The following is a 57,671-nucleotide window of genomic DNA, read 5'->3' as shown; positions in this document are numbered from 1 at the left end:
GGCGGAAGATAAGGGTTCTGGACCATCGGAAGCCCATCTTGACCAATCATGGCACCAGCCTTGGACGCCTTGTTACCGCAAGTGGTATGGTAGGCCGCCTTGGTGGTGTACCAGAAGTCGTCATAACCATAGTAGCTCTGGTTCACACCCGGAACCATGAAATTCTTCTTGGGCTGATTCTTTCTTTTGGCAAGATAGCTCAATTCTCCCTCGGCATAGCCGTCATAGACGCCAGAAAATTCTTCCGAGAAGTTTTCAAAGTCCGGGTGATTCGGCTGGAAGTCACGGATAACAATGTCCAACTGACGGATGTCGCCATCCGCATACAGCAATGCGGCACATCCCAAAATAGTACCGAGGGCAAACTTTGCTTTATAACCAAACATATTCATAAAAAATAACCTCACCTAAACAAAGGGTAAGAACACTCTCTCCTAAATATAAACCTTTTTGCGCTCCATATACATGTAAAAAATTGAAAAATACCCTTTAACCGACCCTTTTTCACTTTTTTATGTGATCTAAAGTACCGATTTTAAGCAAAAGATTTCTAAATAGTACCCCGTATGTCGCTATCTACCCTGTTTACCATCGCCATCGTGCTGATTCTCTTGCGTGTTTTTTGGCTAAAAATCAAGGATGCCAACCTAAAAAGCGAAAGTTTCAAGAAACTTCCTCCCAAAGACCAACTTGCCGTAATCAAGGAATGCCTGTTGAATAATCCCACCGAAGGGAACTTGTCAAACCTGAAGGATTTTTTGGTAAGACAAGGGGCAGACCTCGATGTGGAGTCCTACCGCCCCTTCATGAAAAAACAGCTTGAACTCACTAGGCGCAAGGACGCCCTCGCCGAAGACAACGAACTATTTTGCAACGAAGCTGCCTGGCTCGACAAAATTCGCCCCCTTGAATTTGAAGAAGCGAATGACGCACGGTGCAAAAATCGGCAAGAAGATTACATATCCAACTCCTTGGAAGGTATCGCGAGGCTCTACTCCGACGAAGCAATCCTCCGCGAGCTGGAAGCTCTTGCTCCTGAATACCCCAAGGCAAAAGACCTCGCAGAAGACTATCGAAAACTGATGGAGCTACGCGAAAGCAGCGGTGCCGACGACGACTCACTCGCAAAGCTTCGCAAGGCAAAAAACGCCTGGGAAGATAATTTGTTGCAAATCGACCTTGTTGCCGAAACAAAACAGGGTTAGTATTCGTGATTTTACTCGTCGCCGAAAAACCGTCTGTCGCCAACCAGCATTACCGTCCGATGCTCGAGCGGATCGAAGGTGAAAAGTTCACCCAAGGCGACGGATGCCTTATCGGCAAGAACCACTGCATTACTTGGTGCGTGGGCCACTTGATTACGCTCGCCCCCCTTGACGCCTACCCCGGTTACGAGGGCGGTTGGCGGCTTTCAAACTTGCCGCTGCTGCCTGAAAAATTCCGCCTGATGGAAATCGAAAGCACCAAGAAACAGCTGAACGTGGTTCGCCAAATGATGGAGCAGGCAGACGTTCTGGTGAACGGAGCGGACGCCGGCCGCGAAGGCAACCTGATTTTTGACCTGGTACTCGACTACACACCCTCTTTTAAGCAAAAGACCATTAAGCGCCTGTGGGTGAACAGCTACGTGGCCAAGGATCTAGACAAGGCCTGGAAAAATTTGGAGGACGCTACCCAGCGTCTCAACTTGAGCTATGCGGCCCGCTTAAGACAGCGAGCCGACTGGATGGTAGGGCTAAACGCAACGAGAGCCTACACACTCACCGCCGGCCGCGGCAAGATGATTTCGGTGGGGCGCGTGCAGACACCGACCTTAAACCTGATTGTAGAACGCGACAGCATCGTAGAGCAGTTCAAGGAACTGTTCTACTATAGCATCGTGGGCTCATGGAAAGGATTCCAGGCGCAAAATGTCAAACGTGAAGAAGACGCCAAGGGCGAAGCAAATCTTAAAGTCGCCGTCTTTGAGAAGGAAGCCGAAGCGAACGCCATTGTAGAGCGATGCACATCGCCCACAGAGGCAACAATCGCCAAGGTCGACACGCAGCAAAAGAAGCAATTTCCGCAAAAGCCGTTCGACCTGACTGAATTACAAAAAGAAGGAAACAAGCGATTCAAGTTCAGCGCCCAGCAGGTGCTTGACTGCGCGCAGAACCTATACGAAAAGAAACTGCTTACCTACCCGCGTACCGATTCGCAGTACCTGCCCGACACCATGAAACAAGAGGCTTATGCCCTTGCGCAAAAACTCTCGACACCCGAGCAGCAAAAGGTATTCCGCACCCTCGATGAAAATTTCGTCTTCATCAACTCGAGCAAGGTGACTGACCACTTTGCCATTATCCCTACCGGCGAAACTCCGAGCGATTTGCCCGAAATGGAGCAGAAAATTTACGACCTGGCCAAGGAACGCTTTGTGCAGGCATGGCTCAAGCCATACGTGTGGGATGAAATGGAAATCGTGCTCGAGACGGGAGAAAAGAAAGATTTATTCAGATTGAAGCTCAAGCGTAACGAAGATTTGGGATTCCGCGCTCTCGTAAAAGAGACGAAAGACGACAAGAAAAAGGCGAAGGGCAAGAAAGGCGAAGCCGAATCTAAGGACGCCGAGGGCAAAGGCGACAGCGACGAAATTACGAACCTGGTGGAATTTTTCCCGGAATGGGCTGTCGGCGAGCACGCTCCTTTTGACAGCGTAGAGCTACAAAAGAAGAAGAAGAGCAAGCCCAAGTACTACACCGAGGCAACTCTCCTTGCCGCGATGAAGACCGCGGGTAAGCAAATCGAAAATGAAGAACTGGCCGAAGCCATGAAGGACCGCGGACTCGGAACGCCTGCCACGCAGGCGGGAATCATCGAGACACTCAAGAAGCGCGGATTTATCGAGGCCCAGAAGAATTACCTGGTGAGTACCGCCCGAGGCCGCGAAGTGATTGCCTTGATGGACGAAAAGGTCAAGTCGCCCGAGATGACCGGCGAATGGGAATACAAGCTTTCTCAAGTAGAAAAGGGCACACTTTCTCCAGTAGAATTCCGCGACGGAATCGTCGAATATGTAAAGCAGCTGTTCGCCGACTTGCACGCGCGATACGGCTGCCAGTTCGAGCGCGAGACCGCCACCGAAACAATTCCTTGCCCCAAATGCGGGAGCGCGCTCGAAGTAGCCCCCTGGGGCTACGTGTGCCCCAAAGCCGAATGCGGATTCAAGTTTGGGCACACCGTGGCAGGCCATATGCTTGCCCATGGCGAAATCAAGGCGCTCCTCGCCGGTGAAACCATCGGCCCAGTTTCTGGATTCAAGAGCAAGAAAGGCACCGAATTTTCGGCGAAACTTTCGGTTGATAAAGATTTCAATATCCAGTTTGAATTCGAAAGCGACGGCAAGTTCCACGGGCAAAAAACAGAATACAAGTGCCCACTTTGTGGAGCCCCGCTGGAAGAAAACAAGAACGCCCTATTCTGCACGGCAAATATTAAAAACGGTGATGCCGGAACGGAGTCAGGCATGACAAATGCATGCAAGTTCACATTGTTCAAGACTATCGCAGGGCACACGCTTACGGCAAACGAAATCGAGGAACTATTCACCAACGGACACACTCCGCTCATCCAAGATTTCAAGAGCAAGAAGGGCACCGAATTTGCAGCAAGCCTCAAATGGGGCGAAGGTGAAAACAAGGGCCGCACCACCTTTGAATTTCTGCACAGGAACCTCCCCTGTCCCATTTGCGGAGACCAGCTTCGTTTCCGCAACGGCACATCAAGCGCTTCGGGAGAAGCGACCGTACACGCCGCCTATGTGTGCATGAACCCGCAATGCGGCTATGGGATTCCGCAAGTTTTCTACCAGCGCAAGTTCAGCGACGAAGAAGTCGAAGGACTCCTGAAAAACAAATGGACTCCCGTACTGGAACCCTTCAAGAAAAACGATACGACTTTCCGTGCAGCCCTAGAACTCCGCAACGGTGGCAAGTTGGGATTCAACAAGCTGACAGTCGAAGTCATCAATCAAAAATAGGCCGTGTCGCGCATGACCGAGGCCCAGAACATGCTTTGTTTCGTGACATCGAGTCACGAAACAAAGAAAGGGCTCCCTTGCGGGAACCCTTTCCTAAGAAGGAGAAAATATGAATCGGTATGTGGAACCTTGAACCTACCAGGAGGGGAGCAATGATAGAGTCGTTTCAGGATTTACCCTTCTACCGTTCACGATTCTAAATATATCCTTTTATTTTTGCTCGGGAACTACCAAATTGCTTATTTTCTTAATCCGTATCAATTACATTCACACCACAAGTAAACTAACATTTACTCTTCGCGGAAAATAATCTTGCACTTCGGAACAAAACGGAATCCACCACGACGGTGACGTTCGATTTCGAAATACTTCTTCACACCTTCAGACGGATGTTCCGGATCATCAGAACCATTGATATGAGCAATAACGCGGTTCAATCGGCTTTCGAAGTTCGGACGCAGAGGATCCATACAAATAGATGCATCTCTCTTGAATTCGCGGTTTTCAAATTCTTCACGACCGGATGCGCTGTACTCGCGCAGCAGATTACGAAGAATGCGAGCCGGGACATTACGCATCAGGTGTTTGCTATTGACCGAGATGGAATCGTCGCTCTTGTAGTAAATCACCGTGACCGAATCATTCATCGCTTCAAGCAGCTGTTCCTGAGCCTTCTGAATAGGTTCCCATGAATCGAATTCCTGCTTCACCACGGCACTCATCAGCCTGTTGAACGGTTCCGGGGCAACGACATTTGCCTTATAATCGAAGTAGACCACACCTGCCGGTGCGCCGTAATAGCAGCCCTTATGAATCAAGACTGCGCCCACCTGTTCATCAATCACATCTTCGGTTGCACGGACACAAGCCATCTTCTTTTCGGCTTCAAATTCCCAATCAAGCCCATATTCATCTAGGCAATCACCAAAGGTCATATACTTACCGACCTGGCGACCATTCACATAAACACAGCCGTCATCGCGGACTTCGGCCGTAGCACGGTTTTCGAGCGCTTCAACAAAAGAGGTCTGACAGGCCTTGTATTCAATAAGCTCATAGGGAGGCGTATTCAAGAAAATGGGGCCCAACTGCACTAGGCCGTTAAACCAGCGCATGGGGTTCGTAATCAGCATGCCCGGCGAATCAAATCGGTAAGAGAAATACTCCTTGCGGTTACCATCGACCAATTCGCGGCGAAGGAATTTTGCATTGGAGAGAAGAGGATAACGTTTCGGAATAATGTCAAGGCAGAGCTGACGCACATCTTCGGTTGCGTAGAACTGCGACACATACGGCAGGTAAGAACGCAACACGCTACGAGCGGGAACCGCTTCGAATGTGGCGCAGCGGTCTATAATGTGCTGCACAAACGCATCCGGGTTTTCACCCCGTTCATAAAGCCAGTTCACCACGCTATTCATAATCAGACGGTGAAGGCCTTCGTCCACAAAAGAGTCTTCGAAATAAATGTCATTAAGAACTTTGACCGTAAAACGCGGATCACGCTTAATTAGCGTCAAAAGATCCTTTACCGGATACTTAATGAGCAACTCGATATGAGTCAATTGCAGGAACAGATTTGAAAGCACTTTTTTACCTCACTCTTTTGAATAGATGTATAAGTCCTATTCAATAGGAACCCTAAACACCTTTCATCTGATTGTGTCATTAATTTAGCAAAAAAATATATTTAAAATTGTTTAAAAGGCTATATTTGGGCTATGAAATCGGCTGAAATACACATTTTACCGGATGAAATCATCAATAAAATCGCTGCGGGTGAAGTAATTGAGCGCCCTGCATCGGCCGTAAAAGAACTTATTGAAAACGCAATCGATGCCGGAGCCACCCGTATACAGGTGTCTATCGAACAGGGCGGAAAAAAGAAAATTCAGGTAACAGACAACGGAAAGGGCATGAATTCATACGACCTAGACCTCTGCTACCTACGCCATACGACATCCAAGCTCACGTCTGCCGAAGACCTTTTTCACCTACACACCAATGGTTTTAGGGGTGAAGCAGTCGCTTCCATAGCAGCCGTTTCCAAACTCACCATCACCAGCGCCACTGAAGACGGTGATTCGGGACGGATTGTTTTGGAAGGCGGTCGCGTCGTTGAAAAGCTAGATGTGCAGGCCAGCCGCGGCACCACGTTTCTAGTTGAAGATCTATTCTACAACACTCCTGTACGCCGAAACTTTTTAAGCAGTGAAACCGCCGAGGGAACGCGCATATTCGATGTCATTCTTAAAACGGCAATCGCGCACCCCGAAATCCGCTTCGATTATAAAGTAGGCGACAAAACCGTGTTTACCGGGGTGCCTGGGGAACTGCGCAACAGAATCGCCGAAGCAATAGGCTCTAAAATCGCAAAAGCCTTATTACCTCTCGACTACACCGAAGCGGGCATCCATGTTTGGGGATACATCTCCCCCACCACAGAAACAAACGGAAAGCGCAACAATCAGTTCCTATTCATTCGGAACCGCCCCATCGAAAGCAAGATGGTGAGCAAGGCGGTGCAGCAAGCCTACGAGCCCTATGGCGCCCAATGCAAGCCTGTTTCGGTGCTGTTTTTGGACATGCCCGATATGGAATTTGACGTTAACGTGCACCCCGCAAAGCGAGAAGTGCGGTTTGCAAACCAGAACCTGGTCTTTTTGGTGGTCACCCATGCCATCCGCGACGCATTTACCAAGGACATGGAAGCGAATTCTCCGCTCATCGACTTAAGCGAAGAAATCAAAAAGCAAGGAAACGCCGATAGCTTGCACGAAACAAGCCTCCCCTACGGATTTTCAGAGCCCATCGAAAAGTCCCGCGCTCCATTTACAACAAATGAAGCTAGCGGAGACATTCCCGAAATGTCTAACCGCCCAGCAACCCCATTTACATTTGAAAAGCCTCACAAGTCCTCGACGATCAACGATTATGCACAGGACCTTTTCAGCCAACCCGAAGCGGGCAAAGTGATTTCACTTGAAGGGGAAAACCTGCAGGCTCCGCCCGCAAAAGAACATGTCTGGAATCCACCTACATTCTTCCAAATTTCAAACACATACATTGCAGGTGAAGATTCCAACGGGCTCTTAATTATTGACCAACATGCCGCCCATACTCGAATTCTATATGAACGGGCTATCGACACCCTGAGAAATGGGGCCGCACTCGACAGTCAGGAGCTTCTATTCCCAGAGCTTTTGGATTTATCTAAAATCGAAGTGGAAGCGTTACAAAGCGTTGAAGACCAATTCAAGCATCTCGGCTTTTACATTGAGCACTTCGGCGGGGAGACATACCAGATTCGCGCCATACCAAGCGCACTCCCCCTTTCTCGAGCCATTAAGGCCGTTAAAGACTTCCTTGACAGCATCGGCGAAGAGGGAAAGAGCGAAGGCGACATGGTAAAAGTTCAAGAAACCATTGCCAAGGCCTGGGCAAGCACCAACGCCTACCAAGCAGGTGACAAGCTAAAGCCAGAAGAAATGGACGCTCTCGTGACGCAACTGATGCTCACCGAAGAGCCGCTCAAGTCCCCTTATGGGCATCCAACCCTAATGCGAATTACGCTAGACGAACTTTCGAAGAAATTCCGCCATTAACGATTCTAGGGACTCTCCCACCGAAAGTCTTGATCGCAGAATATCCGCATTCGGTTTCCGCCTAGAGGCAAAAGAATCTGCGATTTCTTTGACTAAACCTGCAACAGCATGACGCTCATGTCCAGGTACAACAATCATTTCTGGATAGACTGACCTATCCAAAATGATATTGGGTAGCGCGAAGTATTTCGTCTTTACAAAAAGGCTCCCTAAGCAATATGTCAAAAAATCCGGTTTGGTGCAGACCGCCATCGAGCACCCCGATAAGGCAAGTTCCAGCGTAGCCGTTCCCGGAGCAGTCACGGCGAACTTGGCTCTACAATAAAGGGCGTTTCTGTCATTAACATTGGGGGGAGCAACAGCCACACGGATTTTTTGTGAAAGAGATTCGTTTCCAAATTGAAGTAGGGCCCTTTCAAAAGCAGGTACCAACTCCTGACGCGCGGCCAACAAGACATAATCAAGATGCGATATCGCCTTGGACATCTGCGACACCTCAACGGCCTTCAAAAATAAAGGCAGGTTTCGCAGCGCCTGCGACTTGCGGCTACCTGGGAGTAGAAGAATTGACGAAGATTCTTCCGCTTCAGGAGATTTTGTCGACAGATACGGATGCTTGACCCGCACCACATCACAACCAGCGCTGCGGTAAGCGGTTTCTTCAAAGTCAAAGAAAACCGCAAGTTTCACGAAAGGATTTTCAGCAAGTTCATGTGCTCGAGCCGATTTCCATGCCCATACCTGAGGCGGTGCCACATAAAGGCAAGGCTTACGCAATGCACCTGCAAGTTTTGCAAGCTTCATGTTAAAGCCAGGATAATCAATCGCCACCAGGCCCAGACAATCCGGTGATTCAAGCGCCGCCCTTAACACCTTAAAACTTTTGCGAAGTTTAAAATACTTGGGCAATACATCGCCAAAACCCGATACCGGCAAATTTTCAAAATCGACAATGGGATGCATGCCAGCGCCCTGCATGCGAGTTCCCCCCGCACCAAGAGCCCTAAAACGCGCCCCGGCCACAACCGTTTTAACTAACGATTCTCCGACGGCATCGCCAGAATCTTCCCCCGCACAAAAAAGGATGTACGATTTACCGTTTGGCACGGTTTGAAACCCAAACTTTTGACGCATTCAATTCGTCGCGCAAAGCTTGCAAGAGGGCAGGTTCATAGACAATTTTTTGGCTTTTGAGCGAAAGCACGTGCATAAAGCCCGATTCCGTTTCAATGTGACAGACCAACTCACAGCTATGTTCACCCTCGAACGGGGCATATTTTTCAAAAAGCCCCTGCAATTTATCCAAAAAGGCTTGATCGACCATGGACGAATCTATTTTCATGTGAATATGGCTCACCATATCCGAACGAACTCGATCCAACTGGATGACTTCTTCGACAACTAGCTGCATGCCATCGCCCATACGCTGGTGTTCAAGGGCACCCTTTACAAGCACCCGGTCGTCAATGGCCACCGTGTCACGGAATTTTTCCCACAGATCCTTCTTGAAGAACAGTTCCAAATCGCCGTGGAAATCCTGAATGGCGCCAGCACCGATCGTATCGCCGCGTTTTGTTTCAATGGAACGGAGTTTCGTGACAACGCCTCCCACAATGACGGTGCCGCCTTCATGACTGGACAGATCTTCTTCGTCCAAGGAACATGTCGTAAAGCCTTGCAATTCCGGACAGAATTCATCGAGCGGATGTGCCGACAGGAACATACCCACCACATCGCGTTCCTTATTGAGCATCTCCATCGACGACCATTCTTCGGCTTCTTCCAATACTTCGGCGGAGCTATCCATCGAAGGCTCACCACCGCCCATATCAAAGAGCGACATCTGTCCTCGGTCTTTATCTTCCTGGTACCTAGAAGCCACCTCCATAGCGCGGTCCACCGTCGCCAAAAGTACCGGACGACTGCCGGGGAACTCGTCAAGCGCTCCGGCCATAATCAGGCTTTCGATCAGTCGCTTATTCATGGGAGCACGCTTTTCTTTTTGCTCTCCCTGGAACTCCGCCACACGCTTGCAGAAATCAAAGATATCCTTAAACTTGCCTCGACGCTCTCGTTCAGCGATAATATCTTCGACCACGGCGAGGCCCACATTGCGGATGCCAGCCAATCCAAACAATATTTGACCTTCTTTATTGGCAACAAACTCGCCCATCGACTCATTGATATTCGGAGCCAAGACAGATATATTCAACCGCTTGCATTCCAAGATAATCGTCACAATGTCTTCGGTCTTACCCATCTTCGAGGTCATCGAAGCTGCCATGTATTCAGGGCCGTAATGCGCCTTCAGGTATGCGGTTTGGTAAGCCACATAAGCGTAAGCCGCCGCATGACTCTTGTTGAATGCGTATCCGCAGAACGGGAGCACCGCATTCCACACCTTTTGAATCATGGCTTTATCATAGCCCTTGTTGATGCACTTCTCGAAGAATTCCGGTTCGAGTTTTGCCATCTTATCGGGCATCTTCTTGGCCATGATACGGCGGATGTTGTCAGCACCACCCAGCGTGTAACCACCCAGAATCTGGGCCAATTTCATCACCTGTTCCTGGTACACAATCACGCCGTAGGTTTCTCCCAGCACCTGTTCTAGGTCGGGGTGGTAGCAGTCAATTTCTTCTTGACCGTTCTTACGGGCAATAAAGTGCGGAATCTGGTCGATCGGCCCCGGACGATACAGGGCGTTCATAGCGATCAAGTCAAAGATTCGAGTAGGCTTCAGTTCGCGCAGGTATTTTTGCATACCCGGAGATTCGAACTGGAACACCGTCGTGGTCATCCCCTTGCCGAGCAGGTCGAATGTTTCCTTGTCATCGAGCGGAATGTGGCCCATGTCAAGTTCAATCGAGCGATTCTTCTTGACCATGTTCACCGTGTCTTGAATGATCGACAAGTTGATCAGGCCAAGGAAGTCCATCTTCAAAAGTCCGATGTCTTCGGCGTAGTGCTTGTCGTACATCACCACCGGCGTATCTTCGGGGGCGGCACGGTACAAAGGCGCAAGGTTATAAATCGGGGTCGGCGTAATCACCACGCCGCAAGCATGCACACCGGTCTGGCGTGGCAAATCTTCGAGCTTTTTAGCGATATCCCACAAGTTCTGGTAACTGGCGCGGCTACCGATCATTGCCTGCAAGGGTTCCGGGCTGTAACCGTCTTCCAGGTTGGTGCCCTTCTTGTCTTTACCCGTCCAGGCTTGCTTAAGGCTAAAGTTCAAGGTGCGCTGCGGGAACAGTTTGGTAATCTGCTTTGCCTCGGCAGGCGGAAGTCCCAGGACGCGCGCCACATCGGTAATCACCGCCTTGGACTTGAGCATGCCGTAGGTAATAATCTGGCCCACGCATTCCTTGCCATACTTGTCGGTCACGTACTGAATCACGCGGCCGCGGTCACGGTCCGCAAAGTCCGTATCGATATCCGGCATGGACACGCGTTCGGGGTTCAGGAATCGTTCAAAAAGGAGATCGAAAGTGAGCGGGTCGATGTCGGTAATACCGATAATGTAGGTAACCAAGGAACCTGCGGCAGAACCACGGCCCGGGCCCACGGGAATTCCGTGTTCACGGGACCAGTTAATGAAATCCCACACAATCAAGAGGTAGCCCGCCACGTTCATGTTGCGGATACAGTTCAGTTCCTTGTACATGCGCTTGCCCACATCGGTTTCGTGGGCAGGGAACTTAAAGTCCTCTTTCGGGAAACGCCACTTAAGGCGCTGATTACAAAGATGCGTGATATAGATGTCGGCATCGCCACCCGGCTTGCACCAGCGGCGAACGCTCTTGTCCCAAGCTTTTTGATCGTCTTCGTCAAAAAATTCCGGCTGCGACAGGCGTTCAATTTCAGCCTTGTCTTCGTTGGTCAGGGCATCTTCGGCAATTCCCTTGTCTGCACAATAGGTCGCCGTCACCTTTTTCTTTTTGTCCTTGATGACGCCCTTGACTTCGCGTTCGCGTACGACCGGATATTCCGCGTCGTATTCCGCCTTCATAATCGCCTTGATGCTCTGGTATTCATCGGAGGCCAAAAAATCTTCAGGGATCTTGAAGCGGGGCCAGTATTCATCGCCGATACCGGTCTTGACCGTGTAATTGCAGCGTTCTGCAATTTTCACCGTATTTTCAATGGCGCCAGGAATATGCCCAAACAACTCCACCATTTCGGCTTCGCTGCGGAAATAGAATTTACCATTGTCAGGAAAATGCTTGTCGTCAAAGCCATTGAGAGTTTCTTTCAAGGCTATACAACGCAAAATCTTGTGCGCTTCGGCATCTTCGGGCTTAATGTAATGGACGTCACCCACAGCGACAATCTCGCGACCCAGTTCACCAGCCAGCTTAACGTTGTAATCGTTCAGCAACTTTTGCCCCTGGACACCATTGTCGCACACCGAAATGTACAGATGGTCGTGGTCAAAAATTTTGTCGAGGGACTCCATGTATTCGCGGGCAACGCTATTGCGCCCGGCAGCCACATTCTGACCGTACTTGCTAAAGAAATCGCCCGCAATGGCGATAATGCCTTCTTTATGTTCTTCGATAACCGAAAGCGGAACCGACGGTATTTCGGCCCAGCGGTCTCCATCTTCGTAACGGTAGCTCACAATGCGAAGCAAATTGTAGTAGCCCGCTTCGTTTTCCACCAATAGGGTCACTCGTTCAAAAGTAGTCGGATCTTTTTGGTTTGCACTTGACGTGTCCACATAAATATGGCAGCCATAAATCGTCTTTACCGGAGGAAGGCCCTTTTCTTTACGGCCCTTGTTCATGTCTTTTCCGCGAGTCTGGATTTCCAAGATACCAAACATGGCAGCGTGGTCTGTAAGAGCCACCGCAGGAGCATTTTCATCGGCTGCAGCCGCTAGAATATCATCGAGACGAGCGGAAGCCTGTAAAACAGAAAATTCAGAATGAACTTGAAGGTGAACAAAAGCCATACCCGCAATTTAGTAAATAGTAGACCAAAGGAAGCTGACAGAAGGCAGAGGTTTGGACTACGGCGCACAGCTCAAAGCCTAGTCGCTTATCGAGTACATATCCAGCAACCGACTCACCTGGGCAGAAACATCGCCGAACTTTTTCTGGTAACGGCGACGGACAGCCAACTCTTGGGGAAGCATCACCAATGCCTGCAGCCATGCCTTCGCTAGGGCAATGCAAATGGCCACTTTTGAGAGTTTCTTGCCATCGCCGGACTGTCCGGGGACGCCCCCCTTCGCCATGTTCATATAGCGTACGAAACTGCGAACCGGAAGCTTCAAAATATCGCCAACCGAAAGCAGACGAACAGCTGTTCGCAAACGGTTGCGTTCCGAATAAAATAATTTGCGTGGCGAGTAACGAACGGTCGTCATGGAACGTTCATGATAGACCTTCGCTTCGGGGCAAAAGACAGTCTTGAATCCGGCAAGATTGTGGCGGAAATACCACTCAGTTTCTTCAAAAAACAAGAAAAAACTGGCATCCATCTTGCCCGCCGCCTTTGCGGCGGCCTTTCGAAAGCTCATTACGGCGCCATAGCAACCAAACACTTCCTTTTCACGCACATCGGCTTCGGCAAAGTTCATACCGCTGGCTTCATTTTTTGCAAAAAGATCTGCGCCAAACAGCACGCCCACCGCATTCACCACGCCACTTTTTTCCATCACAAGACTTGCTACAGAACCTGCTTCCGGATGCCGTTCAAAGCAGCTACGCAATTTCTCGGCCCAGTCCGGTGCAAATTCCAAATCCATGTTGCAAAGCACCTGAATGTCGCTGTCCATATTCTTCAGGAGTCCATTGCAGGCGCCAGCGTAGCCCAAGTTCTGTTCACTCTCGATTATATTGCAATCGACATTCGCTGCTTTAAGCTGCTGTATAGACTGATCCGTCGACGCATTATCAAAGACAAATACCCGAACAGGCTCCGTCTGGGCCTTAAGACTCTTGACGCATTCCGTCAATTCTTCGCCACCGTTATAGTTGATAATACCGACATCGATGATCATAGCTACCTAAATAGAAAAGGGCCCAAAGGACCCTTCAAATATAGTTTAAACGGGAAATAGAGTATTACAGGCCGTAATAGCGGATATAGTCGATCTCGCCGTTAAAGAAGCGATTGTGCTTAGCCTGGTTCACGGCATCGTACGCGATGCCAATGTTATAGCCCAGCTGCGAAACATCACCCTTAGCCTCTGCCCAAGCCGTGCGTTCGCCATTCTGGTAAACCATCACGGAGTCAATCGTACGCTCGACACGGATATCGTTCCATTCACCGAGATCGAGACTCTTTCCCTTGAGGACATTCCACTCTGTGCCGTCCACATCGACATCGCGGAACTGAACCGTGAGAACGCCGTCGTCAACGCGAATAAGCCAGCCATCACCATAGCGTCCGGGAGGCTCTGCCGCGATGATGTTCTGCATTTCGCCAAATTCGTTTGGCTTCACGCGGGCAGTCACAGCAAAAGTATTGCGCAAGAACGTCTTCGAAAGGTTTATCGGCAATCCGGACTTGCCATCGAGAGTAACCGTCGTATCAGCAATGGTCGGGTTTCCAACAACGGACTTCGTGGAATTATTAGCCATGCGGTCGAGACCGATGAACGTCGGTTCATTGAATTCCCATGCAGCAAGCAGCCATTCATTCTTTGTAACAACGGCACCTTCGGTAAAGCCCTTGAATACGCCAAATCGAACGTAATCCATTTCGCCAATGAAGTAGCGGTCGTGGAAAGCCTGCTGCATGCCGTCATAGCCAATGCTCCAATCGTAAGCCATCTGGGTCAAGTCACCCTTATAAGCCGTAGCCACAGTGACTTCACCGTTCTGGAAGAGCTTGACGCTATCGGCATTACGTTCCAAGCGGATTTCGCACCATTCGTCAAGAGCCATTTCCTTACCCGGAAGAACAGTCCAATCGGCATAACTGTTTTCGGCATCGCGCAGGTGAACCGTCAAGACACCTTCGTCAACACGAAGCTGCCAGCCATCCACACCGCGTCCTGGGGGTTCCGCCACAATAATATTCTGCATGGTACCGAACTTTGTCGGCTTCACGCGGGCTTCCACCACAAAATCGTTGATACGGATATTCGGGTCGAGCGAAATCTTTAGACCAGAGGCACCGTCAAAGCTTGCAATACCATCGATCGTGCTAACTGAACCTTCACCGGGCGCAGCATCGTGTCCATTGCCAGTTGCATCAAGGCCCACATTTGCAGAATCGTTGAAATTCCATTCTGCAATCCAGTCCGGCACCACAGAATCGGAGGCGATCACGGAGGAGTCGACCGGGACCATCAGTGTATCGACCACCTGGATCGAATCGACTGGAGCATCTTCGATTTCATCGACATTTTCGACGCCAATCTGTTCCACAGAACCGTTGACGCAATGGCACTGCCCCGGAACCAACACATCGAATCCGACTGTCAGTTTGCCTTTTACCTTGAGTTCCTTGCCAGAATCATCCTGGAATGCAGCAACGATGGCCCCATCGACCCAGAACACGACGATATTTCCGGCGCGTTCCATGCGCACATTGGCGAGAGCATTTTTTTCGACATGTTTGTCGGTCTTGAACTTGTTCCATACGCCGTTACCCTGGTGGCGCCAAGAATAAACAACCGCACCGCCTTCAACCTGAATCATCCAAGCATCGCCATCTCCATCGACACCGGCAGAAGCGATTGTATAGGTGGAATCGTCTTCAACCTGCACATCCGCATCGACCGCAAAGTTATCGCTTTGCAAGGACGAATCCACGTCAACCGAAGAGGAATCCGTAAGACTCCAGGAATCCACGACAGAATGTCTGTAACGAGCCAGGTGAGCCTTTGCATCCGAAACATTCACAGGAACGACTTTGCCTGACTGAATTTCACCGTCACTCACCGAAATCACCGAAGCGCTGTCAGCCGATTCAGATGAGCAACCAAATAGTCCCACTGCCGCCAATGAGGCTACAGCAGGTATAACGGTCCATTTTTTCATTTTTTCTCCTTTACCCGTTTCAGTTAGCTTATGTAAGAAAATAATATATTTCTTACAGGCAAGCAAGTCTTTTCATCGATCATTTCTTGATTTTTGTCAAAAAACCGTACTGGAACGGGATATAGCTCAAATGAGCCAAGATATTGGGCATAAACTTGAGCTGTTTTCTGATACCCACGATGCGTTCCACTTCGAGACCATTTTCCTTGGCAAAGCGGATAAAGCTCTTCTTGGTCCAGAAAGTTTTGTGATTGATGTCCAAAACCCCCAGTGCGCGTTCGCCCTGGTCTACCTTGACATAGCGGAAATCGCGAGTCAAGACAATCTTCAAGATGTTCTCGACGCAGATGAAGTTCGGAAGCGAAAGGAGAATGTGACCTTCCGGTGTCAGATGATCCTTGCAGAAATTGATCAGGTCCACCGGGTCGTTCACATGTTCCAAAACGTCGCACATGACAATCAAGTCAAACTTGCGGTCTTCCTTATAGTCTTCATAAAGCACATGGTGATACTCGTTGAATCCGCCCGGGAAATTTTCTGCCGTCTGGCAGTCGGTACGGTTCTCTGGCTCAATGGCCACCTTGTAGGAATCCTTCGGGTAAATCACGCAGTTCTTGCCAGAGCCTGCACCAATTTCCAGAACACTCTTGGCATCTTTCGGAACAAGCATGGCGATGTCATAACGAATTTTATTCGGGTACATAAAAACCTCTTTTTCGGAAAATATAATTTTTTCTGCAGACAAAATGCTATTTTTAGGGAGAATGGCAATGGATAAAACCGGCATAAGGCTTTTTTTCAAAAGAATTTTCCAACTTCTGGTGAGCGTTGGCGGTTTTGTCTACATTTTCTACAAAGTTCCCTTCGCAAGCGTTGCCGAAAACTGGAATCCTGGCATGACGCCTTGGATTATAGCAATGCTCGTTGCCGCAAATCTCACTATGCTCATCCAGGCAAACCGCTGGAAAGGGCTCTCCGTTCAGGGGCCAGAAATTCCCTTCAAAACCTATTATGCCTATACGGCCATGGGTTACTTCTTCAACAACCTGCTCCCCACCGGTTTTGGTGGAGATGCAGTCAAGTCACTCGCCTTCGGGAAAAAATTCAACCAAACCAGCCAATCGATTTCGGCTGTGCTACTGTCGCGCATCCAGGGACTGTTGGCCATGTTCCTTTGCTTTTTCTTGGCACTTCCCTTTGCGCTAAACAAGGCAGACATTCCGTTTGCCTACACCCTGGTCATGACCTCTGCGCTACTTATATGCACACTGTTGGTTGTCCTTTGCCTTTTTTCAGACAAAGTGCCTATCCCCGCCACAATTACAAACAAACTTACTTTCATTCCGAAAATGCAGAAAAGCCTATCCATCTATAGGCAGCACAAAAGGCAAATTCTGCTATCGTCTCTTGATTCGCTGTGGCTGCAACTGCTGACACTGTTCACCGCCTACGCATACTTCAGGGCCGTCGGCGTTTCCATGGACTTGAGCATTCTGATCGTCTTCACGAGCATCACCATTGTGGTCTCGATGCTACCCATCTCGTTGAACGGCATCGGTGTCCGCGAAGGCGTGCAGGTGGCTCTCTTTACCGGCATTCTTGGAATTCCCGCCCCCGTTGTACTTTCGGCAGGGCTCCTGGGGTACATCCCCCTACTGTTCCAAGCTCTGCAGGGTGCCGTGGTTCTCGGCGCATCCAATAAACAAAAATAATCCGCCGAGCCCAAGCTCCAGCGGATTATCCTCTTAGGAAAAAACGCGTGTGGGTTATTCCCAAACTTCCGTCTTGAGTTCGCGGTCCCACATTTCCTTGATGACGTCGTCCACATTCTTACCTTCGAACAAGAGGGCATGAACAGCGTTTACAATCGGCATTTCGACACCGAGCTTGTCGGCGAGAGCCTTGGTGCTCTTGCATGTCGGAACACCTTCGGCCACCATCTTCATGCCACCGAGAACCTGTTCGATGGTTTCGCCCTTACCGATGTGTTCGCCCACATAACGGTTGCGGCTGTGCTGAGAAAGGCAAGTCACGATCAAGTCGCCCATACCAGCAAGGCCGGCAAATGTTTCGGGCTTTGCACCGAGAGCCTTACCAAGGCGACACATTTCTGCCTGACCACGAGTGAGAATGGCAGCACGCGTGTTGTCGCCAATCTTGTACTTGCCACCCGCTTCAAGTCCGTAAAGCACACCAGATGCAATTGCAATCACGTTCTTGACGGAACCGCAGAGTTCCACACCCACAATGTCAGTAGAGGTGTAGACGCGCAAGTAAGAGCAGCTCATGGTCTTCTGCACGAGCTTTGCAGATTCTTCGTTTACGCAAGCAGAAACAATCGCCGTGAGGATGTGGCGGCTCACTTCTTCGGCATGCGACGGACCGCTAAAGGCCACCATCTTGTCTTCGGTGAGCCAAGGAACATTTTCGAGCAGAACTTCGCTCATGAGCTGGTTCGTGCCTTCGAGAATACCCTTTGTGGCGCAGACCACCACCGGTTCCTTACCCTTAGCCGGAGTCCACTTGCCAAGGTTTTTCGCGACGCCGCCCATAAACTGAGACGGCACCACAATCAAAACCATTTCACAACCATCCAGAGCAGCATTCATGTCGGTCGTGTATTTAAAGTCTTCCGGGAAAATCACGCCCGGCAACTTGTCCTTATACTGGTGTTCCGTAGAGAGCAAGTCTACTTCGGCCTGGGAGTTGGTCCAGAACATCACTTCGTTCTTGTTTTCGTACACGACCTGACCGAGAGAAAGTCCCCAGCCACCTGTACCTAATACTGTTACCTTCATAATATAATTCCTAAAAAGTGGTTAGTGGTTAGTGGCTAGTGGTTAGAGCGACTTCGTCGCGATTGGCAATCTACTGTCTACTAACCACTGTTTACTAATCACTGTTTTATACAATCTACAATATTTATGCTTTCGGCGTCTTGCGTTTACTGCCAAATCCATTTTCCGTGCCGTTCATTAGGCGTTTGATGTTGGACTTGTGCTTCACAATCACAAAAATCGCTACTAGAAGACATGTAATCCAAAGGCCTTCGTTGATCTTTTCCGGCGGGAACGGCAGCTGGAAATAGCCCATCGTTGAAAATGTCGCAAGCGCGACACAGGCGGCAATGCTTCCAACAGAAACATACTTGGACGAAATCGTAAAGACAATCCACACGCCAAAAGCGCTAAGAGCCGTAATCGGGCAAAGTGCAAGAAACACGCCCAGGGCCGCCAAGACGCCCTTGCCGCCACGGAAGCCGGCAAAGCAAGTAAAGCTGTGTCCCAGAATCACAAGTAAGCCTGCAACGAGAGGCACCCAATGGGAGTAGTCGGCTCCACCGGCTGCCACCTGCGCCTCACACATTTTCATGGCAATCCACGGGCCAAAGAAGCCCTTGAGCAAATCCAAGAAAACGACCGGCAAAGCAGGTTTCCAGCCAAGCACGCGGAACGTATTGGTGAGTCCGGCGTTCTTGGAACCGTAATTCCTAATGTCGAACGACTTTCCCTTTGCGATTTTTGCGATCCAGATCGCGCTCGGGATTGACCCCAGCAAGTACGCTATTGGAAGACTCAGTAAACTGTTCAAGATCTTCATCCTTTCTAAGGGTTAATTTCTGGTCGAAGTTCAGGCGGAGGGGTGCACCCTGCAGCTGGAATTCTTCGTAAAACTGTTTGAGCAAGTAACGCTTGTAAGAATCGGCCACCAGTTCCGGTGTGCGAGTTTCGATTGCAATGACCGGAGGCTCCACCATAATCTGGCAAGCGCGGGTGAGTTGCACCACGCGAGCGTTCTGGCTTGGGACAGGATTTTTTTCCAAGAAACTTGCAAAGGCGGTTGCCACACGGTCGCGGCCAAGCACGCGGCGACAGTTGGCATACACCGTCTGAATCGCCTGCACAATGCGGTTCACGCGTTGGCCTTCCTTGGCGCTTGCCGAAATAATCGGCACGTATTCAAGCATCGGCTCGCGTTCAAGCATTTCCTTGACCATGTGGTCGAAGGACTTTTCGGTCTTGTCGGGGTAAATGTCCCACTTATTGAGCACAAGCACTAGGCCCTTGCCCGCCTTGCGAATTTCGGTAATGATGCGGAAGTCCTGGACTTCGAGACCACGAGTGCAGTCGACCATCAAGACCGACACATCGGAGCGGCGAATGCTTTCGAGCGTACGCATGTTGCTGAAAATTTCGACCTCGTCTTCGACCTTCGCCTTCTTGCGAAGTCCTGCCGTATCGGTCACCACGAACTTGACTCCGTCGACCGCAAAGTCGCAGTCAATGGAGTCGCGCGTCGTACCGGGGATGTCGGACACCACGGCACGGTCTTCGTTCAGCAAGCGGTTCAAGAGCGTACTCTTGCCGGCATTCGGGCGACCGAGAATGGCAAAGCGAATCGGACGCTCTTCACGGCGTTCACCGCGAACGGGTGTCGGAAGCACCGTAATGACTTCGTCCATGAGCGAAAGGCAGGCGTAGCCCGTGAGCGCACTGATGGTGCGAGGAAGACCGAAACCAAGCTTCAGGAACTCGTAGCTTTCTTGGCGGTCGGCGCCGTTTTCGCTCTTGTTTGCGACAAGAATCACCTTCTTGTCGAGCTTGCGGACCATGCGGGCAAACTGTTCGTCGAGCTTGGTAATGCCCACGCGGACATCGACCATGAAGAGCACCAAATCGGCCTCTTCGACGGCGTTAAAAATCTGGGTGCGCACGCTATCAGCGAGAACGTCAATGGAATCGTCCGGCAAGAATCCGCCAGTATCGACCACCGTAAATTCATGGCCCTTGTAATTGGCCGTCTGGTAATGCCTATCGCGGGTCACACCGTCGCGGTCAGACACGACTGCGGCACGACGTCCCAAGATTCGGTTAAAGAGCGAGGACTTACCCACATTCGGGCGTCCAACTATACATACGACAGGTAATTTCATTACCTATAAATATAGATAAATAGATGCACCAACAAAAGACTCTCTCTGGGATTTAACATTACATTATCTGTACAGCAAACAAAAATGTATTCTAGACATCAACAGGGTTCTTGGACGCAATACCTTTTTGCTAAATTTGTCGCAAAAATATTCTAGCGGCAAAATGCGCCGGAGGAATTATGCTGTCCATCAAGAACCTTAAAGCAAGTATCGAAGACGGAACCCAGATTTTGAAGGGAATCAACCTGGAAGTCAAACCGGGTGAAGTTCACGCCATCATGGGCCCGAACGGGTCTGGCAAAAGTACACTTTCGAAGGTGATTGCTGGTCACCCCGCTTACACCGTGAACGAAGGTTCCGTGACGCTGGACGGCAAAGACTTGCTCTCGATGGAAATCTGCGACCGCGCCAATTCGGGACTTTTCATCAGCACGCAATACCCCACCGAAATTCCGGGCGTGAACAACGTGGAATTTTTGCAGATGGCGCTCAACTCCAAGCGCGCCTACCTGGGTCTTGAACCGCTCGCCGATGCCGACTTCAAGAAACTTTGCGAAGAAAAAATGGCCATGCTCGAAATGGACGACCGTTACCGCGACCGCGGCGTGAACGACGGCTTTAGCGGCGGCGAAAAGAAGCGCAACGAAATTCTGCAGATGGCGATTCTTGACCCGAAGGTATCGTTCCTCGACGAAACGGACTCGGGCCTCGACATTGACGCTCTCCGCATTGTGGCTCATGGTATCAACCAGATTATGTCGCCCGAAAAGGCGGTTATTCTGGTGACGCACTACCAGAGACTTCTGGACTACATCAAGCCGACTTACGTGCACGTGCTTCGCCACGGCAAGATTATTCTTTCGGGCGGCCCGGAACTTGCGCTGAAGCTCGAAGAACAAGGCTACGACTGGATCGAGGAAAACTAATGGACGCCATTACCCGCATTAAACAATTGGGAATGCCGCGTCGCAATAACGAATTGTGGACGTTTTTCCCAGTCAACAAGATTCCGAATGTACTGGGCGCGGACGGAGATTGCCGCGTCGCTGACGTATGCACCCGCGACGAAGACTTTGCTAGCGAAGACGACTTTGCCGCCCTTTTGCCGATTGCCTGCAACGCCCGTAAACTCGTAAAGACGATTGATGACGGCGAAAACGAAATGGCGATGCTCAAGTGCAACAACGACTTCGGTCGTACCGTCTTGAACATCGGCAAGAACGCGAAGGCAAGCATCGAGATTCTTGACAACAAGGTGATGCACGAAATTTGCGCCGAGCGCTTCGACATCAACGTTGCCGAAGGCGCGGAGCTCGAAATCTTTTTTGCGAACCCCGCAAACGACTTGCCGCTGACCTTTAGGCATTTCGACATCAAGCAGGCTGCGCATTCTACGGTGCGTTTTGCGAATGTTTTGCAAGACGCTGGCATCGGCCGCATCAGTGCCCACATCGAGTTGAACGGCGAAGGCGCCAACTTCGATTACCGCAGCCTGAATATTCTGAAGGGTACAGCCTCCAAGCACCAGCGCCTGACGATTTTGCATAACGCGCCCGAGACCATGAGCACGCAGTTCGTGCGCAATATTCTCGACGAAAACGCTTACGCGAGCTACGACGGTCAAGTGATTGTGGGCAACAGCTGCAGCAAGGTGAACTCGAGCCAGCTGGTGAATACGATTCTCTTAAGCGACGGTCCGAGCGTTTCGGTGAAGCCGGTGCTCAAGATTTACCACGACGATGTGGAATGTACGCACGGCAATACCGTAGGCGAACTCGACAAGGACCAGATGTTCTACCTGACAAGCCGCGGAATTCCCTCCGACAAGGCACGCGAAATGCTTACCAAGGCATTTGCGAAGGAATTGTTCCTGGAATTACCGGATGGACCTGCGAAAAAACGCCTGATGCAGGCGCTTTAATAGCAATTATCATCCCTGACTTGGTCGGGGATTTTTCATTTTTCGTAGACAGTCAACACATCGGGCCCGAGCATAAAGGATTCTCGGGCGACGAGATTCGTCGGCAATTCCGGATAAGTAAGGCCGTCAACGCCGCTAGATTCAAGCGCACGGTCGACCGCCGGGTCTGAGGATTGCCACAAATCGAGGCGGTTCCAGAGACCGCATTTAAAGATTTCTTCTGCAAGGCGGGCACCCGGCTCAACCATGAGGCGGTGCATGCCGCGGGCAGAGAGATTCGCATGCATTTCGTGCCAGTTCGCGACGAAGGATGCGTTACTTAAAGCGACGACTTCAACTGCGAAATTTCCAGCAGCCGGCGCCTCCCCTGCATTCAATTTATCCAGCGCGGGCTGCGGCACGCATGTAAAGACAATGGGTGCCTTGCCTTCTTCTACAGGCGCCAGGAACACGCGAAGGTTCGCAACTTCATCAGCACTAAATTCGTGATGCCCCGCCCAGATGATTTTCACGGGATTGTTCCCTTGGGCAAGGCGCACATCCAGCGAGGGGTTGTCGGCAAGAACGGTGCCTGCGCCCACAAGGATAGCATCGCTCATGGCGCGGAGTTCGTGGTTCCAGCAGTTCGCACCTTGGCCGGTGATTTTGAGCGGTGCATTACGCGCAGTATCCTTTGCACCTCCTACAACCGCCCCCATGTAGCCTTCTTGCGAAATGGCGGATTTTAATTCTACAAAAGTCGTCTTGGTGCGGACAAAGAAATCGTAGGCTTCGAAAAAGCGTTCGATTTCATGAAAGAGCATGCGGGCTTCAGCACGGGCCTCGGCGCGGGTTTCCGGTTCCCCCGCCATAGCAGCCGAATCGCCAGAAAGCACCTTGCAGCCGTCCTGAGAGCAGGAATCGTCCCAGCCGGTATCGGCAATCGCACGTTCGCAAGCCTCCTCACCTTCGAATACCTTGATTCCGGCTTCTTCGAGAATGCTTCGGCTCTTGCCGCGCACCAGCGGATTCGGGTCGGCATGCGCGAAGTAGACTTCCTTGATGCCGGCTTCGATGATTGCCTTTGTGCAGGGGGGCGTGCGGCCATAGTGGCAGCAAGGTTCCAGCGTTACATAGATGGCCGCCCCGCGGGCAAACTCGCCCGCGTCACGCAGCGCCATCACCTCGGCATGGGCATTTCCCGGGCGCTGCGTACGCCCCTTTCCCACAACAATGCCGTCACGAACCACAACCGCACCGACAGCAGGATTCGGGCGACTAATCCCTACAGAAAACAGGGAATGCTCAAACGCAAGTTGCAGATAATTCATACCAAGATGTTCAACACACCTCGAACAAAGCGATAAATGCAGGGAGCACTTTGATAGATTACTTCTTCGGATAAGCAAGATAGCCACCGAGCACATTATACACGCGGGTGTATCCCTGGTCCATCAGGAACTTGGTGGCAATCTCACTGCGGCGACCAGAACGGCAATAAATCAAAAGATCCTTGTCCTTCGGAAGCTCGCCAAAGCGCTGCTTAATTTCACCCAGCGGAATGTTCACGGCATTCTGGGCATAGCCATCGCTCAGTTCAGACGGATTACGAACATCGACATAAATAGCCCCTTCAGCATTCATCTGAATGGCCTTATCCCATTCAACAGACTGAATTCCCACCTTGACAGCAACCGACGACGGTGCCGGAGCAGCCTTAGCGGCAGGCTGTTCTACAACAGGCTTCGGTTGTTCTGCAACCGTTTCGGGTTTCTTTTCTTCACAACCAGCAACCATAAACATGCTGGCAACAGCAAAAAGAATCACTTTTTTCATCATTTCTCCATTTTTAGCTTATTAGTGATATTGAAATCGTTTTCATCTAGCTGCATATAGACCCCAAGGACGCGATGTGTATAGCCATCGGCACGCTTGATTGGCACAGCATTAAACCACAGCAGACGCTTTCCAACACCGAACACGCCTTTCCACGACTTCGAAAGACCTTTTTCAAACACTTCCGAAATAACACCATGGAAGAAAGAAAAATACTTCGGACGGACCACTTCCAAAAGGCGTTTGCCCTCAATTTCCTTGGGCACGGGCTTTCCAAAGGCTAGAGAAAAAGCCTGATTACATCCACAGACCTTGTAGTCCCTATCAATCCAAAACACGCGAATATCTGGGAATGCCAAAGCTGAAGACTGGACGGATTCGTTCACATCGCCTTCATCGACAATCGGATTTTCGAGCTGCAGGTCCAAACGCCTTGCCGACCCGCGGAATACAATTTTTGCATTTTCTTCGGTATAGAGTCTTCCACAGAAAGCGTACCAGTCCAGCCTTCCGTTTTCGCCATTCAAGCGCAGTTTTACACCGCGGCTTTCGCTTGTATTCTGTCCCGTCGCACGGAACTCCACCACACGGGCATTCAAATGCTTGTCAAAAAAGGCGTAGTCTTCTTCGGGCATCATGGAGCGAATATCCTGCACTCCCAGCGACCTAGGAATGGCGCGACCTTCATCGTCCATCAATGGCGACAGGAACGTGAACTTGCGGGTATCAATATCCATCGACCACAAAAAGTCACCCGTATTCTGCAGAAGCATATCCACATTTTCTTTAAGACTGTCGCGTTGGCTTCTCGATTCCACGTCCATCGTCACATTCTTGAGCAAAAGGACCATGTGTACATCGCCACTTTGCTTCTGCATAATAGCCCTGATTTCATACCAATTCAAACCAGCGCCACAATCCTGCGAAAACACGAAGGGAATGTCAGGATAAGAATCCAGTCCCTTCACATACTCCAGGAACCTTTTATATTCCGCATCCGAAAATATCCGCTTGAAGGATTTTTTACGAAGAATCAATTCGTAAAGCGGATCCGTGATATAGGTAGGCGTAGCATCGATCAGCCGACCATCCATCGAAACAATGACCAAAAAGTCGCTCAAGTAACCCGCGAAATTGGAATAGATCTTTTGCTTTTGCAACAAGTTGCGCATCAGCAATAGGGACACCACTAGAGCCGTCACGACTAAGAAGCCGCCAAAAAAGAACGCAATAATGACACCTACGGAAACCTGCATCAAATTACCTTTCCTTCATAATATAGTCTTTTTTCGGACCGTCTTTGAAAGACTCACACCAAACCAGTCCCATATTTGTTCAACAAAGCCATACGTAGCCGCAGCGGACACTCCGCCTAAAAGAAATTCCATCGAGCATCCCACCCCAAAATCAGGAAAGCGATAAGATGACTGAAGCGTCATATACTTAAAACGGATCGCGCTACCTACATCGAACGACTCTCCGTCATATTCAACAAACGAATAGAACCGCCGAGCAAGATCCAAACGAACGGACACCGCATAATCCACCATCAAGTTGTCGGGGTAATCCATCCACGAAAGCAAGCCTGACACCGTCAGGGGGCTCCACAAAAGAGATCCTCCCAACTTGTAACGATTTCCTGTCCACCGGCTTTCGCCTGGAATCCATTCCACCGAAAGCCCGTAGCCCACACCTACGATGTACCAGGAACCGAAAGTGGAAGCATCCCATTCCGAATAAACCTGCCTGTAAATGGAATCGAGCTCCGTATATGAGCCGAAGAACGCCACTCGAAGACCGGGACATTTCCCACCGCATAGTTTTTCCCACCCAAACTCCCCTGCCGCCGCTGCAACATGTTCTTCAGCCCCCAAAACTCGCGCATACGATACACCAAAACCAGGTTCTACAAACCGGGCTGGCGTGGAACGAAATCCTGGCAACCCTGACAACGCCAAGGATCCATTCGGATTTTGAGCAAATTCACCGGGAAGGTCAAATGCATGCGAGACACCCGCCAGCAGCAAAACGCATATCAATAAAAAACACCGCATCCTAGGGCCTCACCAAAATTCCAACAAGTTGCTCGTAACGCCCCACCGACAACGACAAATACACCACCCCAACATGCGTCACGGAATCAAGCGGGACATTCCACCAGACACTCGACTGGGAAGGGACCTCAAACTTCCACTGAGGGCGACCCGTCGAGTCAAGAAGCTTCAGGGATACCGAAGATTCGCTTTCGACATACACCCGCAAAGGCGTTTTTCGCAACCGCAGCACCCGCGAAGAAACCTTGTAGCTAAATGGAGTTTTCATCTGCGAAGGGCCTCTTTTCGCCCCCCCCTGGAACCCAGGTGTGCTCTCACTACGCCCTGTCATCGGGTTGAATCCTGACGGACACTTCACCGTATTCTTATCCCAAGAGACGCTATCTACCACAAATTCACCACGGCATATCGAAATTGATCCTGCCGCATTGTTCAGATACCCCATCGGATACTGAACCAGGCGAACATCGCGAAATCCAAGATATTCCCGCAAAAGGGCGGAATCCCTGGTGAAAATGAGCGTTTCAAAGGGACCGACCGAATCGCGCACAGACTCGCTCCAGGTCACCTTCTTGCCGCAAAAGCGGAAATCACGCATTGCAAGGGAACGCCTTGACGCATTGTAAACTTCGACCCACTCCGGTTCAGGCTCCGCCGGACAATGGTGTATTTCGCTAAAGACAAGCGATAAGAGCGAGTCGGGAACGATCGGTTCCGCCACAAACCCAAGTTCATCGTAAGAATTGATTTCCCCCGGAGTCGGCTCCGCAACCGTCCACACATCGGTTTCCTTAATGCGCTGCAGCGACTTGCCCGGTTTCGGTTTAGGAACTTGTGCAGAGTCAAGACACTCCCCCGCCGAAAGCCGCCAAACCGATTCACGCGAATTCGGAAGCGAGATACTCCCCAGCAAGCCACACGATACGCTATCGAGCGGCGGGCACTGCAAGCTGTCGTGTACCAGCACGAATCGACTCCCTCCTGGGTAAGCAAACCGCAGAGAAGTACGATCTTCAAACAGAACGATCAGGCTATCGGCCTTCGGCTCCAGGACATTATCGTCCAACCCCTGCAGACGAATTTCGACAAATTCGCCTTCCTGGTCGGAAACATCCACCGGATCCGCGAAAAACTCCACAAACTTGGGGCAGGCATAGGCTAAAGTTCCGCACCGAGCTAAGACCATGCAGACAGCAAAAGCACAGCACCAGGAGTGCCGCACAGACAACATTTGAATCAAAATCACCCCCTAGGGGTGGTGCCATCCTTAGCCAGTCAAGCCGGCGCCAAATCTTTCGGACAGCGGCGTTACCCAGGGACCGTCAGTCGACGGTATAGCCGTTAGGCAACATATAGGCAAGCGGGTTTACAGGGGCGTTTCCGACCCAGACCTCGTAATGGAGGTGCGGGCCCACGGAACGTCCGGTATTACCCATATAACCAATCACCTGGTAGCGGTGGACAAACTGGCCCGGGTGAACAATAGACAGCTGCATGTGGCCGTAGCGTGTCTTGATGTTGTTCCCGTGGTCGATCGTCACAAAGTTACCAAAGGTCGAACTCAGCTGAGACACTTCGATTACCCCATCGGCAGAGGCGTAAATCGGAGTCCAGCGTTCGTTAGCGATATCCACACCCTGGTGCATCTTGCCGACTTCTCCCGTCACCGGGTGGATTCGGGGACCAAAAGCCGAAGCGTAGCGGCCATTCGTCGGGGAAATCGACGGAACAAAGCGCCATGCCGACATTTTCTGGTCCATGTACTTGTTCAGGTTGCGGAAAGAAGCGTCATTGTTTGCGAGCTTGCCCTGAATGCGCTGGGCAGTCTCGCCAAGAATCGACATCCGTTCAAAGACTGGGGACGTGTTGCGGAGCAAAAGGGAATCCGCACTGATGGCACCGCCGGTACCCAGTTCCCTGGAAGATTCGTCCTGGGTGGGCAGTCCAAAGCGCGCGTAAAGACGATTTTCGTCGGTAAAGAATGCAGAAGTCGTATTCGCCAGGTAGTCAAGCGTTCCCTGGATTTGGGACATTTCGCGGTCAAGCTTCGCGCGCTCGTTCAACTGGTGGTTCAAGACGCCATCGTAAATGGTCGTCGAGGCCATCTGCACCACGAACAGCAAGACTCCAATCGCCACAAAAATGCGGAGCACCGGCCAGGCCTTGAAGACAAACGCTGGCACATGCAGCGTCACAGACTTCGAAGAGTTCTGGAAGTGGATGGTGGTCTTGTAAAAATTCACGGGCGTAAAAATAGCAAAAAGGGGTCGAAAAACAATGTAAAATAGTGTGAGCGTGGTCAAACCGCCCCCAAACTGCGTTTTTTGGCCAAAAAAACAACATTTCCGGCTATTGCCGCAAGAAAAAAGTAAGAATTTGGGAAACTCATTAAACTTCGTTATCGATGTCGATAAAGGTAGCCGGGATGCCCAGTTCGGCATGGATTTTAGCAGCCAGGGCCCGAACACCGAAGATTTCGGTGCGGTGATGGCCGCAGCTGAGCAAGTTGAAACCCAGTTCTTCACAGGTGATAGGGACCGCTTCCTTGATTTCGCCGGTAACGAAAGCATCGCAGCCGAGAGCGACAGCCTCTTCGATAGCAGGTGCTCCTGCCGACCCGCTGCAGACCGCCACCTTCTTGATCGAAGGTTTCCCATACATCAGGGCATGTTGCACCCCATGTTCAAACACGCCGCAAGCCAGTTCCTCAAACGCTTCGCCGGAAACGGGTTCGGCAAACTCGCCCACAACCCCGATGGTACGCTCCCCTTCGCGGAGGAACCCTTCGATATTTTCGAGGCCAAATTCCTTGGCTATCAGCACGTTGTTCCCCACTTCCATGTGGCCATCGAGCGGCAGGTGGAAGCCGTAAAGCGAGATCCCATTCTGCATCAAGCGGCGCATACGTTCGCCAAATTTGCCCACCAGCCTGCAATTTTCACCCTTCCAGAAGCCGTTCGGGTGATGGACGATAATACAGTCGGCCTTGTTCTCGATGGCGGCATCGATGAGGCGGTCACGGAAAGAGACTCCCGTGACAATTCGCGAGACCTTGTCCGAAGCTTCGACGCAAAGACCGTCGACGCAGTAGTCTTTGAACATTTTCGGTTCAAGCAGGTTATCAAGCCAGGCAGAGAATTCGGAAAGTTGCATAGAAAGCCTCTTTTTTGACTAAAATATAAATATCAAGTGCAGAAGTCGCCGGAGCTACAACCGCCCGAAGCGTCCCTTGAGTTTCGCCAGGGCATCGTCTTCGATGATTTCCTCGGAATCATCGCCCTTACGCTTGAATTTGAGAATTTCAAAATCTTCGAGCATGGCGCAAGACTGCAGGTAAAGTTCCGGGAATTCGGCTTCGTCAGCAGAGAGACGTTCCATTCTCGAAAGAAGGTCGCGCGCCTTTTTCAGCTCGTGGTCCTTCATGAATCGCGCCTTGAGGAAGGGGCGGAACTTTTCGCGGAGCGTGCGCACCGATAATTCGGGCCTTAAGGGAGCCTTGTCTCGGGATAAGGTCGGTGCGCCCGGAATCATCTCGCCCAAAGCGCAAAGCCGCTCGAACAGGGTCGTCTCCTTGTCGGATGCATAAAGAGCGATGATTTTACCGATAGACTTGTGATTCGCCGTGATGACACCGAGGGCGTCGCGTGCATGGTCACCGCCCTGGCGCATGGCGACCGAGAATTCGCGGAGAATGTCCCAGAAGGTAACAAACGCCTCGGCGCCGAGCAGGGCCGACTCGTAAGTCGCACGCACCAAGGCGAGGCGTACCTCGTCATCTTCGCTGCGGGAAGATACCGCAAGATTCTTGAAATCGTTGATTTTCTTGCCGCGGGAGAATTCCAGACCCGAAAAACGCACGCAGCGGTTCGCATCCAGATTGTCCGCAGCAAGAGATTTTAACACCCAAGCCTTGAGGGCCGTCTTGAAGCCATCAGCGTAAAGTCCGCCGGTCTCCAGCAGGTTCAGGCGATCGGTAACGAGCGTATCAGGCTCGGCCGGACCTTCGACCCGCTTGCGGAATGCCTGCCAAAAAGAAGATTCAGCCGGAGTCATGAGGGCCGATTCGCCGAGGCGCCAGCCAAAGCGCATGTCGCCGAGCGCAAAATCGATGCCAAAAGTCACCACCACCGGACGAACCGCGGCGAACAGATTGAAGCTTCCCCATTCGGGGTTGATTTCGCAGGCAAATTTCTCCGGGAAACCAGTCTTGAAAATCTTGGTGTGCAGGCGCAGGTGGTTTTCTTTTTCGGGCGTAACCGTCGGGATGTCGCAATCCAGCTGCTTCATACCGGCGAAGACTTCGTACAAAAGCAGGAGCGGGGCCTTATGCGGATTTTCCTTCAGTTTATCGCAGAAGGCGTCATCGATAAAGGTGCGGCGATTTTCCAACTGTTTCTTAGCGGCCTTCGGCATTTCGCGGATAACCGATTCAGCCATCCATTCGCGCCACTGGTGAATCGAAAGCGCAAGTTTCGCGGGAGTGAGCTGCGGGAGCATGTCATAAGGCAGCTCCAGCGTAATGCCGTCGTATTCCTTGGTCGCATCAAAGACCATCTCGCCCGTAACCATGCGGCAAGAACCGTCAAGACCTTCAACGCGGAACTGTTCAATGGAACCCCCGAGGGCTGGTTCTGGAGCCTTGGCGGATTTTTTCAGCCTCGAGGTATCCTTACCGAAAAAATCAGCCATGGATTGCTTCGCTCCTTCGGAGCTCGCAATGACGTAGCTGTTTTCATTCTGGTCCAGCCAGAATTTCGCGTCAAATTTCAGGAACTGGTCGGTGTGTTCCTTGATGTAGTCCTTGAGCGTCTTGATGGAATTGACACTATGGGCGATGCGCACGTAATAATCCACCAGGGCGTCTTCGCTGGGAGCAAGCCCGAATTGGCGCTTGCGAGCCTCCAAGGCATGCAAGTCTTCGACCACGCGCTCGTTGTGGGTCATGAAGGCGAAGGGGCGCGCCATTTGCCCGAGCACCACCGCCTCGCGCCAGAAAATTTCGGCACATTCGTCGGGATTTACGCGGGCGTAATCCACCCGGTGTCCGCGACTGATGACAAGGCCCCTGAAGCTCACTTCTTCCACCGCCTCGACAAAGCCACGCTCCTGGTTCCACATGGGCGAATACCAGCGGCGGGTGCAAAAGGGTTCAGCCACCTGCATAATCCATTCGGGCTTGATTTCGGCGCCCTTGTTCAAGAAGATGCGGCTTGTCTCGCGGACTTCGGCGCTAAAGAGCCATTCCACACTCTTGCCGTACAAATCGCTACCGGGGAATACATGCGTTTCGCGGCCGCTTACCAGTCGGTAGCAGCCGTTTTCGATATCGCGGCGGGCAATGCCTCCGAGGAATCCCGAAAGGAGCGCGATGTGCAAGTTGTCGGCATGGAAACTATCCAGCGGGCAGACGCGGTTTTCGTATTTCACGTCGAGAATGCGACCGAATTGTTCGTACAGATCGATCCATTCGCGGCAACGCAAAAAATGGAAGCTGAACTTGTCGCAGAATTTGCGCAACTTGTTCCAAGATTTGCCGTCCCATTCGGCGCAGAAGGCATTCCACATGCAAATGTAGGTGAGAAAGTCGCTCTTGTGGCCCGCAAACTTGCGATGCAGCTGACGAATGCGGGTGCGCTCCGGCTCCTCGCCGGGGACCACTCGCGGGTCCTGAATCGAGAGTGCCGAGCAGACAATTAACGCGGGTTGTAGCACTCCCGATTCGCGCGCCCGTAAAAGCACCGCCGAAAGCGCCACGTCCATCGGAAGCCGCGTCATTTCGCGGCCAAGCTTCGTCACATGGCCGCTGGAATTATCCGCGGTCAACGCGCCGAGTTCGAAAAGCGTCTTGTACGCGCCGCGGAATGCCGAATGCGGCGGCGATTGCAGGAACGGGAAGTTCTCCAGCTCCAGCCCGAGGCTTCTGAGTTGCAAAACAACGTTCGCGAGATTACTGCGCCGGATTTCCGGCTCCGTAAACTCGTCTCGCTTCTCGAATTCTTCGGGCGAATAAAGTCTTATACATACGCCAGGCTTTACGCGCCCCGCGCGCCCAGTGCGCTGCCGCGCAGACGCTTTTGAAATTTCTTCGACCGGGAGCCCCTGAATACGCGACTGCGCATTGTACCGCGAAATGCGGGCCATGCCCGTATCCACCACATAGGCAATTCCCGGAATCGTTAAAGAAGTTTCGGCAATGTTTGTCGCAAGCACCACGCGGGTCTTTCCCGTATGCTTAAAGATGCGGCGCTGTTCGTCCGGACTCATGCGGCCATAAAGCGGCAAGATATCGAAACTCGCCGAATCCAATTCGTGGGCAAGCTCCCCCGCTAAATCTTGAATATCGCGTTCCGTCGGCAAAAAACACAGCAAATGGTCGCGATGGCGCGTTTCCAAATCTAAAATCGCATCGCGGGCTTCATCCAGCAAGCCGGAATCACCTTTGCCACTGATATCGCGCCCCAAAACCCTCTCGTCTCTCGTCTGCAGGGCTCTGCCCGTTCTCTCGTCTGAAAAATAATACTCCACATCGACCGGGTACGTGCGACCCTCGGCTTCGAGCACGCAACTGTTGTCGTAAAATTCCTCAAAAAGCTTCGCATCCAGCGTCGCGGAGGCCACAATCAGTTTGAATTCGGGGCGAGCCTGTAAAACCGTCTTGAAAATGCCAAGCAGAATATCGATATTCAGCGAACGCTCATGCGCTTCGTCAATTACAATCGCCGAATACTGGCGGAACAGCCTGTCGCGGCGGAATTCCTGCAACAAAATACCGTCGGTCATCACCTTGATGGGCGCATCACTCTGGCCCTGCTCCCAGAAACGGATCTTGGTGCTGACGAGCATTTCGTCCTTGAGTTCTTCGCGCAGGCGATCGGCAATAGAAATCGCCGCAAGTCGGCGAGGTTCTGTAACGCCGATTTTGAAGGGGTTCTGAGGACGCGCTTCGCGCTCTGAGGTATGGGCTCGGGCTTCGCCCTTTGAGGAATACCACTCCAGCAAAAACTTCGGCAACTGCGTCGACTTGCCGGACCCCGTATCCGCCTTGACAATTACCACCTGATGCTTTTCGAGCAGCTCAAAAAACTCTTCCCGGTGTTCAACTACGGGAAGTTCCGGATACTCTATTTTTATCGAACCCATGGACAATTTTTATTTCAGGAACCAGCGTTCAATCTCTTTTTTCCAATCAGCGACAAAGTCGTTTCGCGGCACATTGCTCAACAACTTCTCCTTCGCCTCCGCTTCGCTCATGCGGCCAACGCCCTTGAGCGTGCCCCCGAGCGTAAAGTAGGATTCCCCACTGCAGGACTTTCCATTAAGCGCGACCACTTCGGTGCAGCTGATGCCGAGTCCACCTTCCTTGCAATTTGGCGCTGAGATTTCGAGTTCAAGCACGACACCGACATCGCAGGAATCCGGGACGCTCTGGAGCTTAACGCTTCCAGAAATCTGCTCAAAAAGAATTCTTCCTTCATCGCTTTCGTAGGCTCCATCTATGTAAACCTTGTACCGGCTCTTATAATCGATGTAGTCCGCAATGGCCTTCGCATATTTTTCTTCAATTTCTGTCGAATTTTCATTGAATCCAAGCGACTGCAAAATTTGGGCAGACTCCCTATACTTTGCATAGGCGGCGGTCATCTTTTCATAGTTGCCGGACTTTTCAAGAGGGTGTGTCGTCATCGAAAGAATGGCCACCGAAGACACCAAGGCGTCTCGAGCGCTCTGGTAATCGTTGCGGAAGGGCTTCGCCGCATCATTACGGTGCATGCAGGCTACAACGCCGACAACGCCCTCTCGTGCAATCGTTTCCGCTACATGCACATCCTGGCGGTTACGCAACTGAACCGACACCTGGGATTCCCTATCGTAGGAAGATGTTATGTGTTCTTCGCCCGCAGCAGATGTTTCCGACTTGACCTGCATTCTGCTTGTCGATGTCACGGAGCTTTGGATCTGAACTGCTATCTGGTTCACCGCATAGTCCAAGGCATGGTCGTAGTCCCCAGCAAGACCTGCTCCCCGCAAGTCACCTTCAGGGCATGCGACTGCATTCAATTCCTGAGACACAGGAACAACCCGCACAGGTGGTTCAACAGCAACTGGTTCCTGTTTCGAGCTATCTCCAGAAGCGCATCCCGACAAGACTACTAAAGACGACACGATAGCAACACCAACGAACAGCCTTTGCATAGACAACCTTCTCTTACAATACTCAAAAAAGGCTACCCTGAATACGCCAATGGCATACCAGAATAACCCATAATCTTGTCTCAAGCAACGCTTGAAACCCAGCGAAAAAAACTACTTCTTTTCGGCAGCAATTTCAGCATCGATTTCGGCGTAGGCCTTGTTGGCCGCTGCACGAATCTTTTCCTTCATAGCCTCGTTGGCAGCGTCGGTATCCTGCAGAGACTTCAGGTATTCGTTCACCAGGTCAACATTAAGCGTCATGATGCCATAAATCTTGAACTGGCCATCTTCGGTAGTTTCAACCTTGACATCGGTGAGGGTTGCTCCGTTCAAGTGAGTGTCCACGACTGTCTTGGAAGCACTCTGGAAGTGTTCCGCGATGTCGCCACCCACTTCTTCCTTGAAATTCTTGGTCAGAGCTTTCATCTGGACATCGATTTCCTTAGCGAGATCCACGCGAGCATTCTGGTCGGCCTTTTCCATGGCAATCTGTTCGTCCTTGGACACGCCAATGCCAAGACCTGCGGCGACATGATCGTTCTTGATCAAACTGGTCTTCTTCATCTGCATTTCAACAAGAATGCTTGCAGACTTTTCCTGCGGCGTGCTAGCACAGCCAACCAGGAAAGCGGCTACGGCGAGAGCGGAAAGGATCTTTTTCATCTATTTTAAGCCTCCGTTAAGGATTTCATTTCTTATGTAATAAAAATAACATATCGCAACACGCTCGTCAATAGAAAGCCGCAAAAATTGGAGTCCATGTGAAATTCCACACAAATTCGCCATCTACGAGAGATTCTTCCATGTGCAAGAAGCAGAAATCGCCTTTTCAGGTCATCTTTTATTATATTTAAAGCATCTATTGACTTTTAAGACCAATTAGTAAGCCAAAATAAAGGAATTACACTATGGACATGAGCAAAATGTTGAGAGACCTTCAAAAGATGCAGAGCAAGATGATGAAGGCTCAAAGCGATCTCAAGGCACAGAGTTTTGAAGCCGAAGCGGGTGGCGGAATGGTAAAAATTGCCATGAACGGCAAGGGTGTGGTCACCATGATTAAAATCAATCCTGACGCCGTGGACAAAGATGATGTGGAAGCCCTTGAAGACCTGCTCATGGCAGCCATCAACGCCGCCGTCAAGAAAAAAGACGAAGCCACCCAGGAAAGCATCAGCGGCATTACCGGTGGCATGAAAATCCCCGGTCTGATGTAGTTTCCTGCTCAAATTTTCACCACAACAGCCTGCCCCGTCGGCAGGCTGTTCTTTATCCCTAAAATCGAGCATTTCGTCTATTAATTCAACATATTACCCTTATATGTAAAGCAACATTTTTATAAATTTGGAGCGCAAAAAGTATATAGGAGCATTAATGTCAAGGCACTTTGGAACGATATCGGCCCTAGCGCTGTGCATCGCGGTTCCCCAGCTTGCGGGAGCAACGACCTACACTCGCGAAGAAGCCGTCAATATAGCCCTTGAAAAATCTTCGGAAGTCAAAACCGCTGAAGAAGAACTCGTGTCGGCTAATTCTCAGGTTGATGCTGGCTACGGCAATGCATTGCCTTCAATTGACCTCGATGCAACCGTCACCCGTATTTTCGGTTTGGACGATGTAACAACTAGCACCAAAATCACCGATGCCGCCAACGGCATGATCAACGAAGTCGACGACAACGGGAACCCTCAAGCCAACACTTTTGATACGCAGGTTGTGGGCCCCGCCTTCGACGGACTTTCCAACATGATGGCAAAGCAGGGCTACCGTTGGCAGTCCAGCGTAGGAATCACCGCGACCCAGATTCTTTACGCCCAGGGCAAGGTGGGTACCGGCATCGAAATTGCGAAGACCTACAAGCATTTGAAAGAAGTCAATTTGGACAACGCCAAATCCAATGTGCGCTACAATGTCGAGAACGCCTTCGACCAGCTGATTTACCTGGACTCCGCAGTCGTGATTCTCTATGAATCCAAGAACATGCTCCAGGAAAACCTGAATTTCGTGGAACAGTCCCTGAAAAGCGGAATGGCCACCGAACTGGACCTGATCCGTGTGCAGCTTTCAATGGACCAGCTAAACTCCAAGATTAACAGCACCGAAAAGAGCCGAGTGCTAGCCCGTAACGCGCTTTTGAATACAATGGGACTGGACTGGGAAACTGAAGTCCAGTTCAAGGGAGACCTTCGCGACCCCTCCCAAGGCTACACATTCCCCGACACTTCCATGGCAAACGTGAAAAAGCGCCGCAAGGAACTGGTGATGCTCGAAGCAAGCGAAGAAATGCTCAACAAGAACGTCTCGATCGAGGAAGGCGGATACAAGCCCACAATCGTTCTCGTTGGCGGTCTTAAGTACAGCAACAACAAGAACAACTTCTACCAGTGGGACGCCCCCGATTGGGACGAGAACATCAACAAGTATATTGCGCTCAATCTGACCATGAACCTTTTCAACGGCATGAAGACCAAGGAAGCCGTCGTTCAGGCAAAGTCCAACCTGCGCAGCACCCAAATTCAGAAAGAAACAGCCGAACGCGGTTTCCGCGTTCAGATCGAATCATGCGCTCAATCGCTCGATGATGCCAACGCTCAAATCGAAATCGCAAAGCGCCAAATTGACCTAGCCCAGAGGAATTACGACCTGACCAACGACGCCTACAAGCTCGGACGCGAAACGCAGCTCAACCTGCTCAGCGCCGAAAACAGCCTCCGCACGGCAAAGCTTGACTATATGCAAGCAATCGTGAATTGGAACAAAGCCTACAACGCGCTCCTTCAGGCCACCGGTGAATATTAATAAGAAGAGGAAAGAATGAACAAGACTGTCAAAACCCTCCTAACCCTCGCTACAGCATCTATGCTCCTCGTTGCCTGCAACCAAAAGGACGAGGCCAAGAACAACGAACCCAAGAAAGCCTCAACCATCGAAGAAATCCAGAAGGAAAAAGGCAAGCCGGCCCGCGTGGTAAAGGCCGCTAAAGCAAAGCTTACCGATGTGCGCAAATACAGCGGCACCATCGAAGGGATGAACCAGAACAGTGCCATTTGCAAGATGGGCGACCCCATCGCAAAGATTAACGTCCAGGTCGGTTCCTCCGTACAAAAGGACCAGGTTCTCGCCGAATACCTCTACACCGGCGACAACACCCAGTACCAGCAGGCCCAGGAACAAATCGCGGTGCTTGAAAAGGCAACGGAACGCATGCGCGAACTCCACCAGAAGGGCGGAATCAGCCAGCAGGATATGGACGCCCAGGAAATGCAGCTCAAGGTCGCCAAGATGAACCTCGAAGCAGCCCGCCGCGCCACCTTAATTCTCGCCCCCGAAGCAGGTGTGGTGACCGAGCTCAAGTTCCAGGTCGGCCAAACTCCCGGAGTCGGCGCAAAGTTCGCAACGATCGCCAAGCTGAACAAGGTCATCCTCAAGCTGAACGTTACAAGCCAGGATATCGGCTACTTCAAGAAGGGCGCTTCTGCAACCGTGACCGTCGCCGGAGAAACACTCAAGGGAAAAGTCACGCTCATTCCTCTTGCCGCGGACCCTGTCACCCGATTCTTCCCCGTCGAAGTGACCTTCGACAACAAGGGTAAAAAGCTCCTGCCCGGCATGTACGTGACCGCCGATCTCGATGCACGCCAAGTTGAAGGCATCGTGGTTCCCGCCGAAGCCATCGTCTACCGTAACGGCCTGAATGCCATCTGGACCGTCGATGCCGAAGGCAAGGCACTCCGCAAAATCGTGAAGCTGGGTGTACAGACCAAGGACGACGTGCAGATTATTGAAGGTCTCGAAGGAGACGAAACCATCATTGTCGAAGGCCAGTCCAAGATGAACGACGGTGACAAGGTTCTGATCGTCGAATAGGAGTTTTGCTGAATGATTAAGGCCAGTATCTATAAACCGATTACCATGCTCATGGTCATTTTGGCCATCGTGGTTTTCGGTCTCTACACCTACTCCATGATGGTGGTGGACCTGATGCCGAAATTCGACATCCCCGTGGTCACCGGTACAATCGTGTATCCGGGCGCTAACCCGGAAGAAATCGAAACCACCATTATCAAGCCCATCGAAGACCAGGTGGAACTGGTGGACGGCATCGACTACGTGCAGTCCATCTGTATGGAAAACTACGGTATCGTGGTGGCCATGTTCAACATGGGTATCGACGTGGACGTGGCCGCTAACGACGTCCGTTCCAAGATTGAACTTGCGGCAGCCGATTTTCCCGATGCCGTTGAAGCCCCGATTATCTCAAAGGTGGACATTAACGCCTCCGCTATCATGGCCATTTCCTTTACGGGTCCCCTGAACTCCACGGAACTCCGCCAGAAGGTGGAAGACGAAATCGAACCTCTGTTCACCTCTGTTTCGGGCGTGGCCAGCGTGGACGTGTTCGGTGGTACCACCCGCCAGATTTCCATTGAACTGGACAAGGACAAGATGATTGACCGTAACGTGGACATCACCACGATTATGGGTCTCTATGGTGCTACCAACGTGAACAACCCGGTGGGTGAAGTCATCGGCAAACACAAGAACACATCCGTCCGTACCGCCGGTAAGTTCAAGAGCCTGGACGAGATGCGGAACCTGGACATCCCCACCAACAAGGGAGTCATCAAGCTTTCCGAAATCGCAAAGGTCAAGGACACTATCGAAACCATTACCTCGGCCGCCCGCTTCAACGGCGTGAACTCGATTGCACTGGATATCAAGAAGCGCTCTGACGCCAACGTGGTGGATGTTTCCAAAGGCGTACTCAAGCGCATGGAAGAAATCAACAAGACCCTTCCGGAAGGTTTCGAGCTGCACCTGATTTACGACAAGAGTGAAGCCGTGAACGAATCCATTGACAACGTGATTCAGAACATCATGATTGCCATTGCCCTGACGGCCATTCTGTTGCTCCTCTTCTTGGGTAAGTTCTCCACGATGATCATCGCGGCCCTGACTATGCCCATTTCCGTGATCGGCGCCTTTACCCTGATGTACTTTGCCGGCTTCGGCATCAACATGATGTCCCTCATGGCCCTTTCCTCTTCTGTGGGTCTATTGGTGACGAACTCCATCGTGGTGCTTGAAAACATCAACGAAAAGCTGAAGCTCGGGCTGGACCCGAAAGAAGCTGCCTACAAGGGTACATCTGAAATCATGGTCGCCATCATGGCATCCACGCTCACAAACGTCTGCGTGTTCGTGCCGATTGCCTTCATGAAGTCCATCGTGGGTATCTTTTTCCGCACCTTCGGTATGACCATGGTGTTTGCGACAGCGGTGTCCCTGATCATGACCTTTACCCTGACCCCACTTATGGCGGCCTACCTGTTCAAGGGTAAAAAGAAGGACGAGAACGGCAACATCATCGAAGACAAGCCTTCTATTGGCGAACGCATTTTCGGAATCTTCCCCACGGTACTGAACGGCATCCGTTTCGTATACCTGAAGACCCTTTCCTTCTGCCTTTCTATTCCCGGAGTTCTTTTCCAGGTTGTGGCTCTCGTGGCCATGGTCATGTTTGTAGGCTACATGGCCATAAACAAGATGACTGTGGAACTTGCTCCTAAGCAGGACCAGGGTATGATGGCCATTAAATTGGAAATGCCGGTGGGTACCAACGTGGAAACCACGGACAGTGTAGCCCGCATTATCGAAAGCCGTATCAAGGACCTGCCGGAAATCAAGCACTACAGCATGAATGTTGGCGGTTCTAACGGTATGACGTCCGTGAACCAGGCGACCATGCGTGTCAAGCTCCTGAAGGACTGGGAAGGTCGTACCCGCAGTACCGACCAGATCGTGGACTCCCTGCGCCCCTACTTTGCAGACATTCCTGACGCCTACATTTCCATCAAGTCCACCTCCGCTTCTGAAATGAGCAACAACTCCAGTGGCGACGTGGTGCTGGAAGTGAGCGGCCTCAAGCAGGATTCCGTGATCAAGGCTGCAGAAATCGTCATGGACCGCGTCAAGGAAAAAATCGACGGTATCGTGGACGTGAAGACCAGCTACGAAGCCGGTAAGCCCGAAATCCGCCTGATTCCGAACCGTCAGGCCTTGGCCGACTACGGCGTGACCCTAAAGACCGTAGCCACTTACAACTACATCGCCGTGAGCGGTTACGAAGCGGGCCAGTACACCGAAGACGGTGAAGAATACGACGTGTATGTCCGCCTGCAGGAAAAGGACAGACAGAGCCATAGCGATATCGAGACACTCCCGATTCTCACGCCGAAGGGCTACGTGAATACAAGCGAACTCTTCTTCGTGGAAGACGGTGCCGGTCCGACCCGAATTGACCGTAAGCGCAAGCTGAGCCGTATCGACATTTCCATGAACCTGTTGCCGGGACACACTACCGGTGAAATCATGGGTAAGCTGGGCAAGCTCACCGCCGACATGAAGGACGAAGTTCCGGAAGGAGTCACTTTCGGCTTCGGTGGTAACGCCGACATGCAGAACGACATGGTGCAGGAATTCATTACCGCTATCATCATGGCCATTATCCTGACCTACATCTTGCTGGTGGCCCTCCTGGAAAGTTTCGCCCAGCCCTTCATCATCATGACTACGATTCCTATGGGTGCAATCGGTGTGTTCCTAGCCCTTATCTTTACCGGCAAGGCACTGTCCATGATTTCCCTGATGGCTATCGTGATGCTTATCGGTGTGGTGGTGAACAACGCTATTCTACTCCTGGACGAAGCCAACAGGCTCTTGCGTAGCGGTGCCATGGGAAGACGCTCTGCCATTATGACCGCTGCAAAGACCAAGTTCCAGCCCATTGTGCTTGCAACGTTTGCCTCTGTGGTGGCCCAGCTTCCGCTGGCCTTCGCCCTGGGTGGTGACGTGGCCGCCATGACCCAGCCTATGGGTATCGCCTCGGTGGGTGGCTTGATTGTGTCCGCCCTCCTCACCATGTACCTGGTGCCGACCTTCTTCTGGCTCCCGAACGCCATTACAAGCAAGGTGAAAAAACACGCAGGCAAGATCAAAAACAAGCTACAGCGTAGCAAGAACTAATTTTAGACAATAGAGAGAGAAACAAGGTCCCGGTTCCAATGAGCCGGGGCCTTTCATTTTGTCAACAGGTGTTGTCACGCAAGCACAAGTCGATTTCATAAATTTGCCCCATGGAAAAAAGTACTTTATTGTCAGCGCAATGGTGCAAAGCACATGGAATTGCGCTATTAAGCGACACCCCGCCATACCGCATTGCAGTAAGTGATGAAAGCGACATTCTTCTACTCGATAAAATTCGAATGGAACTAGATACAAACATCGTTTTTCAACAGATGGATGTTGCAGGGATTCGGCGGCTGCAAAGCGAAAACCTGGCTGCAGAAGACCCTACGACACTAGAGAATGCCCTAAGCGAGAACATCGGCTCAGAGGTATCGTCCTGGGAATCGGAACCGATTGTGAACCTAGTCGAAAGTCTCCTGGAAAACGCCTTAAGGCAAAATGCCACCGACATCCACCTGGAACCTACCGCAGAAAAATTTCGAATCCGTTTTCGCAAGGATGGAATGCTGAACGACTACAAGGAACTCCCCTTGTGGGTAGTCGAACCTGTTCTCGTGCGACTCAAGATACTCTCTGAAATTGACATTACAGACAAAAGAATTCCCCACGATGGAAGTTTTTCGTTTGAAGGTTCCAAAGGCAAGGCCAATATTCGAGTAAGCACGCTACCCGTGCAAGGTGGAGAAAAGTGCGTTCTACGTCTACTCCCCCTGGCAAAAGGCCCTTGTTCAGAAACGAAGGGCGACTCGCTTCAGTCGCTACAGCTAGACGAAAGCTCGCTCCATTTTCTGCAGGGCGTATTCAATAGTCCACAGGGACTCTTTTTAGTTACCGGACCGACCGGATCAGGAAAGACAACAACTCTCCATGCAGGGCTTCGCGAAATTCTGCACCGAGAGATCAACGTAACGACCATCGAAGACCCTGTTGAATATCCGCTTGAAGGGGCAGCCCAGGTGCAGGTCAACGAAAAATGCGGATTCACTTTCGCAGCGGCGCTCCGGGCCATATTGCGCCAAGACCCCGACGTCATCATGGTTGGAGAAATCCGTGACAGCGAAACGGCGCAAATCGCCCTGCGTGCCGCACAGACGGGGCACCTGGTCGTATCGACGCTACATACCAACAGCGCCTGGGCAGCCTTTAGTCGGCTAAAAGACCTCGGCATAGCCGAAGCTCCCCTACGAGAAGTCCTACTAGGCATTATGGCGCAGCGCCTTTTGCGGTGCCGCCCGGCTCAGGCTAGGTCCTATTCCGGTCGCAGAGCCGTCATCGAAATCCTAAAACCCGACGGCACCTATGTAAACGGGAGCCTTCGAGAAAGCGCTCTCAAAATGGTCAAAGACAAGATAACGGACGACCAGGAAGTCGCGAGAGTCCTTGGAATTTACTAATTTTCAGGTCATGAAGATTTCCGATCGAACATTGGGTTATGTTTCGCTTATTGCGTTGATCGGGCTTTTTGCGTTTATCGCCTACTGTATGTGGGAAGCCCATCACGAAGCGACCACCATCATCCAAGTCGATTTTGACGAACTCGGCTCATTACAACCAGAAGACCAAGTCGTCATTCGCGGCTACACCGTAGGTACCATCGGAAAAGTGCAGTGGCTTGGCGACCGAGCCCGCGTACAAATCAAATTCAACCAACCGATCGTCATCCGAGAAGGGACCCAGTTCAACAACGTGAACTACGCCATCATGGGGCAGCGAAGACTTGAAATCATTCCTTCGAAGACCGGAAAGGTTCTACCCGACGACTACATCCACACAGGAACTTTCGAACCGGGCATTGCAGAAATCTTACGCTACATCGACCAGATCAACGAACAAATCGAGACCGTCCGCCAAATTGTCTACCTCGTGACCATTGGTGACTCCACTCACAAATCAGCCAGCGAAATCGTAGAAACGGTCATAAGCGGAATCGAGGCGTCTCTTTCAAATACCGAGCGAGCCTTGACCACGTTGCAACCGGCTCTGAACAACCTGTTCAGGCAAGCAGACATGGCAAGCAACAACCTGCTTGCGATCACCACACAGGCAGACTCGGCCGTCACCACCATCACAGAAACGGTCAACGAAAAGATTGCCCTCGCCGAAAAAGCCTTCCAGAAAATTTCTGAAGGAGCAAACAAGACAAACGAACTCATCAACAGCATCGAGGCCGACTCCGTCTACAACAAGATTCTCTATTCTTCCGAAATGGTGGACAAGGTAAATGAACTCGTTGAAAAAATCAACGAAATTGTGCAGGCCATCGATACCAAGGGCATCAAGATCCTTGACGAGAACGGGAACCCGATCAAGCCTTTCACATGGAAGAATCTGAACTTTATCGGAAAAACGGCGCGAGAAAAAGCGAAAGAGCGTGCGGCCAAGTCATCTTCGGAACAGGGTGATTCCAAGTAAGCCATGGATTTAAGCAACCTACCCAAGATGGGCCCCAAAAGTCTCGAGGCGTTCAAATCTGCAGGGATTGTCTCGCTTTCGGATTTTCTCTACAACATACCGCGCACGTACCTGGACCAGACGAAGGTAACACCCATTGGCAGCCTTCATGCCGGAGACCGGGTCGTCATCATCGGAAAGATAATTCGAGCAGGAATCATCCACGGACGGGGAACCCGTTTTGTAGCAACGCTTGCCGACGGAACCGGCGAAATATCGCTCACATTTTTTAAGGGAGCATCGTACCACAGCCGAAGAATTCAGCCGGGGACTCGTTGGCTCGCCACAGGGACTGTTGGCGAATACCGCGGGCTGCAAATGACACACCCCGATATGCAACCCATGGACCTAGACGAGCAGTTCAATGCGCAAATACTCCCCGTCTACCCCATGACGGAAGCCATGACCAAGGCGCGCATTACTCAAAAGGCGCTCCGCAACTGGTACAATGTCATCTTCCATTTTCCGGTTCTTACTTTATCTGGAATTTGTCCCAAGGAACTGACAGACTACCTGCATTATGCCCCAGTTCTTGAGAACTTGAGAACGCTGCACCAGCCTAAGGATTTCGAATCCATCCGCAGGGCAAAGCTTGAGCTCAAGATTCTGGAACTTCTCCCCTTCTGCCTGCGCATGATCAAGCGCCGCGAAAACCAGAAGGTCCGCGGGCACGAGCGGCAGATTGACCTTGGGCAGGTAATGCTTGCCAAGTCGAGGCTCCCCTTCAGTCTAACAGGCGGTCAGGAAGCCGCGCTCAACCGCATCATTGACGGCCTGAACGGGAAAAAACAGTTTCACGCACTATTGCAGGGCGATGTCGGCTGCGGCAAGACGGTGGTCGCCATGCTCGCCATGCTTGCGGTATGCGGCACGGGCGAGCAATGCGCATTGATGGTGCCGACAGACATCTTGGCCAGACAGCACTATAAGCAGCTGAAACCGTTCTTTGACGCTGCGGGAATGCGCATCCAACTCCTAGTTGGGGCGACCTCCGCCGCCGAAAAGCGCCAAATCATCGGAGAGCTGCAGATGGGGCTCACCCAGGCGGTCATCGGCACTCACGCCCTGTACTCCAAAGATGTAACCTTCGCAAAGCTTGGCCTTGTCATCATAGACGAGCAGCACCGCTTTGGCGTAAACCAGCGCGAAGCACTCATGCAGAAAGGCGAATACCCCGACATGCTCGTGATGAGCGCAACCCCCATTCCGAGAAGCCTCGCCATGACACTCTACGGCGACCTGCAGGTTATTTCGATCAAGGAAAAACCCGCCGGAAGAAAGCCTGTCAAGACGCGCCTTGTAAGCCCCGACAAGCGGGGAGACATGAAAAAATTCATCTGCAACGAGGCGAAGGGCGGAAACCTTTGCTACTGGATTGTAAGCCGCGTAGGTGCCGACGACGAAGGTAACGCAAGAAGTGTCGACGATGTGGTAAACGAACTTCGCGCTTTTGACGGAAGCGTCATCGTCGAAGGAATTCACGGCCAGATGAATGAAGAAGAACGCGACGAGATTCTAAAACGATTCGCCGCAGGAAAAGTCCACATTCTAGTGGCAACTACAGTGATCGAAGTCGGCGTGAACGTTCCCGAGGCAAACATTATGGCCATCGACCAGCCCGACCGTTTCGGGCTCGCGCAGCTGCACCAGCTGCGCGGCCGTGTTGGTCGCGGTGATGTGCAGGCATGGTGCTTTTTGATGATGCCCGAAAATACGGACAGCGACAACACGCTCGATCGCCTGACGCAATTCAGCCACACCGACGACGGCTTTGAAATTGCAGAACTCGACTTACAGACCCGAGGTGCAGGAAATCTCGAAGGAAACGAACAGAGCGGTTCCTGGGTATTCCGCTGGTTCGACTGGATTCACGACCAAGAACTCATCGCCAAAACACTGCAAATGGCAGAAAGCATCTTGAAGGACAAAGAAACCTTCGACGACGACGCGCGCGAAAAGATTCAACTCTGGTACAGCGAAAAGAAATCCGCCAACGAAGACGGAGTGCATTGATTAGACGAGAGAGACTTCGCATCATTCTAGCATCGGAGCGATTGTCAAGATGACAAGCCCGATGAGAACCGCATTCAAGAAGAAAAAAGAACGGCGCACAATCTTGTAGAAAAGCGGAAGCCAATGGAAAACATGGTCTGAAGGCGAAAGCAGTTCCTTGAAACCAAGAAAAACACTTATAGAGCCAGTCACGATCATCATCAGAGTGCCGATGTAATATCCTTCGTTCCATACAGCAACAGTAAGAGCCACGCCCATGAACACGGCGATTACACCGATAACCACTCCAATCCGCAAAATCAGCTTATTCAATTGTTCTCGATTCAAAGGAAATCCTCAGCAAAAGTCATACAAATATACAAAATTACCACGAGCATAATTTACGATAATACTACAAACTTGCTACCGTAACAACAACGAAAGAAAAAGATAACTATGATTCCTTTTATAGGGTTTCTAACTTTGCGTCATCCAAAATAGGATTCCTATGAAAATCCATAACATACTTTTATTTTCGGGAGCATTCGTAGCCACAGCTATAGCCGGAGGCTTGAATACAAACACCAACCAATCCATCGCTTATCAAAGACATATCATGCGATATGCCACAACCGATAACGACGCCCCCATTTTTAACCCTGCCGGTACAGGATTTATGGAAGATGGTTGGCACCTGTCAATCAATTCGCAGGCTTTCTGGCAAACCCGCACCATCTATACGGAAACACCCTTATTTGATGGCGAAAAGAAATTTGAAGGAAAAGCACAAATCCCCGCCATGCCGAGCTTGCTTGCTACCTGGCACCGCGGCAACCTCGCCCTTTCGGGATATTTTGGAATCACCGGTGGCGGTGGCAAATTGAATTACAAGAAAGGAATTCCCTCCTTCGAAGCAGCCATTGCTCAAGTTCCCGATCTCCTGACACAAAAGGGTCTCGAAACGACCGACTACAGTGCCGATCTTTCTCTTAAGGGAACCTCTTACATATTCGGTTTTGGACTCGGTGCCGCATACCGAATCAACGATATGTTTTCCGCCTATCTAGGCGCCAAGTTCAGCTACGCCATCAACCATTACGAGGGTTCTCTCAAGAATGTTCAGATAAACCCCAAGAACGAGCTGCTCGGTCTTAACGGCGAAATGGTCAATGCAGTCGCCACATTCAACAGCGCATCCGAAAAACTCGCCAGCATGGCAGAGCAAGCTGCCACAGGTGCAGAACAAGCCGCAGCCGCCGCGAAGCAGTACGAAGCCGCCGGAGATAAGGCTACCGCCGCCCAATATGCAGCTAAGGCCAACGAGCTGAAGGCAACCGCAACAGAACTCACCGTCAAGTCCAAGACTTTCGAAGCTGTCGCAGAACAGGTTTCCGACAAGGAACTCGACGTAGAACAGACTGGCTGGGGAATCACGCCCATCGCAAGTCTCTCTTTTAAGTACAAGCGTCTAACTGCAGGCATCAAGCTTGAATACAACACCTCTATTGAAATGGAAAACGACACCAAGGTCAACGAAGTCGGACTTGCCGCATACAACGATGGCATCAAATCCCACAGCGACATTCCCGCCTCGATATACATGGGCGCCACCTACGCCCTACTCGACAATTTCCGCTTAAGCGCAGGATACGGACATTGGTTTGACTGGTACGCCGATTTACCGGGAAATCAGGAACATCACGCCGAGGGGACCGACGAATTCTTGGGCGGCGTCGAAGCCGATTTCCTTACCCGCTGGACCGTTAGCGGAGGCTTCCAAATTACTAAATACCACCTAGACGACAAATACATGAGCGATATGAGCTTCATTATGGACAACATAACGCTCGGTTGCGGACTCGCTTTCCGTGCAACCGACTGGGTCAAGATTAATGTCGCCTACTTCCATTCCATTTATGATGACTGGAAAGAGAAGGAAACCTACGGCAAGAATACCTACAAACGCACCAGCCGTGGCGTCGGAATCGGCGCCGACTTCGACTTCTAAACTCTTTGGGCACGAGCGGTCTTTTGTGAGCGACTAGCGACCCGTATTAACGGGGCGCGTTCGCGAGAGCGAGTGCTTCGGGGACGAATTCACTTATTTGGGCACGAGCGGTCTTATAAGGAGAAGGCCTCCTCTGTTAGAGGAAGCCTTCATTATAGGGGCAGGTGTAAGCCGGGTTCTGTACCTTCTTGCGAAGGCGATGACCATCTCTCTGGGTCAGTCGTTACCGACCGCCTCAAGCAACCTACCCGAATTCCAGCTGGTGCGGGCCGCCCCAGGTTCACTTGCGTGAACGGAATTCTGCTTGGTCTTGCACCGGATGAGGTTTACCGTGCCACCCCTGTCGCCAGGTGTGCGGTGAGCTCTTACCTCGCCATTTCACCCTTACCTGCCTTGCGGCCGGCGGTTTACTTTCTGTTGCACTTTCTGTCGCGTTTCCGCGCCTGGACGTTATCCAGCATCCTGCCCTGTGGTGCCCGGACTTTCCTCCAGCTTCAATTGCTCTCTGCCGGCGGCCATCCGCTGCCCCGTCCCAAATATAGAAAAACGCCCCTAGAAATGAAAGGGCGCTTTCAAAAGATTAAAATCGGATTTTTATCTAGAAAGGCCGAAGCGTATCGGGCGTTCACCCTTCACGCGAAGTACATAGACTCCATGGTCAAGATCCATCAGCTCAACCGTTTCACCTGCAGAAACAGTCCCGTTTTTCACGACACGGCCACGCAGGTCTGTAATGGCATAGGCGACATTGCTACCCTTGGCCAATGTAAAGCTCCGATTGTGCTCCCCCATCCGGAGCATAGACGGTTTCATCAGAACCACCACGATACCATCGTAGTTGGCAGGCTTTTGCGTTAGGCCATAAAGGAAGTCAAACACTTTCTTCTGCACTTTTACATCGTAATCTTCGTAGTCGTAGAATTCGTGCGGCTGGCCCTCAACAAAGTAGGTTTCATGCTCAATTTCCTTAGCATTCAGCACGGAATCGATTACGAAGCTTCCATAAAGGGTCGGTGTTTCAACACTGAATGCAAGCGCGCCAATCGTTGCCGCCGCCGAGGGCATTATGTTTTTTAGGACATTCGCAATGTTTCCCAGGGGACGCCCTGTCTTGAAAAGCACCGTGCTGTCCGACTTGCCATGCACCAAGAGAACCGGCTTATCCATCTTTTCGATAATGGCGACATCGTGAACGGCCCCCCAAAGGGCAGCAACAGCGTTTGCCTGTGCGGCGGGTCCCTGAATGCCATATTCATCGAGGCCGCCAAGATTCGGTTTCGACTTCGCTGCCGCAGGAATTTCAGAATCTTTATCCAAGTAGAGGTTTTCAAGCGAAAGAATCGCACCAGCGCTATTGCCAATCAGGTAGATGCGGGCCGGATCAATCCCCAAGTCATCCGCATTCGCCCTAAGGTAGCGAATCGCAGCACGGACATCCTGAATTCCACGATAAACCGTCCTCGAGAAATCTAAGCTATCAATGTGCAGCGTATTATTTTTTATTTTCGCAGTAATGCCCAAACGGTACTCCACTGCAGCCGTCACAAAGCCACGAGCTGCAAGGGAATCGCAGTAAGTCACGGTATGTTGATCCTTATCGTCCTTGGCTCCTGCAGCAAAGGCTCCGCCATGCAGTACCACCACTGCCGCGCGGTTCTTTTCAGAGTCGCCCTTCGGCTGATAGAGATCCATGCGCAAGTCCACATTCGTCAAGTCTGTTTCGTTGTCGTACAAATAGACGGCAGTGCCCTTTCCGAGTTTAGCCAAAGTCACAAGCGTCGACGAAATAGAATTCAGCATTTTAAGATGCTTGACAGATGAAGCATAGACCACATTCTTCTTGACACTCACATCAAACATGCGGTCTTTGTAGCGGTCCTTGGCAAAAGAAACCGACACAAGACAAGCCAAAGTAACGAGAATAAATTTTTTCATATAAACTCCTTCACCTACAAATATAGATAAATTAGCGTCAATTGTCTAGAAAATTATAGACAAACTATTTATCTTCAGCATTTCGCTTGGCCGCAATTTCCTGCTGTTTACGGAGGATTTCTTCACGGGCACGTTCCGCCTTCGTCTTCTTTTCAGCAAACAAGTTATCCAAGGCAGAAGTCGCCTTGCCATTTGCATCCTTCGCACGGGAATTGAAGAATAACGCCAGCAAGAAAAAAACTACTAGGTAGCAGGCAACAGCCGCCAAAAGTGCCACAATTTCAGAACCCGACGCCGACTCCACCTTAAGGTAGAGCACAATCGACAGGGGGATTGCGAGCATAAACAAAAAAGCGGGCAGTTTTTCTTTCATGCCACAAATATAGAAAGGTCCACCAAACTAAGAATCCCCGACCAAGTCGGGGACGACCTTAGTTCGCGCCACTTTGTGACTTTACCTGCAGAGCAAGGCCAACATCGGCCTCATAGGCCGTATACTTATAGTCTGGTTTGTACCCCCGAGCATCGCCATCTACAAAACCATCACCTGCGACAAGCTTGTTTTCAACCATATTCACGAAGCCCCCCGTCGAATCAACTGGAGAACCATCTTCGTTGTACCAACGATAGAGCGTCACGGGCATCCCATTATTGAATATGTTCTTTTCAACCAGGCAGCGAGCAGAATCGGAACAGACCACACCCGACTTTTCTACAGAGTCAAAGAAGTTGTTGTAGGCGTGAAGTTCTCCCCCATGCACAAGAATTCCGTCACGAGAAAGTCCTGCAAAATAATTGTGATGCATAGTCAGACTCTGAGCCGTGTCCACTAAAATATCGCCAGCCAAACCAAAGAGCACACCCGTCTGAGCATTTTCAAATCGGGACCAGGAAACAGTCACATGGTGCGAACCGCGCTTCACATCAAGCTCTACCAGCGGGTATTCCTCGAACACGCAATGGTCCACCCACACATGATGCGTTCGGTTATGAATCGAAAGGGCGCGGCGGGAACTGGTATCTTGTGCCGTGATGGCGGGCTTGGTAAATTTCATATTTTCAAAAATAAGGTTGCTTGATTCGTTGGTCAAAATGCCCATACCCGAAATCTGAATATCGCGGCCTCGACCGTCGAAAGTCTTGTCAGACTTTAAACGAAGCGGTGACTGCAAATCGTATACGCCATCTTTTTCAAACATAATCCAGACTGGGCCATCCTTGTAAGCGCACTCGCGAAGAGAACCAGGCGCAATTACTGCCGCTGTCTTTGCGTTACCCGCCGAATCAACATCCGTGGTATCTTCGACAATCACATAATCTTCGGTCGTCGTTACAATGCAGATTTCGCCTTCGGCTGCAGAAATGTTCCCTAGACTGTCGGTAACGCCCGCTGCACCAAGAACTCCCACGGCATAACCCTCAACCTGTTCCAGGAGCTCATCATGTTTACTCCAATCATTCTTCGGATATTCCGTATTCTCCGTTTCTACAGGCTTTGTCACCTGAACCACGGAATCGGAACAGTCCACAAACAAGGTGTCCCCCGTCATTGACGAAACCTTCACCAGACCAGCCTCCTGCGAATCACCGAAGACAAGCTCAAAGCTTCCCGACGGTAACGAATCGATGACAAAATGTCCCGTGCTGTCGGGAACCACAAACCGGTCAAGACCCGCGATTCTAATCACAGGCGCAGATTCACCCAAAAGCACAAAGCCTTCAATCGAAGAAAGCTCCGTCAGTTTGATGGTATCGACCGTCGCCGTATCGCCGTTAAAAACAAAGTTCTGGACAGCGCCCATTGCTAAGGAGCCATCCACATGGCGCGCCTCAATCGTATAGGAGCCAGGCTCCACCGGAATTTCGACAAAGCCGTTTGCATCCGTTTCCATCCATTCCGTTGCACGGTCCGCTTCGGGCAAGAAATTATCCGGCAACACACAAACGCGCGCATAGGCTGCAGGGGTTCCGGCAAGTTCTATCTGGAGCGTCATCGCAATCGTTGATTCAGCCTCGGTACCGCCAGCAACATCCTTTCTGTCGTTGCTACACGCCGAGAGCAAAAGTGCGCCACAAAGAGCAACCACAACGGACGAAAATGCATCAAGACCACAAATATTTTTCGGATTCCATTTACGCATGGTCACCCCCCGTCGCATTTTCATCGGCGACAACGATTTCCGAATCTTCAGTCATTTCAAGACCGCGAATACGGCGCTTGCGCCCGCGACGCTGCGGAGGCGGATACGGGTCCGAAAGCGGAAACAGCTGCATACCGAGTTGGAACACTCGATTAGGCTTTGCACACTGCCCCACCTTCGCGAGAATCTCACGGCGAAAACGGCGCACCATTTCTACCAATTCCTTATAGGTGTCCTCGTCACAGGCAAAAGCAAGCGTCGACAGGTTTCGTTCATTTCTGTCGAAGCGGTCCATGGCGTCTTGCGCCACATTCAAGTTCTGCTGGATGTAAGAGTTGACCGCCGTACTGAAAGATTCAGACCCGCTCGAAATCAGGCCCTGCGTCTGTTCGTAAAAGCCCGTCACCTCGTTCTTCTTGATCATCGAGAGGCGTTCCAAGAGCGCAATCGAAGACTTAACCTGCGAGGCCGTAATCGGCGGGCGCACCATCAAGCCGAGTGCTGCGTCATCGCCCACATACGGGTAAAAAGTTACCAATTCGCGAATCACCGCATGGTACCAGTGGTCAAAGTATTCGAACTGGTCCTTGGCCACATTTTCGACCTTGCATTCCTTGGTGGCCACCAGCTTTTCCAGGTACTGACGGCTTTCGGAATGGTTCTTCGCCTGGTTGAACGCCACCATGTCGGCAAAGTAGGCCTTTTCGCGGTCATCATTACAAAAGATATCGGCAAACACCGAAACCAGGCGACTGGTCAGGTTGCGCTTGCCCTGCAGAATCTTGTTGAACATCGACGCATCGAACCCGGCACGGTCGGCAATATAGCGGTGGCTAAAACGCCAGTCACCCTTATGGCGCTCTTCATAGGCGTCACGCAAGAATTCGCGGTAGTTCAAGTATTCAAAAAGATTCACCATAGTAAAATTCCAATAAAAAGAACCGAGCGCAAAATGCTCCCGGTTACTAATATAATAAATATTTCGCCTAAAAGTCTACATTTAGGCAAAAATTTATGTCCACACTTTTGAAAGTGTGATAAAAACTACTTGTTCGGTTTCGAAACCACCGGGCGAATGCGCTTGCCGCACAGAGTCACGATAATTCCCGCCTGCGCAAACATGTAGTAGGCCGTGTCGCGGCTGTTGTTCAGCGTAGACTTCGGGTCGTAATCGTCCTTGGTCACGAACACTTCGGCAACGCCCGAAAGGCTCACATCCAGGGCGCAGCGTTCGCACGGAAAACCAATCACATAGAGCTTGGAGCCGGGAGGAACTTTGCCGCGGGCATAGTGCAATGCGTTGATTTCGGCATGCACCATGAACGGGTACTTGTTGGCCTCGAACTCGTGGTGGCTCAGGACCTCGCCCGAATCGGCATCCAGCAAATCGTACGCCAGCAGTTGCTTTTCGCGGGTGTACGGCACCGTCTCGTCGTCGAAACCAGCCGGAGCGCCATTGTAGCCCGTGCTGATCACGCGACCGTCGGCACTCACCAGCACCGCCCCCATCTGGGTATTCTGGTCTTTAGAAAGGCGCGCCTGCGCGCACATCATCTGGGTATAGACTTCGTCACGAAGCTTGCTGCGAGATTTAGAGTTGTTCATAGCCTTAAATATAGTCAATAGTTATCGGACAATCAGGGTCTTATTCCCGTTTGGCGAATGCAGGCGGACAACAACCTTTTGCCCCGCAGGAACGCCAAGTTCAAATACATTCCCCGAACGCTTCATGGAAACCGGCAAACGGCGACCGTCCAGCGTATGCACATGGACACGCGCCTTACCCAATTCCATAGGCGTAAGCCCCGTCACCTCCAACAAGAGGCTACCCGTTCCATTTTTCCATGTACGAACGGCAAAAGCTGTATGGCGCGGCGCCACCAAAGCCATGCGAGGTTCAATGTCAGGCACATTTCCTTCGTTTACACTGGTCGAAGCCATGAGTTGCACATTTTTGTTATAGGTCGACGCAAGCGGCTTCGAGAACAGAATGTTCGGTTTCGCCCCTTCCGGCAACAAGACGTTGCCCTTGTTTACGCAGCTATCCAAGCGCAGGTATTCAATTTCATCGGTGCTACCCACAAGGCCAGAAACCCAACCATTGACCGAATCAGCAGAGGTCTTGAGTTCGATATCACCCTCGTTGACAGCCTTGAACAGATCGGCACTCTTGGCCCCCGGACGCACATAGCCAGCGATACCGCCCACGAACGGGCCCTTCGCATTTTCAATGACAATCTTGCCCTTATTTTCGACACGGCTCGCCTGTTTCACTTCCCAGATTCCGGCAACGCCGCCCACCTGCACCATTTGCTGCACTTCTACGCCATGATAAATCACATCGCCGTAGTTAATGCAACTGTCGAGAGTCGTATTCGTATTGCCCGAGACATAGCCAAAAAGTCCACCCACTGCCGCATAGGACGCCGTGAGTTCCACCTTGCCGTAATTAAAGTTACCGACATAAGTCTTCTCGGAAACAAGCGACGGATTCACGCCCACGAGACCGCCAACAAAAGCGGATTCTGTCGGAACATTTGCCGAAACATTACCCTTGTTCACGTTATTCTTGAATGTACACGGAGCAAGAAGTTCACCGACAATGCCTCCAATATTGGTATATACGTTGCCTTCAACCGTGATACTTGCTTCGTTCACATTTCCTTCGATAGCACCCGGATCCACAAGGGCTCCAATAACGCCACCAATCGCAGCCTGTTTCTGGTTCGCCGCCTTCATGGATCCCTTGACCGTGTTGTCGTAAAAGCCGACCCATTCCGCAACGGTGTTACCCATCAAGCCGCCCCACTGAACAGCCCCATTTTCATTATCAACCGTTTCATAAGTCAGTTCAACCGAGTTGTTCCGCACAACGGCCTGCCCCGTCACAACCTGCGTTACAAAAGTGCCAATAAGTCCCGAATGGCGGATATAGACATTTTCGAACACCACGTTATTATAATAGAGAGTATCGTCACCATTGTTAAACACAGGGCCGATAAAGCCAGCATCCCTAACCGTGCCCAGCGAATCATCAATATACAAGTTCGAAATCTTATGGCCATCGCCATCGAAGCTTCCCTCGAACGGGCCAATTGCCTTCCAGTTGCCCACATCACGACCACAAACAGAACTCAAGTCCAAGTCCGCAGTCAGCTTGAAATGCAAACCCTCGCCCGCATTCTTCAACTTGACACCCTTATAGGTGCCACTATCCGAAACGGCATTACGGAACTGCAACAGTTCCTGCACCGTTCCAATGGTCAGCGGGTCCTCTTTTGTACCCTGGTCTGCGGCATAACAGCCCGCAGCCAACGCAAATGCCATAGGCATCATGAAATTTTTGAACTTCATATAGCCTCCTCTTTAGTTTGTCTATGGCCTTAAATATAGATTAGACTAAAAATAAAATCGGCCAAAATAAAGAAAAAGCTCGCCGTTTCCGATGAGCTGAACAAATTTCCTGACAAATGTAATTGAATTATCCCGCTAAGTGAAACCGAGTAAGATAATCCACGAAAGTTGGATAATCAAGCAAGACAAGGCGCGAGCCCCCGTAGCACCACTCTTTATCCCGCTAAGTGGAACCGAGCAAGACAAAGAACGATTTGGCGTAGCGTACTAAAACGTACGTGAGCCAAATCGTGATGCCGTATTGCGAAGGTTACACGACGCGGGTCATGCCGGACATGCGTTCACGCAGCCAGGCTCCGACTTCTTCCACCGGATGCTGACGGATGTTCTTGTTCACCTTGATGAGTTCTTCGTTATCCACAGCGGTGGTCTTGCCTTCGCCGTAGATAGCGCCGATGTCGTCCTTCTTCACTTCGTTCTTCATGAAGTCGGCGAGCAGAGGCACGCACTTGTTGGCGAACAGGTAGCAACCGTATTCGGCGGTGTCGCTGATCACGCGGTTCATTTCGTACAACTTCTTACGAGCGATGAGGTTCGCGATAAGCGGAGTCTCGTGGAGAGATTCGTAGTAGGCGCTCATCGGCTTGATGCCCACGGAGCACATGGTTTCGAATGCGAGTTCCACACCGGCCTTGATCATGGCGGTCATGAGAACGCCGCGGTCGAAGTATTCCTGTTCGGTGATGACCTTGTCGGTAGCTTCGACCTTTTCGAATTCGAGCTCGCCCGTTTCGCCACGCCACTTCAGGAGGTCCTTGTCGCCGGCTTCCCAGTCCACCATCATGGTGCTGGAGAACTTGCCAGAGATGATGTTGTCCTGGTGTTCCTGGTACAAGGGCTTCATGATCTTCTTCATCTTTTCGGCGAGTTCCGTTGCGCGGATCTTGGCCGGGTTGGAGAGACGGTCCATCATGTTGGTGATGCCGCCGTGCTTCAGGGCTTCGGAAATCGTTTCCCAGCCGTACTGGAGCAGCTTGACCGCGTAAGCCGGTTCAACGCCGAATTCCTTCACCATCTTGTCGTAGCAGAGGATGGTGCCGGTCTGGAGCATACCGCAAAGGATAGTCTGTTCGCCCATGAGGTCAGACTTCACTTCGGCAACGAAAGAGCTTTCGAGAACGCCCGGACGGTCGGCATGGAGGCCAGCGGCGTAAGCCTTGGCGTAGTCCCAACCCTTACCTTCGGGGTCGTTTTCCGGGTGCACAGCGATAAGGCAGGGCATACCGAAACCGCGAACGTATTCGCTACGGACTTCAGAACCCGGGCCCTTCGGGGCGACCATGATCACCGTGATGTCCTTGCGGATTTCCTGGCCTTCTTCAACGATGTTGAAGCCGTGGCTGTAAGAGAGGGCGGCGCCCTTCTTCATGAGCTTCATGATGGCCGGAATCACGTTGTGGTGCTGCTTGTCCGGTGTGAGGTTGCAAACGAGGTCTGCATCCGGAATCATTTCTTCGTAGGTACCGACCTTGAAGCCATTTTCAGTAGCGTTCTTCCAGGACTGGCGCTTCTGTTCGATGGCTTCCTTGCGGAGCGTGTAAGAGACGTCGAGGCCGCTATCGCGCAGGTCAAGACCCTGATGGAGACCCTGGGCACCGCAACCGACGAACACGATCTTCTTGCCCTTGAGGGCTTCAACACCACGGCTGAATTCAGAATGTTCCATGAAACGGCAGTGGCCAATTTCTTCGAGTTGGCGACGCATAGGGATAGAATTGAAATAATTCATTTTTTGAACCTCTGTTAAATAAAATTGTTCCGAGGGGAAATATAGTTAAAAATACACCAAAGGGGGAAGAATCCCCCTGATTGCAGCCGCCTTGTCCGCGTCATACCGCACACTGTCATGCCGGACTCCGTTCCGGCATCGCCATTTCAATCCGCATCCAAGCCGTCTTCCATACACCCCCACGCCTAGGGGCTCCGCCCCTAAAACCCCGAATTACGTCATTGCGAGCCCCGAACAGGGGTGAAGCAATCCATGCGCCCTGCTAGGGGACTACTATGTAGTCCCTCGCCGTTCGGCTCGGTCCTATATTTAAAAAGGACGAAAATCACCCCTTCATTAGTCTATTTTTAGAAATGGGTAGGAGATGGGCAACCCGGCGGCTCGGTAGCGCCCGACGCAGTGCATGACATTGGGACCCATCTCCTTCAACCCA

Annotated in this window: 42 protein-coding genes and 1 other RNA gene (1 of these 43 running past the window's edge); 14 read left to right on the top strand and 29 right to left on the bottom strand. The window is 51.3% G+C overall.

The features are described from left to right. On the bottom strand, positions 1-386 hold the beginning of the coding sequence (locus ACKI61_RS14215) for a fibro-slime domain-containing protein (RefSeq protein WP_407458323.1). Its footprint begins 2,389 nt before the window's first position; 386 of the gene's 2,775 nt are visible here — the first part of the coding sequence; the start codon lies at positions 384-386; its stop codon lies beyond the left edge, outside the window. 180 nt (positions 387-566) lie between these two features. Between ACKI61_RS14215 and ACKI61_RS14210 the strand changes: the two genes are divergently transcribed. Further along, positions 567-1,205 (top strand): hypothetical protein, encoded by a 639-nt coding sequence (locus ACKI61_RS14210; RefSeq protein ID WP_407458322.1) that lies wholly within the window; start codon positions 567-569, stop codon positions 1,203-1,205. A 5-nt stretch (positions 1,206-1,210) separates the two neighbouring features. Further along, positions 1,211-4,018, top strand: a complete 2,808-nt coding sequence (locus ACKI61_RS14205; RefSeq protein WP_407458321.1) for a DNA topoisomerase — start codon at positions 1,211-1,213, stop codon at positions 4,016-4,018. Positions 4,019-4,308: 290 nt separating this feature from the next. On the opposite strand, the gene ACKI61_RS14200 is transcribed toward ACKI61_RS14205, so the two are convergent. Then, entirely contained in the window at positions 4,309-5,607 is a 1,299-nt protein-coding gene (locus ACKI61_RS14200; RefSeq protein WP_407458320.1) for a hypothetical protein, read from the bottom strand. Positions 5,608-5,739: 132 nt separating this feature from the next. On the opposite strand from ACKI61_RS14200, the gene mutL reads away from it, so the two are divergent. Further along, positions 5,740-7,623 carry a DNA mismatch repair endonuclease MutL gene (mutL, locus tag ACKI61_RS14195; RefSeq protein ID WP_407458319.1) on the top strand — a complete coding sequence of 628 codons (1,884 nt, stop codon included), beginning with the start codon at positions 5,740-5,742 and terminating at the stop codon, positions 7,621-7,623. Here mutL and ACKI61_RS14190 read toward each other — a convergent pair. The 5 genes from ACKI61_RS14190 to ACKI61_RS14170 all read right to left on the bottom strand — a co-directional run bounded on the left by ACKI61_RS14190 (position 7,591) and on the right by ACKI61_RS14170 (position 16,326). After that, positions 7,591-8,757, bottom strand: coding sequence for a lipid-A-disaccharide synthase (locus tag ACKI61_RS14190; RefSeq protein ID WP_407458318.1), 1,167 nt, complete (start codon positions 8,755-8,757; stop codon positions 7,591-7,593). The genes mutL and ACKI61_RS14190 overlap by 33 nt on opposite strands. Then, a complete protein-coding gene (gene dnaE / locus ACKI61_RS14185; RefSeq protein ID WP_407458317.1) occupies positions 8,717-12,580 on the bottom strand; it encodes a DNA polymerase III subunit alpha in 3,864 nt (1,287 codons plus the stop codon). Before dnaE ends, ACKI61_RS14190 begins: the two co-directional genes overlap by 41 nt. A gap of 78 nt (positions 12,581-12,658) precedes the next feature. Continuing rightward, on the bottom strand, positions 12,659-13,633 hold the full coding sequence (locus ACKI61_RS14180; protein ID WP_407458316.1) for a glycosyltransferase family 2 protein: 975 nt from the start codon (positions 13,631-13,633) through the stop codon (positions 12,659-12,661). Positions 13,634-13,697: 64 nt separating this feature from the next. Then, positions 13,698-15,623, bottom strand: a complete 1,926-nt coding sequence (locus tag ACKI61_RS14175) for a LamG-like jellyroll fold domain-containing protein (RefSeq protein ID WP_407458315.1) — start codon at positions 15,621-15,623, stop codon at positions 13,698-13,700. A gap of 79 nt (positions 15,624-15,702) precedes the next feature. Next, positions 15,703-16,326 carry a class I SAM-dependent methyltransferase gene (locus ACKI61_RS14170; RefSeq protein WP_173565964.1) on the bottom strand — a complete coding sequence of 208 codons (624 nt, stop codon included), beginning with the start codon at positions 16,324-16,326 and terminating at the stop codon, positions 15,703-15,705. A gap of 61 nt (positions 16,327-16,387) precedes the next feature. Between ACKI61_RS14170 and ACKI61_RS14165 the strand changes: the two genes are divergently transcribed. After that, positions 16,388-17,335 carry a lysylphosphatidylglycerol synthase transmembrane domain-containing protein gene (locus tag ACKI61_RS14165; protein WP_407458314.1) on the top strand — a complete coding sequence of 316 codons (948 nt, stop codon included), beginning with the start codon at positions 16,388-16,390 and terminating at the stop codon, positions 17,333-17,335. A 54-nt stretch (positions 17,336-17,389) separates the two neighbouring features. Here ACKI61_RS14165 and ACKI61_RS14160 read toward each other — a convergent pair whose 3' ends face one another. The 3 genes from ACKI61_RS14160 to der all read right to left on the bottom strand — a co-directional run bounded on the left by ACKI61_RS14160 (position 17,390) and on the right by der (position 20,556). After that, the gene (locus ACKI61_RS14160; protein ID WP_407458313.1) at positions 17,390-18,421 is read right to left on the bottom strand and encodes an NAD(P)H-dependent glycerol-3-phosphate dehydrogenase; all 1,032 of its coding nucleotides are present in this window, start codon (positions 18,419-18,421) and stop codon (positions 17,390-17,392) included. Positions 18,422-18,545: 124 nt separating this feature from the next. Beyond that, positions 18,546-19,181 (bottom strand): glycerol-3-phosphate 1-O-acyltransferase PlsY, encoded by a 636-nt coding sequence (gene plsY / locus ACKI61_RS14155; protein WP_407458312.1) that lies wholly within the window; start codon positions 19,179-19,181, stop codon positions 18,546-18,548. Then, complete coding sequence (der, locus tag ACKI61_RS14150) at positions 19,114-20,556, bottom strand: ribosome biogenesis GTPase Der (RefSeq protein ID WP_407458311.1); 1,443 nt, start codon at positions 20,554-20,556, stop codon at positions 19,114-19,116. The genes plsY and der overlap by 68 nt, the downstream gene beginning before the upstream one ends. 179 nt (positions 20,557-20,735) lie before the next feature. On the opposite strand from der, the gene sufC reads away from it, so the two are divergent. Next, a complete protein-coding gene (gene sufC / locus ACKI61_RS14145; RefSeq protein WP_088658070.1) occupies positions 20,736-21,482 on the top strand; it encodes a Fe-S cluster assembly ATPase SufC in 747 nt (248 codons plus the stop codon). Continuing rightward, positions 21,482-22,477 carry a SufD family Fe-S cluster assembly protein gene (locus tag ACKI61_RS14140; protein WP_407458310.1) on the top strand — a complete coding sequence of 332 codons (996 nt, stop codon included), beginning with the start codon at positions 21,482-21,484 and terminating at the stop codon, positions 22,475-22,477. The genes sufC and ACKI61_RS14140 overlap by 1 nt, the downstream gene beginning before the upstream one ends. 35 nt (positions 22,478-22,512) lie before the next feature. Here the strand turns inward: ACKI61_RS14140 and ACKI61_RS14135 are convergent, their stop codons facing one another. The 10 genes from ACKI61_RS14135 to ACKI61_RS14090 all read right to left on the bottom strand — a co-directional run bounded on the left by ACKI61_RS14135 (position 22,513) and on the right by ACKI61_RS14090 (position 35,202). Continuing rightward, the gene (locus ACKI61_RS14135; protein WP_407458309.1) at positions 22,513-23,787 is read right to left on the bottom strand and encodes a bifunctional diaminohydroxyphosphoribosylaminopyrimidine deaminase/5-amino-6-(5-phosphoribosylamino)uracil reductase; all 1,275 of its coding nucleotides are present in this window, start codon (positions 23,785-23,787) and stop codon (positions 22,513-22,515) included. A gap of 58 nt (positions 23,788-23,845) precedes the next feature. After that, a complete protein-coding gene (locus ACKI61_RS14130) occupies positions 23,846-24,292 on the bottom strand; it encodes a rhodanese-like domain-containing protein (protein ID WP_407458308.1) in 447 nt (148 codons plus the stop codon). Next, positions 24,292-25,548 (bottom strand): hypothetical protein, encoded by a 1,257-nt coding sequence (locus ACKI61_RS14125; protein WP_407458307.1) that lies wholly within the window; start codon positions 25,546-25,548, stop codon positions 24,292-24,294. The genes ACKI61_RS14130 and ACKI61_RS14125 overlap by 1 nt, the downstream gene beginning before the upstream one ends. Positions 25,549-25,563: 15 nt before the next feature. Next, on the bottom strand, positions 25,564-26,082 hold the full coding sequence (locus ACKI61_RS14120; RefSeq protein ID WP_407458306.1) for a hypothetical protein: 519 nt from the start codon (positions 26,080-26,082) through the stop codon (positions 25,564-25,566). Positions 26,083-26,347: 265 nt separating this feature from the next. Then, a complete protein-coding gene (locus ACKI61_RS14115) occupies positions 26,348-27,586 on the bottom strand; it encodes a lamin tail domain-containing protein (protein ID WP_407458305.1) in 1,239 nt (412 codons plus the stop codon). Between the two features lie 82 nt (positions 27,587-27,668). After that, entirely contained in the window at positions 27,669-28,589 is a 921-nt protein-coding gene (locus ACKI61_RS14110; protein ID WP_407458304.1) for a M23 family metallopeptidase, read from the bottom strand. A gap of 145 nt (positions 28,590-28,734) precedes the next feature. After that, positions 28,735-29,499: a Nif3-like dinuclear metal center hexameric protein gene (locus ACKI61_RS14105; RefSeq protein ID WP_407458303.1), complete on the bottom strand. Its 765-nt coding sequence runs from the start codon at positions 29,497-29,499 to the stop codon at positions 28,735-28,737. A 54-nt stretch (positions 29,500-29,553) separates the two neighbouring features. Continuing rightward, entirely contained in the window at positions 29,554-33,486 is a 3,933-nt protein-coding gene (gene hrpA / locus ACKI61_RS14100; protein ID WP_407458302.1) for an ATP-dependent RNA helicase HrpA, read from the bottom strand. A gap of 9 nt (positions 33,487-33,495) precedes the next feature. Further along, positions 33,496-34,539 carry a hypothetical protein gene (locus ACKI61_RS14095; RefSeq protein ID WP_407458301.1) on the bottom strand — a complete coding sequence of 348 codons (1,044 nt, stop codon included), beginning with the start codon at positions 34,537-34,539 and terminating at the stop codon, positions 33,496-33,498. Positions 34,540-34,650: 111 nt separating this feature from the next. Further along, a complete protein-coding gene (locus tag ACKI61_RS14090) occupies positions 34,651-35,202 on the bottom strand; it encodes a hypothetical protein (RefSeq protein ID WP_407458300.1) in 552 nt (183 codons plus the stop codon). A 251-nt stretch (positions 35,203-35,453) separates the two neighbouring features. On the opposite strand from ACKI61_RS14090, the gene ACKI61_RS14085 reads away from it, so the two are divergent. The 7 genes from ACKI61_RS14085 (at position 35,454) to ACKI61_RS14055 (ending at position 46,032) form a co-directional block, all read left to right on the top strand. Continuing rightward, positions 35,454-35,756: a YbaB/EbfC family nucleoid-associated protein gene (locus ACKI61_RS14085; RefSeq protein ID WP_407458299.1), complete on the top strand. Its 303-nt coding sequence runs from the start codon at positions 35,454-35,456 to the stop codon at positions 35,754-35,756. 157 nt (positions 35,757-35,913) lie between these two features. Further along, positions 35,914-37,338 (top strand): TolC family protein, encoded by a 1,425-nt coding sequence (locus tag ACKI61_RS14080; protein WP_407458298.1) that lies wholly within the window; start codon positions 35,914-35,916, stop codon positions 37,336-37,338. A gap of 15 nt (positions 37,339-37,353) precedes the next feature. Then, complete coding sequence (locus tag ACKI61_RS14075) at positions 37,354-38,406, top strand: efflux RND transporter periplasmic adaptor subunit (protein ID WP_407458297.1); 1,053 nt, start codon at positions 37,354-37,356, stop codon at positions 38,404-38,406. Positions 38,407-38,418: 12 nt separating this feature from the next. Further along, entirely contained in the window at positions 38,419-41,565 is a 3,147-nt protein-coding gene (locus tag ACKI61_RS14070) for an efflux RND transporter permease subunit (protein WP_407458296.1), read from the top strand. A gap of 239 nt (positions 41,566-41,804) precedes the next feature. Next, positions 41,805-42,962 (top strand): GspE/PulE family protein, encoded by a 1,158-nt coding sequence (locus ACKI61_RS14065; RefSeq protein ID WP_407458295.1) that lies wholly within the window; start codon positions 41,805-41,807, stop codon positions 42,960-42,962. Between the two features lie 10 nt (positions 42,963-42,972). Beyond that, the gene (locus tag ACKI61_RS14060; protein ID WP_407458294.1) at positions 42,973-43,980 is read left to right on the top strand and encodes an MlaD family protein; all 1,008 of its coding nucleotides are present in this window, start codon (positions 42,973-42,975) and stop codon (positions 43,978-43,980) included. 3 nt (positions 43,981-43,983) lie between these two features. Beyond that, the gene (locus ACKI61_RS14055; RefSeq protein ID WP_407458293.1) at positions 43,984-46,032 is read left to right on the top strand and encodes an ATP-dependent DNA helicase RecG; all 2,049 of its coding nucleotides are present in this window, start codon (positions 43,984-43,986) and stop codon (positions 46,030-46,032) included. A 21-nt stretch (positions 46,033-46,053) separates the two neighbouring features. On the opposite strand, the gene ACKI61_RS14050 is transcribed toward ACKI61_RS14055, so the two are convergent. Further along, positions 46,054-46,359, bottom strand: coding sequence for a hypothetical protein (locus ACKI61_RS14050; protein ID WP_407458292.1), 306 nt, complete (start codon positions 46,357-46,359; stop codon positions 46,054-46,056). Positions 46,360-46,627: 268 nt separating this feature from the next. On the opposite strand from ACKI61_RS14050, the gene ACKI61_RS14045 reads away from it, so the two are divergent. After that, entirely contained in the window at positions 46,628-48,019 is a 1,392-nt protein-coding gene (locus tag ACKI61_RS14045; RefSeq protein ID WP_407458291.1) for a hypothetical protein, read from the top strand. Between the two features lie 151 nt (positions 48,020-48,170). Here the strand turns inward: ACKI61_RS14045 and rnpB are convergent. The 8 genes from rnpB to ilvC form a co-directional block, all read right to left on the bottom strand. Continuing rightward, an RNA gene (gene rnpB / locus ACKI61_RS14040) (RNase P RNA component class A) lies at positions 48,171-48,550 on the bottom strand. A 63-nt stretch (positions 48,551-48,613) separates the two neighbouring features. Next, a complete protein-coding gene (locus ACKI61_RS14035; protein WP_407458290.1) occupies positions 48,614-49,954 on the bottom strand; it encodes a carboxylesterase family protein in 1,341 nt (446 codons plus the stop codon). Between the two features lie 64 nt (positions 49,955-50,018). Further along, positions 50,019-50,327 carry a hypothetical protein gene (locus tag ACKI61_RS14030; RefSeq protein ID WP_407458289.1) on the bottom strand — a complete coding sequence of 103 codons (309 nt, stop codon included), beginning with the start codon at positions 50,325-50,327 and terminating at the stop codon, positions 50,019-50,021. A 58-nt stretch (positions 50,328-50,385) separates the two neighbouring features. After that, positions 50,386-52,095 (bottom strand): right-handed parallel beta-helix repeat-containing protein, encoded by a 1,710-nt coding sequence (locus ACKI61_RS14025; RefSeq protein WP_407458288.1) that lies wholly within the window; start codon positions 52,093-52,095, stop codon positions 50,386-50,388. Beyond that, complete coding sequence (locus ACKI61_RS14020; RefSeq protein WP_407458287.1) at positions 52,088-53,014, bottom strand: TIGR02147 family protein; 927 nt, start codon at positions 53,012-53,014, stop codon at positions 52,088-52,090. The genes ACKI61_RS14025 and ACKI61_RS14020 overlap by 8 nt, the downstream gene beginning before the upstream one ends. Before the next feature lie 125 nt (positions 53,015-53,139). Next, complete coding sequence (locus tag ACKI61_RS14015) at positions 53,140-53,700, bottom strand: deoxycytidylate deaminase (protein WP_407458286.1); 561 nt, start codon at positions 53,698-53,700, stop codon at positions 53,140-53,142. Positions 53,701-53,721: 21 nt separating this feature from the next. Then, on the bottom strand, positions 53,722-55,449 hold the full coding sequence (locus ACKI61_RS14010) for a hypothetical protein (protein ID WP_407458285.1): 1,728 nt from the start codon (positions 55,447-55,449) through the stop codon (positions 53,722-53,724). Between the two features lie 310 nt (positions 55,450-55,759). Then, positions 55,760-57,238 (bottom strand): ketol-acid reductoisomerase, encoded by a 1,479-nt coding sequence (gene ilvC / locus ACKI61_RS14005; RefSeq protein ID WP_173346055.1) that lies wholly within the window; start codon positions 57,236-57,238, stop codon positions 55,760-55,762. Positions 57,239-57,671 lie beyond the last annotated feature (433 nt).

Origin of the sequence: Fibrobacter sp., from assembly GCF_045601785.1 — a bacterium.
Taxonomy (GTDB): domain Bacteria; phylum Fibrobacterota; class Fibrobacteria; order Fibrobacterales; family Fibrobacteraceae; genus Fibrobacter.
The sequence above is the reverse complement of the archived record's forward strand: the minus strand, read 5'-3'. Positions and strand labels throughout refer to the sequence as shown.

Bases quoted from the DNA above. Each gene is read 5' to 3' on its own strand.
- ACKI61_RS14210 (WP_407458322.1), top strand. From the start codon at position 567: ATGTCGCTATCTACCCTGTTTACCATCGCCATCGTGCTGATTCTCTTG.
- mutL (WP_407458319.1), top strand. From the start codon at position 5,740: ATGAAATCGGCTGAAATACACATTTTACCGGATGAAATCATCAATAAA.
- ACKI61_RS14190 (WP_407458318.1), bottom strand. From the start codon at position 8,757: ATGCGTCAAAAGTTTGGGTTTCAAACCGTGCCAAACGGTAAATCGTAC.
- dnaE (WP_407458317.1), bottom strand. From the start codon at position 12,580: ATGGCTTTTGTTCACCTTCAAGTTCATTCTGAATTTTCTGTTTTACAG.
- ACKI61_RS14180 (WP_407458316.1), bottom strand. From the start codon at position 13,633: ATGATCATCGATGTCGGTATTATCAACTATAACGGTGGCGAAGAATTG.
- ACKI61_RS14175 (WP_407458315.1), bottom strand. From the start codon at position 15,623: ATGAAAAAATGGACCGTTATACCTGCTGTAGCCTCATTGGCGGCAGTG.
- ACKI61_RS14170 (WP_173565964.1), bottom strand. From the start codon at position 16,326: ATGTACCCGAATAAAATTCGTTATGACATCGCCATGCTTGTTCCGAAA.
- ACKI61_RS14165 (WP_407458314.1), top strand. From the start codon at position 16,388: ATGGCAATGGATAAAACCGGCATAAGGCTTTTTTTCAAAAGAATTTTC.
- ACKI61_RS14160 (WP_407458313.1), bottom strand. From the start codon at position 18,421: ATGAAGGTAACAGTATTAGGTACAGGTGGCTGGGGACTTTCTCTCGGT.
- der (WP_407458311.1), bottom strand. From the start codon at position 20,556: ATGAAATTACCTGTCGTATGTATAGTTGGACGCCCGAATGTGGGTAAG.
- sufC (WP_088658070.1), top strand. From the start codon at position 20,736: ATGCTGTCCATCAAGAACCTTAAAGCAAGTATCGAAGACGGAACCCAG.
- ACKI61_RS14140 (WP_407458310.1), top strand. From the start codon at position 21,482: ATGGACGCCATTACCCGCATTAAACAATTGGGAATGCCGCGTCGCAAT.
- ACKI61_RS14135 (WP_407458309.1), bottom strand. From the start codon at position 23,787: ATGAATTATCTGCAACTTGCGTTTGAGCATTCCCTGTTTTCTGTAGGG.
- ACKI61_RS14130 (WP_407458308.1), bottom strand. From the start codon at position 24,292: ATGAAAAAAGTGATTCTTTTTGCTGTTGCCAGCATGTTTATGGTTGCT.
- ACKI61_RS14125 (WP_407458307.1), bottom strand. From the start codon at position 25,548: ATGCAGGTTTCCGTAGGTGTCATTATTGCGTTCTTTTTTGGCGGCTTC.
- ACKI61_RS14105 (WP_407458303.1), bottom strand. From the start codon at position 29,499: ATGCAACTTTCCGAATTCTCTGCCTGGCTTGATAACCTGCTTGAACCG.
- hrpA (WP_407458302.1), bottom strand. From the start codon at position 33,486: ATGGGTTCGATAAAAATAGAGTATCCGGAACTTCCCGTAGTTGAACAC.
- ACKI61_RS14095 (WP_407458301.1), bottom strand. From the start codon at position 34,539: ATGCAAAGGCTGTTCGTTGGTGTTGCTATCGTGTCGTCTTTAGTAGTC.
- ACKI61_RS14090 (WP_407458300.1), bottom strand. From the start codon at position 35,202: ATGAAAAAGATCCTTTCCGCTCTCGCCGTAGCCGCTTTCCTGGTTGGC.
- ACKI61_RS14085 (WP_407458299.1), top strand. From the start codon at position 35,454: ATGAGCAAAATGTTGAGAGACCTTCAAAAGATGCAGAGCAAGATGATG.
- ACKI61_RS14080 (WP_407458298.1), top strand. From the start codon at position 35,914: ATGTCAAGGCACTTTGGAACGATATCGGCCCTAGCGCTGTGCATCGCG.
- ACKI61_RS14075 (WP_407458297.1), top strand. From the start codon at position 37,354: ATGAACAAGACTGTCAAAACCCTCCTAACCCTCGCTACAGCATCTATG.
- ACKI61_RS14070 (WP_407458296.1), top strand. From the start codon at position 38,419: ATGATTAAGGCCAGTATCTATAAACCGATTACCATGCTCATGGTCATT.
- ACKI61_RS14065 (WP_407458295.1), top strand. From the start codon at position 41,805: ATGGAACTAGATACAAACATCGTTTTTCAACAGATGGATGTTGCAGGG.
- ACKI61_RS14060 (WP_407458294.1), top strand. From the start codon at position 42,973: ATGAAGATTTCCGATCGAACATTGGGTTATGTTTCGCTTATTGCGTTG.
- ACKI61_RS14055 (WP_407458293.1), top strand. From the start codon at position 43,984: ATGGATTTAAGCAACCTACCCAAGATGGGCCCCAAAAGTCTCGAGGCG.
- ACKI61_RS14045 (WP_407458291.1), top strand. From the start codon at position 46,628: ATGCGATATGCCACAACCGATAACGACGCCCCCATTTTTAACCCTGCC.
- ACKI61_RS14035 (WP_407458290.1), bottom strand. From the start codon at position 49,954: ATGAAAAAATTTATTCTCGTTACTTTGGCTTGTCTTGTGTCGGTTTCT.
- ACKI61_RS14030 (WP_407458289.1), bottom strand. From the start codon at position 50,327: ATGAAAGAAAAACTGCCCGCTTTTTTGTTTATGCTCGCAATCCCCCTG.
- ACKI61_RS14025 (WP_407458288.1), bottom strand. From the start codon at position 52,095: ATGCGTAAATGGAATCCGAAAAATATTTGTGGTCTTGATGCATTTTCG.
- ACKI61_RS14020 (WP_407458287.1), bottom strand. From the start codon at position 53,014: ATGGTGAATCTTTTTGAATACTTGAACTACCGCGAATTCTTGCGTGAC.
- ACKI61_RS14015 (WP_407458286.1), bottom strand. From the start codon at position 53,700: ATGAACAACTCTAAATCTCGCAGCAAGCTTCGTGACGAAGTCTATACC.
- ACKI61_RS14010 (WP_407458285.1), bottom strand. From the start codon at position 55,449: ATGAAGTTCAAAAATTTCATGATGCCTATGGCATTTGCGTTGGCTGCG.
- ilvC (WP_173346055.1), bottom strand. From the start codon at position 57,238: ATGAATTATTTCAATTCTATCCCTATGCGTCGCCAACTCGAAGAAATT.